This is a genomic window from Massilia varians (genome assembly GCF_027923905.1).
Classification (GTDB): domain Bacteria; phylum Pseudomonadota; class Gammaproteobacteria; order Burkholderiales; family Burkholderiaceae_D; genus Telluria; species Telluria varians_B.
The window spans coordinates 4,484,556-4,540,342 of the sequence record NZ_AP026966.1; the positions used below are offsets into that span (position 1 = coordinate 4,484,556).

55 protein-coding genes (3 of these 55 running past the window's edge) are annotated in these 55,787 nt (G+C 65.1%); 40 read left to right on the forward strand and 15 right to left on the reverse strand.

What is annotated here, in order from left to right; genetic code table 11:
* Window position 1, forward strand: partial view of an ABC transporter ATP-binding protein gene (locus MasN3_RS20225; protein WP_281909684.1) — a 1-nt sliver only. 734 nt of this gene lie to the left of the window's left edge; a 1-nt sliver of its 735-nt coding sequence is all that appears in the window; its start codon lies off the left edge, out of view; its stop codon straddles the left edge of the window (only 1 of its three bases is visible, at window position 1).
* Window positions 1–1,221, forward strand: the 3' portion of a protein-coding gene (locus MasN3_RS20230) for an ABC transporter permease (RefSeq protein WP_281909685.1). Its footprint begins 3 nt before the window's first position; the window shows 1,221 of its 1,224 coding nt (coding positions 4–1,224); its start codon lies beyond the left edge, outside the window; the stop codon is at window positions 1,219–1,221. Before MasN3_RS20225 ends, MasN3_RS20230 begins: the two co-directional genes overlap by 4 nt.
* A 2-nt stretch (window positions 1,222–1,223) precedes the next feature.
* Window positions 1,224–2,039 carry a hypothetical protein gene (locus MasN3_RS20235; RefSeq protein WP_281909686.1) on the forward strand — a complete coding sequence of 272 codons (816 nt, stop codon included), beginning with the start codon at window positions 1,224–1,226 and terminating at the stop codon, window positions 2,037–2,039.
* A 187-nt stretch (window positions 2,040–2,226) separates the two neighbouring features.
* The gene (locus MasN3_RS20240; protein ID WP_281909687.1) at window positions 2,227–3,852 is read left to right on the forward strand and encodes a methyl-accepting chemotaxis protein; all 1,626 of its coding nucleotides are present in this window, start codon (window positions 2,227–2,229) and stop codon (window positions 3,850–3,852) included.
* Window position 3,853: 1 nt separating this feature from the next.
* On the opposite strand, the gene MasN3_RS20245 is transcribed toward MasN3_RS20240, so the two are convergent.
* From MasN3_RS20245 to edd, 3 genes are read right to left on the reverse strand one after another with little or no spacing between them, the layout of a single operon-like run.
* Window positions 3,854–4,366 carry a Rhs element Vgr protein gene (locus MasN3_RS20245; RefSeq protein ID WP_281909689.1) on the reverse strand — a complete coding sequence of 171 codons (513 nt, stop codon included), beginning with the start codon at window positions 4,364–4,366 and terminating at the stop codon, window positions 3,854–3,856.
* Between the two features lie 55 nt (window positions 4,367–4,421).
* Complete coding sequence (eda, locus tag MasN3_RS20250; protein WP_281909690.1) at window positions 4,422–5,045, reverse strand: bifunctional 4-hydroxy-2-oxoglutarate aldolase/2-dehydro-3-deoxy-phosphogluconate aldolase; 624 nt, start codon at window positions 5,043–5,045, stop codon at window positions 4,422–4,424.
* Entirely contained in the window at window positions 5,042–6,961 is a 1,920-nt protein-coding gene (gene edd, locus MasN3_RS20255; RefSeq protein WP_281909692.1) for a phosphogluconate dehydratase, read from the reverse strand. Before edd ends, eda begins: the two co-directional genes overlap by 4 nt.
* Before the next feature lie 326 nt (window positions 6,962–7,287).
* Here edd and pgi point away from each other — a divergent pair, with 326 nt between their 5' ends.
* The 6 genes from pgi (at window position 7,288) to tal (ending at window position 13,990) form a co-directional block, all read left to right on the forward strand.
* The gene (pgi, locus tag MasN3_RS20260; RefSeq protein ID WP_281909693.1) at window positions 7,288–8,931 is read left to right on the forward strand and encodes a glucose-6-phosphate isomerase; all 1,644 of its coding nucleotides are present in this window, start codon (window positions 7,288–7,290) and stop codon (window positions 8,929–8,931) included.
* Between the two features lie 18 nt (window positions 8,932–8,949).
* Window positions 8,950–9,849 carry an SMP-30/gluconolactonase/LRE family protein gene (locus tag MasN3_RS20265; protein WP_281909694.1) on the forward strand — a complete coding sequence of 300 codons (900 nt, stop codon included), beginning with the start codon at window positions 8,950–8,952 and terminating at the stop codon, window positions 9,847–9,849.
* A 266-nt stretch (window positions 9,850–10,115) separates the two neighbouring features.
* Entirely contained in the window at window positions 10,116–11,585 is a 1,470-nt protein-coding gene (zwf, locus tag MasN3_RS20270) for a glucose-6-phosphate dehydrogenase (protein WP_281909695.1), read from the forward strand.
* 11 nt (window positions 11,586–11,596) lie between these two features.
* Window positions 11,597–12,451, forward strand: a complete 855-nt coding sequence (locus tag MasN3_RS20275) for an SIS domain-containing protein (protein ID WP_027864391.1) — start codon at window positions 11,597–11,599, stop codon at window positions 12,449–12,451.
* A gap of 84 nt (window positions 12,452–12,535) precedes the next feature.
* Entirely contained in the window at window positions 12,536–13,036 is a 501-nt protein-coding gene (locus tag MasN3_RS20280) for a GAF domain-containing protein (protein ID WP_281909698.1), read from the forward strand.
* 21 nt (window positions 13,037–13,057) lie between these two features.
* The gene (tal, locus tag MasN3_RS20285) at window positions 13,058–13,990 is read left to right on the forward strand and encodes a transaldolase (protein ID WP_281909700.1); all 933 of its coding nucleotides are present in this window, start codon (window positions 13,058–13,060) and stop codon (window positions 13,988–13,990) included.
* Window positions 13,991–14,096: 106 nt separating this feature from the next.
* Here tal and MasN3_RS20290 read toward each other — a convergent pair whose 3' ends face one another.
* Window positions 14,097–14,732 carry a TetR family transcriptional regulator gene (locus MasN3_RS20290; RefSeq protein ID WP_281909702.1) on the reverse strand — a complete coding sequence of 212 codons (636 nt, stop codon included), beginning with the start codon at window positions 14,730–14,732 and terminating at the stop codon, window positions 14,097–14,099.
* Between the two features lie 135 nt (window positions 14,733–14,867).
* Here MasN3_RS20290 and MasN3_RS20295 point away from each other — a divergent pair, with 135 nt between their 5' ends.
* The 4 genes from MasN3_RS20295 to MasN3_RS20310 all read left to right on the forward strand — a co-directional run bounded on the left by MasN3_RS20295 (window position 14,868) and on the right by MasN3_RS20310 (window position 22,026).
* Window positions 14,868–16,166 (forward strand): efflux RND transporter periplasmic adaptor subunit, encoded by a 1,299-nt coding sequence (locus MasN3_RS20295; RefSeq protein WP_281909705.1) that lies wholly within the window; start codon window positions 14,868–14,870, stop codon window positions 16,164–16,166.
* A gap of 29 nt (window positions 16,167–16,195) precedes the next feature.
* Window positions 16,196–19,357 (forward strand): efflux RND transporter permease subunit, encoded by a 3,162-nt coding sequence (locus MasN3_RS20300; protein ID WP_281909708.1) that lies wholly within the window; start codon window positions 16,196–16,198, stop codon window positions 19,355–19,357.
* Between the two features lie 8 nt (window positions 19,358–19,365).
* Window positions 19,366–20,784 carry an efflux transporter outer membrane subunit gene (locus MasN3_RS20305; protein ID WP_281909710.1) on the forward strand — a complete coding sequence of 473 codons (1,419 nt, stop codon included), beginning with the start codon at window positions 19,366–19,368 and terminating at the stop codon, window positions 20,782–20,784.
* 234 nt (window positions 20,785–21,018) lie between these two features.
* Window positions 21,019–22,026, forward strand: coding sequence for a M28 family peptidase (locus tag MasN3_RS20310; protein WP_281909711.1), 1,008 nt, complete (start codon window positions 21,019–21,021; stop codon window positions 22,024–22,026).
* Window positions 22,027–22,155: 129 nt separating this feature from the next.
* Here the strand turns inward: MasN3_RS20310 and hemW are convergent, their stop codons facing one another.
* The 5 genes from hemW to MasN3_RS20335 form a co-directional block, all read right to left on the reverse strand.
* Window positions 22,156–23,403 carry a radical SAM family heme chaperone HemW gene (hemW, locus tag MasN3_RS20315; RefSeq protein WP_281909712.1) on the reverse strand — a complete coding sequence of 416 codons (1,248 nt, stop codon included), beginning with the start codon at window positions 23,401–23,403 and terminating at the stop codon, window positions 22,156–22,158.
* Entirely contained in the window at window positions 23,400–23,984 is a 585-nt protein-coding gene (gene rdgB / locus MasN3_RS20320; RefSeq protein ID WP_281909714.1) for an RdgB/HAM1 family non-canonical purine NTP pyrophosphatase, read from the reverse strand. The genes hemW and rdgB overlap by 4 nt, the downstream gene beginning before the upstream one ends.
* Window positions 23,985–24,048: 64 nt before the next feature.
* On the reverse strand, window positions 24,049–24,783 hold the full coding sequence (gene rph, locus MasN3_RS20325) for a ribonuclease PH (protein WP_281909715.1): 735 nt from the start codon (window positions 24,781–24,783) through the stop codon (window positions 24,049–24,051).
* Between the two features lie 14 nt (window positions 24,784–24,797).
* Window positions 24,798–25,724, reverse strand: coding sequence for a PP2C family protein-serine/threonine phosphatase (locus MasN3_RS20330; protein ID WP_281909716.1), 927 nt, complete (start codon window positions 25,722–25,724; stop codon window positions 24,798–24,800).
* Window positions 25,725–25,739: 15 nt separating this feature from the next.
* Complete coding sequence (locus MasN3_RS20335; protein WP_281909718.1) at window positions 25,740–26,717, reverse strand: serine/threonine protein kinase; 978 nt, start codon at window positions 26,715–26,717, stop codon at window positions 25,740–25,742.
* Between the two features lie 133 nt (window positions 26,718–26,850).
* On the opposite strand from MasN3_RS20335, the gene MasN3_RS20340 reads away from it, so the two are divergent.
* From MasN3_RS20340 to MasN3_RS20370, 7 genes are all read left to right on the forward strand, one after another.
* Window positions 26,851–27,738 carry a YicC/YloC family endoribonuclease gene (locus MasN3_RS20340; protein ID WP_281909720.1) on the forward strand — a complete coding sequence of 296 codons (888 nt, stop codon included), beginning with the start codon at window positions 26,851–26,853 and terminating at the stop codon, window positions 27,736–27,738.
* A gap of 176 nt (window positions 27,739–27,914) precedes the next feature.
* Complete coding sequence (gmk, locus tag MasN3_RS20345; protein WP_281909722.1) at window positions 27,915–28,562, forward strand: guanylate kinase; 648 nt, start codon at window positions 27,915–27,917, stop codon at window positions 28,560–28,562.
* Between the two features lie 57 nt (window positions 28,563–28,619).
* On the forward strand, window positions 28,620–28,823 hold the full coding sequence (gene rpoZ, locus MasN3_RS20350; protein WP_005665923.1) for a DNA-directed RNA polymerase subunit omega: 204 nt from the start codon (window positions 28,620–28,622) through the stop codon (window positions 28,821–28,823).
* Window positions 28,824–28,900: 77 nt separating this feature from the next.
* On the forward strand, window positions 28,901–31,141 hold the full coding sequence (locus tag MasN3_RS20355) for a RelA/SpoT family protein (RefSeq protein ID WP_281909741.1): 2,241 nt from the start codon (window positions 28,901–28,903) through the stop codon (window positions 31,139–31,141).
* A gap of 155 nt (window positions 31,142–31,296) precedes the next feature.
* A complete protein-coding gene (locus MasN3_RS20360) occupies window positions 31,297–31,797 on the forward strand; it encodes a hypothetical protein (protein ID WP_281909743.1) in 501 nt (166 codons plus the stop codon).
* A gap of 201 nt (window positions 31,798–31,998) precedes the next feature.
* Window positions 31,999–32,436 carry a hypothetical protein gene (locus tag MasN3_RS20365; protein WP_281909745.1) on the forward strand — a complete coding sequence of 146 codons (438 nt, stop codon included), beginning with the start codon at window positions 31,999–32,001 and terminating at the stop codon, window positions 32,434–32,436.
* A gap of 6 nt (window positions 32,437–32,442) precedes the next feature.
* Window positions 32,443–34,230, forward strand: coding sequence for a hybrid sensor histidine kinase/response regulator (locus tag MasN3_RS20370; protein WP_281909747.1), 1,788 nt, complete (start codon window positions 32,443–32,445; stop codon window positions 34,228–34,230).
* A gap of 16 nt (window positions 34,231–34,246) precedes the next feature.
* Here the strand turns inward: MasN3_RS20370 and MasN3_RS20375 are convergent, their stop codons facing one another.
* Entirely contained in the window at window positions 34,247–34,813 is a 567-nt protein-coding gene (locus tag MasN3_RS20375; protein WP_281909749.1) for a hypothetical protein, read from the reverse strand.
* A 455-nt stretch (window positions 34,814–35,268) separates the two neighbouring features.
* Between MasN3_RS20375 and MasN3_RS20380 the strand changes: the two genes are divergently transcribed.
* Complete coding sequence (locus MasN3_RS20380) at window positions 35,269–36,153, forward strand: PilZ domain-containing protein (RefSeq protein WP_281909750.1); 885 nt, start codon at window positions 35,269–35,271, stop codon at window positions 36,151–36,153.
* A gap of 18 nt (window positions 36,154–36,171) precedes the next feature.
* On the opposite strand, the gene MasN3_RS20385 is transcribed toward MasN3_RS20380, so the two are convergent.
* The 3 genes from MasN3_RS20385 to greB form a co-directional block, all read right to left on the reverse strand.
* Complete coding sequence (locus tag MasN3_RS20385; RefSeq protein ID WP_281909753.1) at window positions 36,172–36,633, reverse strand: YciI family protein; 462 nt, start codon at window positions 36,631–36,633, stop codon at window positions 36,172–36,174.
* A gap of 71 nt (window positions 36,634–36,704) precedes the next feature.
* Entirely contained in the window at window positions 36,705–37,301 is a 597-nt protein-coding gene (locus MasN3_RS20390) for a biliverdin-producing heme oxygenase (protein ID WP_281909754.1), read from the reverse strand.
* A gap of 47 nt (window positions 37,302–37,348) precedes the next feature.
* Complete coding sequence (greB, locus tag MasN3_RS20395) at window positions 37,349–37,918, reverse strand: transcription elongation factor GreB (protein WP_281909757.1); 570 nt, start codon at window positions 37,916–37,918, stop codon at window positions 37,349–37,351.
* A gap of 59 nt (window positions 37,919–37,977) precedes the next feature.
* On the opposite strand from greB, the gene MasN3_RS20400 reads away from it, so the two are divergent.
* The 14 genes from MasN3_RS20400 (at window position 37,978) to MasN3_RS20465 (ending at window position 50,611) form a co-directional block, all read left to right on the forward strand.
* Window positions 37,978–38,598 carry a hypothetical protein gene (locus tag MasN3_RS20400; RefSeq protein ID WP_281909760.1) on the forward strand — a complete coding sequence of 207 codons (621 nt, stop codon included), beginning with the start codon at window positions 37,978–37,980 and terminating at the stop codon, window positions 38,596–38,598.
* Window positions 38,595–40,034: a sensor histidine kinase gene (locus tag MasN3_RS20405; protein WP_281909762.1), complete on the forward strand. Its 1,440-nt coding sequence runs from the start codon at window positions 38,595–38,597 to the stop codon at window positions 40,032–40,034. The genes MasN3_RS20400 and MasN3_RS20405 overlap by 4 nt, the downstream gene beginning before the upstream one ends.
* On the forward strand, window positions 40,031–40,678 hold the full coding sequence (locus tag MasN3_RS20410; RefSeq protein WP_281909764.1) for a response regulator: 648 nt from the start codon (window positions 40,031–40,033) through the stop codon (window positions 40,676–40,678). The genes MasN3_RS20405 and MasN3_RS20410 overlap by 4 nt, the downstream gene beginning before the upstream one ends.
* A 201-nt stretch (window positions 40,679–40,879) precedes the next feature.
* Window positions 40,880–42,442, forward strand: coding sequence for a GGDEF domain-containing protein (locus tag MasN3_RS20415; RefSeq protein ID WP_281909766.1), 1,563 nt, complete (start codon window positions 40,880–40,882; stop codon window positions 42,440–42,442).
* Window positions 42,443–42,715: 273 nt separating this feature from the next.
* On the forward strand, window positions 42,716–43,954 hold the full coding sequence (gene fliB / locus MasN3_RS20420; RefSeq protein ID WP_281909768.1) for a flagellin lysine-N-methylase: 1,239 nt from the start codon (window positions 42,716–42,718) through the stop codon (window positions 43,952–43,954).
* Between the two features lie 229 nt (window positions 43,955–44,183).
* On the forward strand, window positions 44,184–45,026 hold the full coding sequence (locus MasN3_RS20425; protein ID WP_281909769.1) for a flagellin N-terminal helical domain-containing protein: 843 nt from the start codon (window positions 44,184–44,186) through the stop codon (window positions 45,024–45,026).
* A gap of 155 nt (window positions 45,027–45,181) precedes the next feature.
* On the forward strand, window positions 45,182–45,478 hold the full coding sequence (locus MasN3_RS20430) for a flagellar protein FlaG (RefSeq protein WP_281909771.1): 297 nt from the start codon (window positions 45,182–45,184) through the stop codon (window positions 45,476–45,478).
* A 63-nt stretch (window positions 45,479–45,541) separates the two neighbouring features.
* Entirely contained in the window at window positions 45,542–46,897 is a 1,356-nt protein-coding gene (gene fliD, locus MasN3_RS20435; RefSeq protein ID WP_281909772.1) for a flagellar filament capping protein FliD, read from the forward strand.
* Between the two features lie 142 nt (window positions 46,898–47,039).
* Window positions 47,040–47,477, forward strand: a complete 438-nt coding sequence (fliS, locus tag MasN3_RS20440) for a flagellar export chaperone FliS (protein WP_281909773.1) — start codon at window positions 47,040–47,042, stop codon at window positions 47,475–47,477.
* Window positions 47,474–47,806, forward strand: a complete 333-nt coding sequence (locus MasN3_RS20445) for a flagellar protein FliT (protein ID WP_281909774.1) — start codon at window positions 47,474–47,476, stop codon at window positions 47,804–47,806. Before fliS ends, MasN3_RS20445 begins: the two co-directional genes overlap by 4 nt.
* 43 nt (window positions 47,807–47,849) lie before the next feature.
* Window positions 47,850–48,650: a flagellar hook-length control protein FliK gene (gene fliK, locus MasN3_RS20450; protein ID WP_281909777.1), complete on the forward strand. Its 801-nt coding sequence runs from the start codon at window positions 47,850–47,852 to the stop codon at window positions 48,648–48,650.
* Window positions 48,643–49,005: an EscU/YscU/HrcU family type III secretion system export apparatus switch protein gene (locus MasN3_RS20455; RefSeq protein ID WP_281909778.1), complete on the forward strand. Its 363-nt coding sequence runs from the start codon at window positions 48,643–48,645 to the stop codon at window positions 49,003–49,005. The genes fliK and MasN3_RS20455 overlap by 8 nt, the downstream gene beginning before the upstream one ends.
* On the forward strand, window positions 49,002–49,763 hold the full coding sequence (locus MasN3_RS20460) for a flagellar brake protein (RefSeq protein ID WP_281909781.1): 762 nt from the start codon (window positions 49,002–49,004) through the stop codon (window positions 49,761–49,763). Before MasN3_RS20455 ends, MasN3_RS20460 begins: the two co-directional genes overlap by 4 nt.
* 98 nt (window positions 49,764–49,861) lie before the next feature.
* Window positions 49,862–50,611: a flagellar brake protein gene (locus MasN3_RS20465; protein ID WP_281909784.1), complete on the forward strand. Its 750-nt coding sequence runs from the start codon at window positions 49,862–49,864 to the stop codon at window positions 50,609–50,611.
* A gap of 11 nt (window positions 50,612–50,622) precedes the next feature.
* Here MasN3_RS20465 and MasN3_RS20470 read toward each other — a convergent pair whose 3' ends face one another.
* The gene (locus MasN3_RS20470; RefSeq protein ID WP_281909786.1) at window positions 50,623–51,252 is read right to left on the reverse strand and encodes a response regulator transcription factor; all 630 of its coding nucleotides are present in this window, start codon (window positions 51,250–51,252) and stop codon (window positions 50,623–50,625) included.
* Between the two features lie 176 nt (window positions 51,253–51,428).
* Between MasN3_RS20470 and MasN3_RS20475 the strand changes: the two genes are divergently transcribed.
* Window positions 51,429–51,890 carry an RrF2 family transcriptional regulator gene (locus MasN3_RS20475; RefSeq protein ID WP_281909788.1) on the forward strand — a complete coding sequence of 154 codons (462 nt, stop codon included), beginning with the start codon at window positions 51,429–51,431 and terminating at the stop codon, window positions 51,888–51,890.
* Window positions 51,891–52,061: 171 nt separating this feature from the next.
* On the opposite strand, the gene fliE is transcribed toward MasN3_RS20475, so the two are convergent.
* Window positions 52,062–52,430, reverse strand: a complete 369-nt coding sequence (fliE, locus tag MasN3_RS20480) for a flagellar hook-basal body complex protein FliE (RefSeq protein ID WP_281909789.1) — start codon at window positions 52,428–52,430, stop codon at window positions 52,062–52,064.
* 175 nt (window positions 52,431–52,605) lie between these two features.
* On the opposite strand from fliE, the gene fliF reads away from it, so the two are divergent.
* The 3 genes in view from fliF to MasN3_RS20495 are tightly spaced (each overlapping or abutting the next) and all read left to right on the forward strand, a layout consistent with a single transcriptional unit that may run on beyond the window.
* Window positions 52,606–54,291, forward strand: a complete 1,686-nt coding sequence (fliF, locus tag MasN3_RS20485) for a flagellar basal-body MS-ring/collar protein FliF (protein WP_281909791.1) — start codon at window positions 52,606–52,608, stop codon at window positions 54,289–54,291.
* Window positions 54,284–55,288 (forward strand): flagellar motor switch protein FliG, encoded by a 1,005-nt coding sequence (fliG, locus tag MasN3_RS20490; protein ID WP_281909792.1) that lies wholly within the window; start codon window positions 54,284–54,286, stop codon window positions 55,286–55,288. The genes fliF and fliG overlap by 8 nt, the downstream gene beginning before the upstream one ends.
* On the forward strand, window positions 55,288–55,787 hold the 5' portion of the coding sequence (locus MasN3_RS20495; protein ID WP_281909794.1) for a flagellar assembly protein FliH. Its footprint extends 202 nt past the window's final position; 500 of the gene's 702 nt are visible here — the first part of the coding sequence; the start codon lies at window positions 55,288–55,290; its stop codon lies beyond the right edge, outside the window. Before fliG ends, MasN3_RS20495 begins: the two co-directional genes overlap by 1 nt.

Sequence of the window (55,787 nt, forward strand, 5' to 3'; positions counted from 1 at the left end):
AACTTCGTCCAGGTACTGATCGAATCCTTCCGCTCGATGGCGGCCAACCGCCTGCGCACCGCCCTGACCATGCTCGGCATCGTGATCGGCATCGCCTCGGTGGTCCTGCTGCTGGCCATCGGCGACAGCATGCAGCGCTTCATCGGCAAGGAGCTGCAGCAGCTGGGCACCAACATGCTGTACGTGTTCCCCGGCGGCGACCGCACCACCGCCCAGCGCGCCCGCGCGGGCGCGGTGCCGTCGCTGTCGCTCCAGGACGCCGCGGCGCTCAACGACCTGCCCAGCCTGACCGGCGCGGCGCCGGCGCTGCAGGGCAGCTTCAAGCTCAGCGCGGGCAACGAAAGCCTGAACAGCCAGGTGCACGGCGTCACCCCGGCGATGTTCAAGATCCGCAACTGGAAGCTCGACCAGGGCAACCTGTTCAGCGAAGCGGACGTGCGCGCATCGAGCCGCATGGTGGTGATCGGCCAGAAGATCGCGGACCAGTTCTTCTACAAGGCCGACCCGCTCGGGCAATACATCCGCATCGAGAACGTCGCCTTCCAGGTGATCGGCGTGCTGGCCGGCGAAGGCAAGCAGATCGACGGCTCGGACATCTCGGAATTCGTGCTGATCCCGATCACCGCGGCCAGCGCCAACCTGATCAAGATGCCTTTCCCGCAGAACGTGCACTACATCGCGGCCCAGGGACGGCCTGACATGTCGCTCAAGGAGGCCGAGGAAGACGTCAAGGAAACCCTGCGCGCGCGCCACCGCATCCGCCTGGACAGCCCGGACGACTTCAAGGTGCAGAACATGGCCTCGTTCGCGGAAACCGCCAACACGATCAGCGCCGGCGTCGCCATGCTGCTCGGCCTGATCGGCGCGATCTCGCTGCTGGTGGGCGGGATCGGCATCATGAACATCATGCTGGTGTCGGTGACCGAGCGCACCCGCGAGATCGGCATCCGCATGGCGATCGGCGCGCGGCCCGGAGCGGTGCTGCTGCAGTTCCTGGCCGAGTCGGTGGTGATCTGCGTGGCCGGCGGCCTGGTGGGCGTGGCGATCGCGGCGGCCGGCGCGGCGGCGATCACCGCGACCGGCAAGTTCGACGTCTACCTGACCTTCCAGGGCGTGCTGGTGGCCTGCGGCTTTGCTACGGCCGTGGGGGTGTTCTTTGGATTCTATCCGGCGCGCCGGGCCTCGCGGCTGTTGCCGGTGGATTGCTTGCGTTACGAGTAAACATGAAGAAGTCGTACGATCCCGCCACGCGGCCTGCTGCGACGCTGGCGGCCTCGATGGTGTTCGCTGCGCTTGCCACCGTCCCGGCCCAGGCCCTTGCCCGCGAGGGCGCTTCGGGCAAGGCCGGGACCGCCGGCCTGCAACTGGACGAACAGGCGCCGGTCCACGTCCACCGCAAGACCAACCGCGGCGACCTGCCCTACAAGCCTTTTTTCCTGATCCAGACCTATCTGCAGTCGCTGCTGCCGCCAGAACCGCGCGTGATCGACCTGCTGGGCCGGGTCGAGTTCGTCGCCAAGAGCGAAGCGGAGAAAGACCTGTTCGCGCCGGATTCCTGGGCGGTCGCCATCGTCGGGGACGATCTCGACCAGGTCGTCCCGGTCCGCCGCGGCGGCTACTTCCTGCTGCCCAAGGTCAAGCTGGGCATGCTGGAGCTGGGCACCATCATGTTCAACACCCAGACCCAGAAAGGGAAGATGAGCGTGGCGTGGAAGGTCCGGGTAGCGCCCGCGCAGACGCTTGCCTATGCCGAGTTCGCGAAAGCGCTCGAGGAAGTCGCCTCGGTCCAGCGCGCCATTCCCACCTACCGCTACGACCTGCGCGAAATTCGGCGCCACGGCCACAATGCCTTGCGGGCCTGCTTCGTGGGCGGCCCGGGGCGCATCGAGGTCGATGGCAGGCCGGCCGCGACGATTCCGGACGGCGCCTGCCAGGTGCTGAAGTACGACGCCGCTGCCGCGTGCGCAGGCAAGGCGCAGATCGCTTTCCTGGGAAAACTCGACATCGTCACGCTCAAGGAAGTGATCAAGGGGGACTAGCCGCCCGGCTTGCCGCCCGCCCTGCCCGCGAAAACTTAGCTCATCGGCAAGTTTTCGTTTCCTCAATGCAACAATGTTCAAGATATTGAAAGCCTGGTGAGCCCACGCCCTCCGTCAACGTTTATTCTTGAAGAAGAGTTCTGGACTACTTATTCTACAAATAAAACGTTTTCTGACCAGGGACATCATGAAAATCAATAATCTCAAGATCGGCATCCGGCTGGGCGGCGCCTTCGCCGCGGTGATCCTCCTCATGACAGTCATGCTCGCCAGCATGCTGTGGCAACTCGAGCGGATCGCCGATGCCAAGGAGGTCATGGCGCAGACCGGACGCAAGACGGCGCTTGCCAAGGACTGGCTCGAAGGGGTGTCTGCCAACAGCGTCCGCTTCGTTGCCAAACTCAGGAGCAACGTGCCGGGCGACGACCAGTATTACGACGAGCGGATCGCGACCGCCCGCGCCAAGGTGGCAAAGGTACAGGAGCAACTGCAGGCCATGGTCGATACGCCGGAGGGCAAGGCCCTGCTGGAGCGGGCGCTCGAGAACGACCGCAGCTGGTATGCCCTGGGCGACGCCGGCTTCGGGCGCAAAGCCGAGCTCGGCAGCGAGCACCCCGAGGTCCAGGCTTTTTTCAAGGACAAGGTCGCCCCCCAGATGTGCGCCTACATCGCCTCGCTGGATGAGATGGTGGCCTACCAGACCGGGCAGTCCGAACAGGCCCAGGCCGACATCGACGCCCTGCAGCTGGCGGGACGCCGTGTGCTGCTCGGCGTCGGCGCCTTCGCGCTGATCAGCGCCGCCGTGTTCGGCTGGCTGCTCACCCGCAGCATCACTCACCCGCTGGCAGGCGCCGTGCGCGTGGCGCGGCGCGTCGCGTCGGGCGACCTGAGCACCGACATCCGGGTCGAATCGCGCGACGAGATCGGCGAGCTGATGGGGGCGCTGCATGCCATGAACGCCAGCCTGCTGAACACCGTGAGCGCGGTACGCGCCGGCACCGAGACCATCGTCAGCGCCTCGCAGGAGATCGCCGCCGGCAACCTCGACTTATCAAGCCGCACCGAGCAGCAGGCCGCGTCGCTCGAGGAAACCACTTCGTCGATGGAAGAGCTGACCAGCACCGTGCGCCTGAACGGCGACAATGCGCAGCAGGCCAACCTGCTGGCCCGGCAGGCGTCCCAGCTGGCCACCCGCGGCGGCGAGGTGGTGGCGCAGGTGGTGGACACCATGGCCTCGATCAGCGCCTCCTCGAAGAAGATCGCCGACATCATCGGCGTCATCGACGGCATCGCCTTCCAGACCAATATCCTGGCGCTGAACGCGGCGGTGGAAGCGGCGCGCGCCGGCGAACAGGGGCGCGGTTTCGCGGTGGTGGCGAGCGAGGTGCGCAACCTGGCGCAGCGCTCAGCAAGCGCGGCCAAGGAAATCCGCCTCCTAATCGCCGATTCGGTGGACAAGGTCGGCGCCGGCGGACGCCTGGTCGACGAGGCCGGCGACACCATGCAGGACATCGTGGAAGGCATCGCGCGCGTGACCGGCATCATGTCGGAAATCGCGGGCGCCAGCGCCGAACAGAAGGTCGGCATCGAGCAGGTCAATGCCGCCATCGTCCAGATGGACGGCGTGACCCAGCAGAACGCCGCGCTGGTCGAGCAAGCCGCGGCGGCGACGGCCTCGATGCAGGAGCAGGCCCTGGCCCTGGCGGAGCTGGTGCGCGTGTTCGACATCGGCGATGGTGCGCAACCGGCTACGGCCGGTGCTGCGCGTGTGCCGGCACGCATGGCCCTGGAATACGACAGGCTTGCTGCCTGAGCTATCTCGCCCGCAGGCTCGCCGGCACCAGCCAGCGGGCCGGCCCGCGGTGCAGGCTGCGCCTGTCGGCGGGATCGGCAAGAAAATCCGCCAGCACCCGCTCGTACAGTGCCAGGCTGACCCGATAGCGCCCCTGGCGCATGGCCCCCGGCTTGCCCAGGAACTTGAGCACGAAGTAGTCGGCCAGCAGGTCGCCCTGGGCTTCCATGTTATAGTCGGCCAGGCTGGCATGCTCGCGCAGCGTGTAGGAATAGGAAAGCCCGATGCGCAGCGCCCCGCGCAACCTCACCGGATACCCCAGCTGGTGCTGCCACACGTGCACCATTTCATGCATGAACCAGTGGATCGCCGTCGGATCCCCACGCGTGTAATCGGGAAGAAAACAGGACCAGTGAAAGTACATGCTGCCGTTCGGCGTCATGCAGCAGTTCTTTGGCTGGAAGGGCATGTAGCGCCGGCCGTGAATACGGACGCGGCTGTAGTCGATGGCGTCGCGGAACAGCAGCGACGCCATCGCGATCTCGCTCCCGGTCAGTGGCCGGGAGCGAGGCCGTTGCTTGACGAGAGGCTCAGCCCGCACGCAGCGCGGAAGCCGCTTTCGCCAGTTCGGTGATCCCGGCCCAGTCGCCGTTGGCGATCAGGTCCTTCGGCGTGAGCCACGAACCACCTACGCAGGCGACGTTCTTACAGGCCAGGAACTTCGGCGCGGTCTCGATCGAGATGCCGCCGGTCGGGCAGAAGGTCACGTCCGGCAGCGGGCCGGCGATCGCGTTCAGCATGCCCACGCCGCCCGCCGGCACCGCCGGGAACAGCTTCAACTGCTTGAAGCCGTGCTCGCGCGCCGCCATCACTTCGGACGGGGTCATCACGCCTGGCAGCAGCGGCAGGCCGCTCTTCTTGGCTGCCTCGATCATGGCCGCGGTCAGGCCCGGCGAGACGCCGAACACCGCGCCCGCGTCGCGCGACGCGGCAAATTCTTCAGGCTGGGTCAGGGTGCCGACGCCGACGATCGCGCCTTCAACGGTGCTCATGTCGCGGATCGCCTGCAGGCCGTGCTCGGTGCGCAGCGTCACCTCCAGCACGCGGATGCCGCCCGCCACCAGGGCCTTGGCCAGCGGGACCGCGTGGCTTGGATCGTCGATGGCGATGACAGGGATCACGCTCGCCGAGCGCATGATGTCAAGTAAGGTCATTTCTGCGTCCTAAAGAGAAAGTCTTCGTCGGAACCGGGCTGGACTTCATCGGTCTGGATGCCGTCGTGCAGCGGCACGGTGGTCTGGATCGGCGATGGCAGCGGGAACGTGGCCGCCCCCTCCTCCGCCGGGCTGGAATGGGAACGGAACATCGCGAACAGTTCGCGGCCCATGCCGATGTGGCTCTTCGACAGGTCGGCGCTGGCCATGCCGCGCGCGGCCCACACGGTGTCGGTCACCAGCGCTTCCAGGGTGCCGGTGGTGGCGTCGACGCGGATGATGTCGCCGTCGCGCACCAGGCCGAGCGGGCCGCCGGCCAGGATCTCGGGCGACACGTGGATCGCCGCCGGCACCTTGCCGGAGGCGCCCGACATGCGGCCGTCGGTCACCATCGCCACCTTGAAGCCGGCATCCTGCAGGTTCGACAGCGCCGGGGTCAGCGCGTGCAGTTCCGGCATGCCGTTGGCGCGCGGGCCCTGGAAGCGGATCACGGCCACGAAGTCGCGATTCAAGAGGCCGTCCTTGTAGCGCTGCATGAAGTCTTCCTGCGAGTCGAAGGTGATGGCCGGGGCTTCCACCAGGTGGTACTCGGGCTTGACCGCCGAGATCTTCATTACCGCGCGGCCCAGGTTGCCCTGCACCAGCACCATGCCGCCGTTGTTGGCGAACGGATTGCTGGCCGGGCGCAGCACCGCTTCGTCGCCGCTCTTTTCGGGCACGTCGCGGAACACGACCTTGCCGTCTTCGCCCAGGAAAGGCTCCTTGCAGTGCGCGCGCAGGCCGCGGCCGAGGATGGTGTTGACGTCTTCGTGGGCCAGGCCGGCATCGAGCAGTTCGCGGATGATGAAGCCGGGGCCGCCGGCGGCCTGGAAGTGGTTCACGTCGGCTTCGCCGTTCGGGTAGATCCGGGTCAGCGAGGGCACCACTTTCGACAGCTCGTCGAAGTCGTTCCAGTCGACCACGATGCCGGCTGCGCGGGCGATGGCGATCAGGTGCAGCGTATGGTTGGTCGAACCGCCGGTCGCGTGCAGCGCGACGATGGCGTTGACGATGCTCTTCTCGTCGACGATGTGCCCGATCGGCATGTACTGGCCGCCCTGCTGGGAGATCGCGACCGCCTGCTGGGCGGCGGCTTTCGTCAGCGCGTCGCGCAGCGGGGTGCCCGGGGTGATGAAGGCGGAGCCCGGCATGTGCAGGCCCATCATCTCCATTAGCATCTGGTTGCTGTTCGCGGTGCCGTAGAAGGTGCAGGTGCCCGCGCCGTGGTAGGACGCGGATTCGTTCTCCAGCAACTCCTCGCGGGTGGCTTCGCCCTTGGCGTAGCGCTGGCGCACGGCCGCCTTTTCCTTGTTCGAGATACCGGTGGTCATCGGGCCGCCCGGCACGAAGATGCCCGGGATGTGGCCGAAGTGCAGCGCGCCGATGAGCAAGCCCGGCACGATCTTGTCGCAGATGCCCAGGTAGAGGGCCGAATCGAACATGTTGTGCGACATCGCCACCGCGGTCGCCATGGCGATGGTGTCGCGCGAGAACAGCGACAGTTCCATGCCCGGCTGGCCCTGGGTCACGCCGTCGCACATGGCCGGCACGCCACCCGCGAACTGAGCCACGGCATCGACTTCGCGCACGGCGTCCTTGATCACTTGCGGGAAGGTTTCGAAGGGCTGGTGCGCCGACAGCATGTCGTTGTAGGAGGAGACGATCGCTACCGACGGCTTCTTGTACTCCTTGAGCTTGAGCTTGTCGTTGGCCGGGAAGGCGGCGAAGCCGTGCGCCAGGTTGGTACACGACAGCGCCCCGCGCTGCACGCCTTGCACGCGGGCGGCTTCCATGTGGGCGAGGTAGGCCGCGCGCGACGGACGGCTTCGCTTGATGATCCGGTTCGTTACCTGTTCGACTACGGGGTGCAGCGCCATGATCGTTCCTTCGTAAATTTAGTACCTGAAATTTTACTACAGATTTGAAAGGGGCGCAGGGATGATGGGGTTACTGATCAAGCCGGCGTGGCCTGCGTCTCTGGCAGGTGCTTTTCGTAGGGTGGACGGCTCTGCCGTCCGCGCGTTCAAATCCCCGACGTATACCAGACGACGTCTCGATATGCTAACGCCAGTTGAACGCGCGGACGGCGAAGCCGTCCACCCTACAGACAAGCCGACAAGATTTTATGTAGTGAATTTACGCACACATCCTGTATTATTCGCTAATCTGCTATTGACAACATTGTGCCATCGATACCTACCCCATGCGCCAGCCAACCTTGACCAGCACCGCCAGCTTCCAGGCCCTCGAGAACCACGCCGCCACGGCAGAAGACTGGGAGATGCGCGAGCTCTTCGCCGCCGATCCAAAGCGCTTCGCGCGCATGTCTTTAGAGGCGGCAGGGCTGTTCCTAGACTATTCAAAAAATCGCCTCGACGGGCGCACGCTTGAACTGCTGGCGGCGCTTGCACGCGAGCGCGGCGTGGAAGCGCGCCGCGACGCCATGTTCGCGGGCGAACGCATCAACAACACCGAGAACCGTGCCGTCCTCCACACTGCCCTGCGCGCGCCGCGCGACAACAAGCTGGTGGTCGACGGCCAGGACGTGAATCTTGAGGTCCACGCGGTGCTCGACCGCGTCAGGAGCTTCACCGATGCCGTGCGCAGCGGCGAATGGCTGGGCCATACCGGCAAGCCGATCACGGACATCGTCAACATCGGCATCGGCGGCTCGGACCTGGGCCCGAAGATGGTCGTGCTGGCCCTGCGCCACTATGCCCACCCGCGTCTGCGCATGCATTTCGTGTCCAACGTGGACGGCCACGACATGGACGCCGCCCTGTCCCAGGTGGATCCGGAAACCACGCTGTTCATCGTCGCCTCGAAGACCTTCACTACCGCCGAGACCATGATGAACGCGCAGACCGCGCGCAGCTGGTTCCTCGGGCATGCGCCGGAAGAAGCCCTGGCCAGGCACTTCGTCGCCGTCTCCACCAACACGGAAGCCATCAAGGCCTTCGGCATCGATCCGGCCAACATGTTCCCGTTCTGGGACTGGGTCGGCGGGCGCTACTCGGTGTGGTCGGCGATCGGCCTGTCGGTCGCGCTGGCGGTCGGCTTCGGCTATTTCTCCGACTTCCTGGCCGGCGCCCACGAGATGGACCAGCACTTCGCCAGCGCCCCGATCGAGCAGAACATGCCGATGATCCTGGCGCTGGTGGGCTTCTGGAACCGCGAGTTCCTCGATGCGCACTCGGTCACGATCGCGCCCTACCACCAGGACCTGAACCGCTTCCCGGCCTACCTGCAGCAGCTCGACATGGAGAGCAACGGCAAGTGCGTCACGCGCGACGGCGACCCGGTGGACACCCCGACCTGCCCGGCGATCTGGGGCGAACCCGGCACCAACGGCCAGCACGCCTACTTCCAGCTGCTGCACCAGGGCACCGACCTGACGCCGATCGACTTCATCGCCGCCCTGCGTCCCGCCCACGAGATGGAACACCACCATACGGCCCTGCTGGCGAACTGCTTCGCCCAGTCGGAAGCCTTCATGAAGGGCAAGACCATCGACGAGGTGCGCGCGGACCTGCAGGCGCAGGGCTTGAGCGCCGAGGAAGTGGAACGCCTGGCGCCGCACAAGACCTTCCCGGGCAACCGCCCCAGCAACACCATCCTGATGGAACGCCTGACGCCAAGCACCCTGGGCGCCCTGATCGCGCTGTATGAACACAAGACTTTCGTGCAGGGCGTGATCTGGAACGTCAACAGTTTCGACCAGTGGGGCGTCGAGCTGGGCAAGGTGCTGGCGAAGAAGATCGAAGCCGAGCTGGCGGGCGAGCCGCAACCGGCGAACCACGACAGCTCCACCAACGGCCTGATCGCCCGCGCCAAGGCCGCTTTCTGAACCTGATCACGACATTACATGGCAAGCGATAAATTTGAAGTGGTGCACGACGCCCCGATGCTGGTGGGCGAAGCCGCAACCTGGCACGAGGTCGAGTCGGCGCTGTACTGGGTAGACATCAACGGCTACACGGTCAACCGCGTGCACCCGGCCAGCGGCAAGTATTCGTACTGGAAGATGGGCTCGGAGCCGTCGGCCCTGGCGGTGGACGGCGACAACAACCTGATCGTCGCCCTGCGCTCCGGCCTGATCTGCCTGAACACGACCAGCGGCAAGGAAACGCCGATCGCCGACGCGCCCTACGATACCGCGATCGTCCGTTTCAACGACGGCCGCGTGGACCCGGCGGGCCGCTTCTGGATCGGCACCATGTACGAGCCGCGCGACAAGCCGGCGGCCGAGATGTACGTGCTCGAGCGCGGCCAACTGCGCCGCGCCTGGGCCGGCGGCATGACCAACTCGAACGGCCTGGCCTGGAGCCTGGACGGGCGCACGATGTTCCATGCCGACACCACCACGCACCGGATCGACTGCTACGACTACGATCCCGCCAGCGGCGTGCACGCCAACCCGCGCACCATCAAGACCTTCTCGCTCGACAAGTCGGCAGCCGACTATGGCGGCCGCCCGGACGGCGCCACGGTCGACAGCGAAGGCGCCTACTGGGTCGCGATGTTCGAAGGCGGACGCGTGCTGCGCATTGCGCCGTCGGGCGAGATCCTGCGCGAGATCACGCTGCCGGTGCGCTGCCCGACCTCGCTGGCCTTCGGCGGACCGGACCTGCGCACGCTCTACATCACCAGCGCCAGCCACGGCCGCTCGGCCGAGGAACTGGCGCGCTATCCGCTCAGCGGCAAGCTGCTGTCGATCCGCGTCGACGTGGCCGGACGCGAAGAGCCGGAATACGTGCACCGCTGATCCCTAGGGTGGGCGGCTCTACCGGGTGGGTAGATGTGCCAATAGCGCTTGCGCCGCCCACGCGGTGATCGTTAGCGGCGCCGCCCCCCCCTACCGGATGATCTTGCTGCTAATAATCACCGCGTGGGCGGCATATGCGGCTCCCCTGCTCACAAACAGCAGTAGAGCCGCCCACCCTACGGGCGTTTCCGTAGTAGATTTTCTTGCTAAGCGAATATTCGTGTAGTAAATTTACACATCGCTGATTACTCCTTCCAGACATTCCCATGGCCCTTTCCAATTTCGACCTCGTTTTCTTTGGCGGCAGCGGCGACCTTGCGATGCGCAAGCTGCTCCCCGCGATGTACGCGCGCGATGTCTGCAACGACCTGCCCGACACGGCCCGCATCATCTGCGTGGGGCGCGACGACTTCTCGCAGGACGACTTCCTGCAGTTCATCGAGAAGAACTCGAAGCCGCACATCAAGGAAACGCCGCAGGACGAGACCTGGGCCCGCTTCCTCAAGCGCATCGTCTACGTGGCGCTGAACGCCACCGACGTGTCCACCTTCGGCCCGCTGGTCGAGGCCCTGCGCAAGGACGAAGCGCTGACCCGCGTCTACTACCTCGCGACGCCGCCGCATTTGTTCGCGACCATCTGCGACAACCTGGCCGCGACGCACCTGGTCTCGCCGAACTCGCGCGTGGTGCTGGAAAAGCCGCTCGGCCGCGACCTGGCTTCGGCCAAGCAGATCAACCTCGACGTCGGCAAGGTGTTCGCCGAGTCGCAGATCTACCGGATCGACCACTACCTGGGCAAGGAGACCGTGCAGAACCTGCTGGCCCTGCGCTTCGGGAACATCCTGTTCGAGCCGCTGTGGCGCCGCGAGTGGATCTCGGACGTGCAGATCACCATCGCCGAGAAGATTGGCGTGGGCAACCGCCTGGGTTACTACGATACCTCGGGCGCCCTGCGCGACATGCTGCAGAACCACCTGCTGCAGCTGCTGTGCATCGTGGCGATGGAGCCGCCCACCTCGATCGCACCGGACGCCGTGCGCGACGCCAAGCTGCAGGTGCTGCGCTCGCTGAAGCGCTTCACCCCGACCACGCTGGCGCAGAACATCGTGCGCGGCCAGTACCGCTCCGGCCACATCGACGGCCAGGCGGTGCCGGGCTACCGCGACGAGCCGGGCGCCCCGAAGCAGTCGAAGACCGAGACTTTTGTCGCCATGAAGGCCGAGATCGACACCTGGCGCTGGGCCGGCGTGCCCTTCTACCTGCGCACCGGCAAGCGCATGGCCGACCGCCTGGCCGAGATCGTGGTGCGCTTCAAGCAGATCCCGCATTCGATCTTCAACCAGCCGACCTCCAGCTTCCAGCCGAACAGCCTGGTGATCCGCCTGCAGCCGGACGAAGGCCTGTCGATGAACCTGATGGCCAAGACCCCGGGCGACTCGATGCGCCTGAAGCAGGCCGAGCTCGAACTCGACTTCCGCGAGCAGTTCACCAGCCCGCGCATGGAAGCCTACGAGCGCCTGCTGGTCGACGTGCTGCGCGGCCAGCTGACCCTGTTCATGCGCGGCGACGAACTGGAAGCCGCCTGGGAATGGGTCGAACCGATCCTGGAACACTGGGAACAGAACGACAGCGCGCCGGTGCCCTACACCTCGGGCACCTGGGGCCCTGCCGCCTCGAGCGCACTGATCGGCCGCGACGGCCTGCAGTGGCGCGAAGAAGTGCTGCCTGAAGACTGACGGCTACCATCATGCTGCTCGACTCCATCCGCACTCAGCTCGACTCGCTCTCGAAATCCGAGCGCAAGGTGGCGCTCGCCGTGCTCGCGGCGCCATCCAACACGGTGAGCCAGAACATCACGGCGCTGGCCAAGAGCGCCCAGGTGTCGGAACCGACCGTGGTGCGCTTCTGCCGCACCCTCGGCTACGACGGCTGGCACGAGTTCAAGCTCAAGCTGGCGCAAGGCCTGGCGCTGGCGCTGCCGGGCGCGAACGAGCAGCCGGCGCCGGACGACCTGGCGGCCGACCTGGTGAACAAGATCTGCAGCCGCTCGATCAATACCCTGCTCGACCTGCGCAACAACCTCAAGCCGGAACTGGTCCAGAAGGCGCTCGACATCCTGTCGCGCGCCAACAAGATCGAGTTCTACGGCCAGGGCTCGTCGGGCTTCGTCGCGGCCGACGCCCAGCACAAGTTCTTCCGCTCGGGCGTGCCCACCGTCGCGTATACCGACCCGGCGATCCACTCGATCGCGGCGGCCCTGCTGCGCGAAGGCGACGCGGTGGTGGCGATTTCGCAGCGTGGCAACAACCCGGCCCTGACCCGCTCGGCCAAGCTGGCGCGCCGCGGCGGCGCCGACGTGATCGTGCTGGCGCCCTCGGGCACGCCGCTGGCGGAGATCGCGACCCTGTTCATCCCGATCGACCTGGTGTTCGCGATCGACCCCTATACGCCGATCTCGGCGCGCCTGGCCTACCTGGTCGTGATCGACGTGCTGGCGGTGGGGCTGGCGCTGCAGCGCGGGCCGGAGTTCCGCAAGAAGATGCAGAATGCGCAGAAGGCCTTGCAGGAGTTCGACATGCAGTTCGACTCCTTTATCGGCTGACGGGTTCGCGCAGCAGCACGCAGCGCGTGCAAGCCATCACAGGTGTAAAATACCCGGTTTCCATAGCATCCCGGGTCTACGCCAATGCACATCAATCCCGAACGCAGCTCCCGTCCCGACTATCCCCTGCTGGAGCGCCAGGTCGAAAGCGTCCTCGAGGGCGAACGCAACCTGATGGCGAACGCCGCGCAGTTTTCCGCCCTCGTCTACGACACCCTGGCCGACCTGAACTGGGCCGGCTTCTATTTCACCGTTCCGGCGCGCAAGGGCGAGGGCAAGGACCTGCTGGTCGGCGCCTTCCAGGGCAAGCCGGCCTGCGCCCGCATTCCCTTCGGCCGCGGCGTCTGCGGCACCGCCGCCGCCGAGCGCAAGACCATCGTCGTGCCCGACGTGCATGCCTTCCCGGGCCACATTGCCTGCGATTCGGCCTCGAACTCGGAGATCGTGATCCCGCTGGTCAAGGACGGCGAGGTGGTCGGCGTGTTCGACATCGACAGCCCGCAGCTCAACCGATTCTCCGACGAAGACCGTGAAGGACTGGAGCGCATGCTCGCCGCCTTCATGGACGGCACCGATTTCTCCTGACTCTTTACTTTGGCTCCCACCATGAACCAACTCGAACAACTCAAGCAGTACACCACCGTCGTCGCCGATACCGGCGATTTCCAGTCGATCAAGGCCTATGCCCCGCAGGACGCGACCACCAACCCGTCGCTGATCCTGAAGGCCGTGCAGAAGCCGGAATACCGTCCGCTGCTGGAAAAAGCCGTCGCCGACGCGAACGGCGCCTCGGTCGACGCCATCGTCGACAGCCTCCTGATCGCCTTCGGCGTCGAGATCCTGAAGTACGTGCCGGGCCGCGTCTCGACCGAGATTGATGCCGCCCTTTCTTTCGATACCGAAGCCACCGTCGCCAAGGGCCGCGAACTGATCGCCCTGTACGAAAAGAACGGCGTGTTGCGCGAGCGCGTCCTGATTAAGATCGCCTCGACCTGGGAGGGCATCCGCGCCGCCGAGATCCTCGAAAAGGAAGGCATCCACTGCAACCTGACCCTGCTGTTCTCGCTGTGCCAGGCCGTTGCCTGCGCCGAAGCCGGCGTCAAGCTGATCTCGCCCTTCGTCGGCCGCATCTACGACTGGTACAAGAAGTCGACCGGCACCGACTATACCGGCGCGGACGATCCCGGCGTGCAGTCGGTCAAGCGCATCTACCAGTACTACCGCAAGTTCGGCTACCAGACCGAGGTGATGGGCGCGAGCTTCCGCAACACCTCGCAGATCCTGGAGCTTAGCGGCTGCGACCTCCTGACCATCTCGCCGGACCTGCTGCAGAAGCTGGCCGACACCGATGCGCCGGTCGAGCGCAAGCTGGTGGCGGACGCCAATGCCGATATCCAGAAGATCGCGGTCGACGAGAAGAGCTTCCGCTTCATGCTGAACGAAGACGCGATGGGAACCGAGAAGCTGGCCGAAGGCATTCGTGCCTTCGTGGCGGATTCGATCAAGCTGAAGAAGATGATCGAAGAAATGATGAAGTAAAAAAAGAAAACCCGCCTCCGGCGGGTTTTTTGTAGGTCAACTCCCGGACGCGTCGTGGCAAGGCATACCGGAGCTGGACGCGCGGTCGGCAGAGCCGACCACCCTACTAGGCCCTCAGGCCCGCCAGGTAGGTATCGATCACCGTCCCACCCAGCTCCCGCAGGTCGAACAGGGTCGGCTCGAAGATCCAGTTGCGGATCAGGCCGTCGACCAGGATCCAGCCGCCCTGGGCGGCCGCCAGCGTCGAGACACCCGGCCGCAGCATGCCCTTCTCCTGCGCCTGTTGCAGCTGACCTTCCATCCGCTCCTGCCACAGCGCGATCGACTCGCGCCGGCGCGCGCGCACCGCGTCCACTTCGTCGATGAATTCCGTCTTCAGCGTGGCGATCTCGAACACGCGGCGCGCCTTCTCGTCCTCGACCACGATGCGCAGCACGGTCATCATGTCGTCGCGCAGGCATTGCAGCGGATCGGTGACGTCACGTCCGTGGTCGAGCTGCTGCAAGGCCTCGTCCATCGGTAGTTTCGCACGATCAAACATGGCGTTGAACAGCGCGGCTTTGTCCAGGAAATGCCAGTAAATAGCACCGCGCGTCACACCCGCAGCGGTCGCAATATGCTGTAAAATCGTTCGTGAGACGCCTTGTTCAGCAAACAATCTTTCAGCAGCATCCAGGATGCTGCCGCGGGTCGCCGCGGCTTCCGCCTTGGTTTTACGTGCCATTTTTTTGTGCCCTTCCATTAGAAGGGGCTCTCCTGCAATAAACATACAGCCGTGATAGTATATAAAACTGTCCGTAAAATCCAGTGACAAATCCTGCGTGATCGAAAGGTGAGCGCCGGATATCGAAACAACAATGAGAAGGAAGCACACGTAATGCGCTCAGACCACTCCTCCCACTCCCTGACCCGCATCGCCGCAGGCACGCTGGTGGCCATCGCCCTGTTGTCCGGCTGCGGCAAGAAAGATGCGCCGGCGGCCGGCGCCCCCGGCGGTGGCATGCCGGCGCCGGAAGTCGGCGTCATCACCACCAAATACGAACCGGTCGCGCTGCTGACCGAACTGCCGGCGCGCGCCGAACCGGTGCGTACCGCCCAGGTCCGGGCACGCGTCGACGGCGTGGTGCTCAAGCGCCTGTTTACCGAAGGCAGCATCGTCAAGCAGGGCCAGTCGCTGTTCCAGATCGATCCGGCGCCCTACCAGGCGCGCCTCGCCGCGGCCCAGGCCGACGTCGGCAGCGCCCAGGCGACCCTGAACCAGGCCACCGCCCAGGCCGAGCGCTACAAGCCGCTGGTGGAAGCCAACGCCATCAGCAAGCAGGAATACACCAATGCCGTGGCCGCCCAGAAACAGGCGGAAGCGGCCCTGGCGGCGGCCCGCGCCCAGGTGCGCATCGCCCAGATCAATACCAGCTACGCCAACGTGTATGCGCCGATTTCGGGCCGCATCGGCCGCGCGCTGGTCACCGAGGGCGCGCTGGTCTCAAGCGCCCAGGCCACCGAACTGGCGCTGATCCAGCAGACCGACACGATGTACCTGAACATCACCCAGTCGGCCAGCGAACTGCAGCGCCTGCGCAAGCAGGCCGGCAACAACGCCAAGGACGCCTCGGTCAGCGTGATCCTCGACGACGGCACCGAACTGGCGAACAAGGGCCGCCTGCAGTTCTCGGACATCACCGTCGACCCGGGCACCGGCCAGGTCACCCTGCGCGCCACCGTGCCCAACCCCGACAACGCCCTACTGCCGGGCCAGTACGTGCGCGTACGCCTGGCCCAGGCCGAAATCCCGAACGGCATCGTGGTGCCGCAGCAGGCCGTCACCCGCGGCGGCCAGCAGGGCGATACCCTGATGGTCGTCGGCGCGGACAACAAGCCGGCCCAGCGCGTCGTCAAGATCAGCTCGCAGCAAGGTTCCAACTGGATCGTCACCGACGGCCTGAAGGAAGGCGAACGCGTGATGGTCGACGGCTTCCAGAAGCTGCAGATGCTGCCGCCGGGCACACCGGTCAAGGCAGTGCCATGGCAGGCCGCCTCCGCGCCGGGCGCAGCGCCGGCGCCGGCCACCGCCAATGCCGGCCAGGCCGCCGCCAACAACGCGCGCCAGATGCCTGCTTCGGCCCCGTCGGGTTCCACCGCCGGCGCCGCGCCGGCAGCCGCCTCGACGCGTAACTGAGCTGCTGCAGGAAAGAACAGGACTAATTCATGGCACGTTTCTTCATTGACCGCCCAATTTTCGCGTGGGTGATCGCGCTGTTCATCATGGTGATCGGCGCGGTCTCGATCACCCAGCTGCCGGTCGCCCAGTATCCGAACGTGGCTCCGCCATCGATCGTGATCAATGCCGCCTATCCGGGCGCTTCGGCACAGACCCTGGAAGACTCGGTCATCTCCGTCATCGAACGCGAGATGAACGGTTCGCCGGGCCTCGTCTACATGGAATCGAGCAGCACCGCCAACGGCAGCGGCTCGATCACCCTGACCTTTGAAACCGGCACCAATCCCGAGCTCGCCCAGGTGGACGTGCAGAACCGCCTGTCGCGCGCGGCCCCGCGCCTGCCGGCGGCGGTGAACCAGCAAGGCGTGCGCGTCGACAAGGTGCGCGCGAACTTCCTGCTGTTTACCATTCTCTCGTCGGACGATCCGAAGTGGGACCCGATCGCGCTGGGCGACTACGCCTCGCGCACGGTGCTGCCTGAAATCCAGCGCATCAAGGGCGTCGGCACCGCGCAGCTGTTCGGTACCGAGCGCGCCATGCGCGTCTGGATCGACCCGGCCAAGCTGGTGGGCTTCCGCCTGAGCCCGGCCGACGTCAACAACGCGATCCGCAGCCAGAACGCCCAGGTGGCCTCGGGCACCATCGGCGAACTGCCGCTGGCCAAGGGCCAGGAAATCACCGCGACCGTGGTCGTCACCGGCCAGCTCTCCACCGTCGAACAGTTCGGCAACATCGTGCTGCGCGCGAATCCGGACGGCTCGACCGTGCGCCTGAAGGACGTGGCCCGCATCGAAATCGGCGCCCAGGCCTATGGCACCTCGGCGCGCCTGAACGGCAAGCCGTCCACCGGCATCGGCGTGCAGCTGGCGCCATCCGGCAACGCGCTGGAAACCGCGCGCCTGGTGAAGCAGCGCATGGCGGAACTGGAGAAATTCTTCCCGCCCGGCGTGAAGGCCACCGTGCCCTTCGACAGCTCGAAGTTCATCGACATCTCGATCGAGCAGGTGCTGCATACCCTGGTCGAAGCGCTGGTGCTGGTGTTCCTGGTGATGTACCTGTTCCTGCAGAACTTCCGCTACACGATCATCCCGACCATCGTGGTGCCGGTCGCCCTGCTCGGTTCGCTGGGCACGCTGCTGGCGCTGGGCTACTCGATCAACGTGCTGACCATGTTCGGCATGGTGCTGGTGATCGGTATCGTGGTCGACGACGCCATCGTGGTGGTCGAGAACGTCGAGCGCATCATGTCCGAGGAAGGCCTGCCGCCGCTCGAAGCGACCCGCAAGGCCATGGGCCAGATCTCCGGCGCCATCATCGGCATGACCGTGGTCCTGATGTCGGTGTTCGTGCCGCTGGCCTTCTTCGGCGGCGCGGTGGGTAACATCTACCGCCAGTTCCCGGTCGTCATGGTGTCCTCGATCGCCTTCTCGGCCTTCCTGGCGCTGTCGCTGACGCCGGCGCTGTGCGCGCACTTCCTGAAACCGGTCCAGGCCGGCCATCACCACGAGAAGCGCGGCTTCTTCGGCTGGTTCAACCGCAAGTTCGGCGCCACCGCCAAGGGCTATGAGGGCTGGGTCGGCAAGCTGATCCGCAACTCCGGCCGCGGGCTGATCGCCTTCGTGCTGGTCTGCGGCCTGGTGACGCTGTTCTTCACCCGCATGCCGAATTCCTTCCTGCCGAACGAAGACCAGGGCTACGTCATCGCCAACATCCAGCTGCCGCCGGGCGCGACGCTGGAGCGCACCAGCGAAGTGATGGCCACCGCCGAAAACTTCATCATGAAGCAGCCGGAAGTGGCCAACATGGTCAGCGTGCTGGGCTTCTCGTTCTCGGGCGCCGGCCAGAACATGGCCCTGGCCTTCATTCCGCTGAAGGACTGGGACGAGCGCAAGGGCGCCGGTTCCGACGCCCAGTCGGTGGCCAACCGCATCATCGGCGGCCTGTCGGGCATCCGCGACGCCTTCATCTTCGCGCTGTCGCCGCCGCCTATTCCCGAACTGGGTCGCGGCACCGGCTTCAGCTTCCGCCTGCAGGACCGCGGCGGCAACGGCCACGAGGCCCTGCTGGCGGCCCGCAACCAGCTGCTCGGCATGGCCGCGCAGAGCCCGATCCTGACCGGCGTGCGCCCGGAAGGCCTGGAAGACGCGCCGCAGGTTCGCCTGGACATCGACCGCGACAAGGCGCAGGCGCTGGGCGTCACCTTCGACGCGATCAACACCGCGATCTCGACCTCGCTGGGCTCAAGCTACGTGAACGACTTCCCGAACGCCGGCCGCCTGCAGCGCGTCGTGGTCCAGGCCGATGCCAAGGACCGCATGCAGCCGGACGACCTGCTGCGCATCAACGCGCTCAACGTCCAGGGCCAGCCGGTGCCGCTGTCCTCGTTCGCCACCACCCGGTGGGTGACCGGTCCGATGCAGACCCTGCGCTACAACGGCTACCCGGCGATGAGCATCTCGGGCGACGCCAAGCCGGGCTACTCGACCGGCGACGCGCTGGCCGAGATGGAGCGCCTGGCGGGCAAGCTGCCGGCCGGCTTCGCGTTCGAATGGACCGGCCAGTCGCGCGAGGAACAGCTCTCCAGCGGCACCATGGGCATCCTGATGGCCTTCTCGCTGCTGGCGATCTTCCTGGCCCTGGCGGCGCTGTATGAAAGCTGGTCGATCCCGGTGTCGGTGCTGCTGGTGGTGCCTTTCGGTATCCTGGGCGCGGTGCTGGCGGCGCTGATGCGCGGCTACCCGAACGACGTGTACTTCAAGATCGGTTTGGTGACCATCGTCGGCCTGGCGGCAAAGAACGCGGTCCTGATCATCGAATTCGCGAAAGACCTGCAGGCGCAGGGCAAGTCGCCGATGGAAGCGGCGATCGAGGCGGCGCACCTGCGCTTCCGCCCGATCATCATGACCTCGCTGGCCTTCATCCTCGGCGTGCTGCCGCTGGTGATCGCGGGCGGCGCCGGCTCGGCATCGCAGCGCGCCATCGGTACCGGCGTGATGGGCGGTATGATGACGGCTTCCACGCTGGGCGTGCTGTTCGTGCCGCTGTTCTTCGTGGTGGTGCGCAAGCTGTTCAAGGGCAGCAAGCGCCAGCAGGACAAGTATGCGCACCATGCTGACGAGGCCGCGGCTGTCGAAGGAAAACAACCATGATCCAAACAATGAAAAAACTGACTCCACTGGCCCTGGCAATGATGCTGGCGGGCTGCATGTCGCTGGCGCCGAAGTACGAGCGGCCGCAGGCGCCGGTGGCCGGTGCCTTCCCCGAATTGGCCAAGCCGGCCAGCGCCCCGGCCGCCCAGGTGGCGAACGAGGCGCCCGCGGCAATCGAATGGCAGCGCTTCTTCCCGGACGCGCGCCTGCGCGGCCTGATCGAGCAGGCGCTGGTAAACAACCGCGACCTGCGCGTCTCGATCGCCAACATCGAGCAGGCCCGGGCGCAGTACCGCATCAGCCGCGCCGACCGCCTGCCGACCGTGGGCCTGGGTGTCAGCGGTCAGCGCCAGAGCACCGGCGAAGACCAGCCGATCAGCAGCCTGTACCAGTCGGGCTTCTCGGTCTCGGCGTTCGAACTCGACCTGTTCGGCCGCGTGCGCAACCTGTCGGAAGCCGCACTGGCGCAGTTCCTGGCGACCGAGGAAGCGCGCAAGTCGGCGCAGATCAGCCTGGTCTCCTCGGTGGCCAACGTCTACCTGCAGCTGCTGGCCGATGAAGAGCTGCTGGGGATCACCCAGCAGACCCTGGGCACGCGCCAGGAATCGCTGCGCCTGACCCAGCTGCGCTTCGACAACGGCGTGGCCTCGCGCTTCGAGCTGCAGCAGGCGCGCTCGCTGGTGGAAACCGCTCTGGCCACGCTCGCGGCGCAGCAGCGCCAGCGCGCCCAAAGCCTGAACCTGCTCACGCTGCTGGTAGGCACGCCGGTGGAGCCGACCGTGGCCGCCGGCGCCACCCTGGCCTCGACCGAGCTGCCCGACCTGCCGGCCGGCCTGCCTTCGGACCTGCTGGCCAGCCGCCCGGACATCCGCGCGGCCGAGCAGCAGCTGATCGCCGCCAACGCCAACATCGGCGCGGCGCGCGCCAACTTCTTCCCGCGCATCACCCTGACGGGCAGCGTGGGCAGCGCCAGCACCGAACTGTCGGGCCTGTTCAAGAGCGGCACCTACGGCTGGAGCTTCGCGCCCCAGGCGATCCTGCCGATCTTCGACTACGGCCGCAACACCGCGGTGCTGGGCAGCGCCCGCGCCGGCCGCGACATCGCGGTGGCGCAGTACGAGCGCTCGATCCAGACCGCATTCCGCGAAGTGGCCGATGCGCTGGCCGGGCAGTCGACCTTCAGCGAACAGCTGCGTGCCCAGCGCGCCGTGGCCGAGGCCGAAGCCGACCGCTTCAACCTGGCCGACCTGCGCTACCGTAACGGCGCGGCCAGCTACCTCGAGCTGCTCGACGCCCAGCGCGCCCTGTTCCAGGCGCAGCAGGCGGCGGTGCAGGCCAACCTGCAGCGCCTGCAGAACCAGGTCACGCTGTACAGCGTGCTCGGCGGCGGCTGGACCGAGCCGGCCACGCCGGTGGCGGCACGCTGAGCGCTCCCTGCGTCGTTCAAGATCGGGCCCTCGCGGCCCGATTTTTTTTATGGGGGTCAGGTCTGACATTTGGACACGAACTCGAGCATTAGCTTGCTGCATTGCTCAGCCCGTGTCCGATTGTCAGACCTGACCCCGGTGGTGTGAATTGAAGCGCGGAATTGAAGCGATGGCGAATTGCGTAAATGGCTACACTGGAGCCATGAACGCTTGGGGGCGCGCCGCCCGACTGCCATGCGCAAACTCGCCCGCTCACACTGGAAAATCCTCATCGCGATCCTGCTGGCGATCGCGCTGGCGACGCTGACCCTGGAAACCGATTCCGCCGCCCCTGCCGCGGACCTGTCCGTCCGCCTGCGCACGCACGTCGGGGCCATCGCCTCGCAGGAACACAACACCGCCACCCCGCGCGCGCTGGAACAGGCCGCGCGCCACATCGAAGCCACGCTGGAAGGCTACGGCTATCGCCTGCGCCGCCAGGACTACGAGGCCGGCGGCCAGAAGGTACGCAACATCGAAGTCTCGGTGTCGAACACCGCACCGGGCGCGAAACCGGAGCGCATCTTCATCGTCGGCGCCCACTACGATTCCGCGCGCGGCGCGTCGGGCGCCAACCGCAGTGGCAACGACGGCGGCAGCGGCACCGCCGCCGTGCTGGAACTGGCGCGCCTGCTCAAGACCATGCAGCCGAGCCGCGGCACCGAAGTGAAATTCGTCTTTTTCGTCAACGAGGAAACGCCCTCGCACTTAGCAAATGCGATGGGCGACGAAGTGGGCAGCATGCAGCATGCCCGTGACCTCAAGAAGAACGGGCACAATGTGGAAGAGGCCTTGATCCTGGAAACGATCGGCTGGTATTCACAGGCGCGGAACAGCCAGAAGCTGCCGCCGGGGCTGGAGCAGCATTACCCGAGCACCGGCAACTTCATCGCCTTCGTCGGCACGCTCGAATCCTCGGCCCTGGTGCGCCAGGCGCTGGCGGCCTTCAAGGCGCAATCGGACCTCCCGACCGAGGGCCTGGCGGCGCCGGCCCACGTGATGGGTGTGACCTTGTCCGACCATTCTTCCTACAACCGGCAGGGCTACCCGGCCCTGATGATCACCGACACGGCCTTCCTGCGCTATCCCTACTACCACACGGCGGAGGACACGCCTGACAAGCTCGATTACGCGAGCATGGCGCGCGTGGTGAAGGGGCTGGCGCGGACCATGGAGTCGCTCGCTGGCGCGGCAACAACCTGAGGTTTTGTAGGGTGGTCGGCTCTGCCGACCGCGCGTTCAACTTACGGACGCGTAGTGGCAGCGCATGCCGAAGCTGAACGCGCGGAGTGATCTGGTCCAGTGGACCAGATCACAAAAAGGCCGTCCACCCTACGAATTTAAGAACATCTCCTGCAGGTCGTTCAGGAAACGCTGGCCGAGCTCGGTCGGCTTGATGAGCTTGTGGTCGCGGTAGAGCAGTCCCTTGCCTTCCGCCTCGTTCAGCGCCTTGCCGATGGCGCTGATGCTCATGCCGGTGCGCTCGGCGAACAGGTTCGGATCGAAGCCGTCGACCAGGCGCAGGGCATTGAGCATGAACTCGAAGCCCATGTCGCCGCGTGCGATCTCGTGCTCTTCCTGCACCGGGTTGCCGCGCCTGGCCGCCTCGATGAAGGAACCCGGCTGCTTGTAGCGGGCCTGGCGCAGCACGCGGTGCGGGAAGGATATCTTCGAGTGGGCCCCGGCGCCGATGCCGAGGTAGTCGCCGAACTGCCAGTAGTTCAGGTTGTGCCTGGCCTGGCGGCCGGCTTGCGCATAGGCCGAGACTTCGTAGTGCCCGTAGCCGGCGGCAGCCGTCGCTTCCAGGATCATGTCCTGCATGTCGGCACTCGTATCGTCGTCCGGCAGGATCGGCGGATACTTTGCGAACACCGTGTTCGGTTCCATCGTCAGGTGGTACATCGACAGGTGCGGCGGAGCGAACGACAAGGCCGTCTCCAGGTCGCGCCGCGCCTCGGCCAGGGTCTGCCCCGGCAGCGCGAACATCAGGTCGAGGTTGAAGTTCTCGAACGTCGAGCGGGCAATCTCCACCGCGCGCAGGGCCTCAAGCTCGTCGTGGATGCGTCCCAGCGCCTTCAGGTGCGCGCCATTGAAGCTCTGGATGCCGATCGACAGCCGGTTGATGCCGCTGTCGCGGTAGGAGGCGAAACGCTCGGCCTCGAAGGTGCCGGGGTTGGCTTCCATCGTGATCTCGGCGTCCAGCGCCAGCGGCAGCAGGGTGCGCACGTCGGACATCAGGCGATCCAGCCCGGCGGCCGACATCAGGCTGGGCGTGCCGCCGCCGATGAAGATGGTGTGGATCTTGCGGCCCCAGATCATGGGCAGCGACTGCTCCAGGTCGAGGCGCACCGCGTCGAGGTAGTCCTTTTCCGGCAGTTCGCCCTTGGCCTCGTGCGAATTGAAGTCGCAATACGGGCACTTGCGCACGCACCATGGAAAGTGGATGTAGAGCGACAGCGGCGGCAAGGCCGTCAGGTTCAATGCCCCCGGTTGCAGGTACTGCAGCGCGGTGGCGGCCGGGGAACGGGGTTCACCCGAGGTCGAGCCGAGACCCGCCCCGGCGACTTTAATCGGGATCATTTCAGCTTTTCTACCAGGGCACGCAGGGCCTGGCCGCGGTGCGAGTGGGCGTTCTTCACGCCTGGTTCGAGTTCGGCGGTGGTCTTGCCGAGCGCGGGAATCAGGAAGTGCGGGTCGTAGCCGAAGCCGTTGGCGCCGCGCGGCGCGTCGATGATCTCGCCATGCCACTGGCCGTCGGCGATGACCGGCTGGGGGTCGTCGGCGTGGCGCACGTAGACCAGCACGCAGTAGTAATAGGCCGACTTGTCGGCGTGCTTGGCGAGGTCGGCGACCAGTTTCTCGTTGTTGCGGGCGTCGGACTTCGGCTCGCCGGCGTAGCGCGCCGAGTAGACGCCCGGCGCGCCGCCGAGCGCGTTGACGCACACGCCCGAGTCGTCGGCCAGGGCCGGCAGGCCGGTCAGGCGCGCCGCGTGCCTGGCCTTGGCCAGCGCGTTTTCCACGAAGGTGCCGAAGGGCTCTTCCGCTTCCGGGACATCGAATTCGCCCTGTGGGTGCAATTCGAAACCGATGGGTGCGAGGATCTGGGCGAATTCCTTCAGTTTGCCGGCGTTGTTGGAGGCGAGGATCAGGCGTTGGGTCATGGCGCTGGGAGGTGGTCTTCGAAGAGGGTGACTATTTTACCGCTTCGGACCACGGCGCGCTTCCCTACGCCGCCAGGCCCAGCGACTGCTTCTGCAGCCTGATCAATTCGCCAATCCCCAGCTGGCCCAGGTCCAGCAGGCGGTTCATGCCCACGCGATCGAAAGCCGCGCCTTCCGCCGTGCCCTGCACCTCGATGAAATGCCCCTGCTCGGTCATCACGATGTTCATGTCGGTGTCGCAGGCCGAATCCTCGACGTAGTCCAGGTCCAGCACCGGCGTTCCCTGGTACACCCCGACCGAGATCGCCGCCACGAAGTGCTTCACCGGCACCGCCGCCAGCACGCCCTGCCCCACCAGCACGCTGAAGGCGTCGTAGGCGGCGACCATCGCGCCGGTGATGGACGCCGTGCGGGTGCCGCCATCGGCCTGGATCACGTCGCAGTCCAGGTGCAGGGTGCGCTCGCCGAAGGCTTCCAGGTCGAAGGCGGCGCGCAGCGAGCGGCCGATCAGGCGCTGGATCTCCTGGGTGCGGCCGGTCTGCTTGCCGCGCGCGGCTTCGCGGTCCATGCGGGTGTGCGTTGAGCGCGGCAGCATGCCGTATTCGGCCGTTAGCCAGCCCTGCCCCTTGCCCTTCAGGAAGCCCGGCACCTTGTCTTCGATGCTGGCGGTGCAGATCACCTTGGTGTCGCCGCACTCGATCAGCACCGATCCCTCGGCGTGCCGGGTGTACTGGCGGGTGATGCGGATGGGGCGCAGCTGGTCGACCGCGCGCCCGCTCGGGCGTTGTGCAAACGTCATGGAAAGCCTTTGTCTTATTTAAGTAGTTGGGAAGATTTCTCGATCGCCTCGCGGATCTCGGCAATCGCTTTTTCGATTTCGTCTTCGTCGAAGGCGTCCGCCCCCGAGGGCAAGGGCTGGCCGGCGGTGATCGTCGAGCTGACCTCGTCCTCCGGCAGCATCTGGGTCGAGATCACGCCGGGCGCCAGGCTGCCCGCGGCGTGCGCGCCCTGCCAGGTGATCGCCAGCGCGGTCGTGTTGTCGGCGCGCGCGCCGCCGATCGCGGCGGCCATCGCCACCATGTCCGGCACCGCCTGCACGATGGTGGAGGTGGACAGCCGGTGCACGATCTCGGTCTCGGGCAGCATGCCCCACAGGCCGTCCGAGCAAAGCAGCAGCGTATCGCCCGGCTCCAGGACGGCCTGGCGCGAGATGGCGATCCTGGGGGCCTGGCCGGCGCCGAGGCAGTTGTACAGCTTGTTGCGGTCCGGATGGGTGTTGCGCTCGGATTCAAGCGCCCTGCCGCGCTCGATCAGATATTCCAGGTGCGAATGGTCGCGCGTGCGCGCCAGCACCTGGTTGCGGCGCACCCAGTACAGGCGCGAGTCGCCGCAGTGCGCCCAGACCGCGCAGTTGTGCTGCACCAGGCAGGCCACCACCGTGGTGCGCGGCGTCTCCGGCAGCTTGTGACGTTCCGCATAGGCCAGGATGTCCCAGTGGGCCTGGTGCAAGGCCTCTTCGAGGAAGCGCTCGGGCTTCTTCACATAGGGCTTGGCCTGCATCCGGAACATCATCGACAGCGTCTGCAGGGCGATGGTGGCGGCGATCTCCCCGTGCATGTGTCCGCCCATGCCGTCGGCCAGCACCAGCAGCAGCGCGTCGCGCGTGAAGCTGTAGCCCATGCGGTCCTGGTTGACCTTGCGCCCGCCGATGTGGCTCTGCTGATAGACGGAAAACTGCATGTGTGCTCCTCGTTCCTAGCTTGCTTTACGGCCGAATCCGAGGCGACCGGCCAATCCGCGCCAGCCGGCCGGCGCTTGCGGGGCGTCGTCCTCGGGCTGCGGCGCCAGCGTCGGCGCCGCCTGCAGCACCTTCTGCATCGCGAATACGCTTTGCGGGCGCTTCAGCGGATCGAGCGCCATGCACGAGCGCACCATCTCGATGAGCTCCGGCGAATAGCCGCCTGCGAGCCTGGCGAACTGCGCCTCGGTCTTGTCCTCGTCCCTGCGCGCGTCGACCGGAGGCGGCATCGAGCGCGTCATGCAAGCATACATGGCTGCGCCGATGCTGTAGATGTCGGTCCAGGGTCCGAGCGAGCCCGCGCGGCTGTACAGCTCGGGCGCCGCGAAGCCCGGGGTGTACATGGGCGCCAGCATGGGCGCGTCGAGGTTGATGGTCTGGCGCGCCGCGCCGAAGTCGAGCAGCAGCGGCGAGCCGTCGAGGCGCAGATAGATGTTGGCCGGTTTCAGGTCGAGGTGCAGCAGCTTGTTGGCGTGGACTTCGCGTACGCCGGCGCACACGCCCTTGAACAGCTGGCGGATCGCTGTCTCGTTCATGCGGCTGCCCCTGGCGTGCAGGCGCGCGATGTGGTCCTGCAGGGTGTGTCCGGATTCGTAGGCCATCACCATGTAGACCGTTTCATGGGCGCGGAAGAAGTTCACCACCCGCACCACGTTCGGATGGACGATGCGGGCCAGCGCCCGCCCCTCTTCGAAGAAGCACTTCAGGCCGATGCGGAACACCGGTAGATTAGGCTTGGAAACGACCGGTATCAGTTCGCCCGCCGCGCGCAAGGCGAGCTGGCTGGGCAGGTATTCCTTGATGGCGACCGCATTGCCCTCGCCGTCATATGCCAGATAAACAATACTGAACCCACCGGACGCAATTTTCTTTACAATGCGATATCCGGCAATTTCCAGGCCATCAGGCAGGGGGGCATTATTCTGTGCGGCCATGAGAGTCCTTGCTTAACAGGGCGATTGTGTGGGATAAATGTTGCCTTTGTAAAGGCCACCTCGATCCGCCTGTGACGGTTCTCGGGGTATCTAAAGAATAAAAAAGACGGGGAAATCTTTGAGCATTTCAAGCATGACAGGTTATGCGGTTGCCACCAGCGAAAGCGCTGCCGGCACCCTCACGATCGAGATCAAGAGCGTCAATTCGCGCTTCCTCGACCTCCAGTTCCGCATCAACGACGAACTGCGCGCGTTGGAACCCGATCTGCGCGCCGCCATCATGGCCGCCATCACGCGCGGCAAGGTCGAGGTGCGCTTGTCCTTCGGCCGCAAGACCGCGGGCGGCTCGCAGGTGCTCAACCAGGAACTGCTGGCCGACCTCGCGCGCCTGCAGGCTGAAATCACCAAACATTTCGCACAGGCGCCGCAGATGACGGTGGCCGAACTGCTGCGCTGGCCCGGCGTGATCGAAGAATCGACGGTGGGCCAGGAGTCGTTGCAGACTGACGTGGCCGCCCTCACCGCCACCACCGTGGCCGCTTTTGTCGACAGCCGCAGGCGCGAAGGCGCGGCTTTGGCGACGATGCTGCTGTCGCGTATCGACGCGATGGAAGCGATCGTCAAGCGCATCACCCCGCTCATCCCGCAGGTCATCAACGGCTTCCAGCAGAAGGCCGTCGAACGCATGCAGGACGCGCTGGGCCTGGCCGGACACGGCAACCCGTCGGTCTTGAGCCGCCAGGAAGTGCTGGAGCGTATTCGCCAGGAAGTGACGCTGTACGGCATCCGCATCGACGTCTCGGAAGAACTGTCGCGCCTGTCGGCGCATCTCAATGAGACGCGACACATCCTCAAGCGGGGCGGCCAGGTCGGCAAGCGCCTCGACTTCATGATGCAGGAACTGAACCGCGAAGCGAACACGCTGGGCGCCAAGGCCTCGGTCAAGGAGCTGGCGGATGCATCGATGGAGCTGAAGCTCCTGATCGAGCAGATGCGCGAGCAGGTGCAGAATTTAGAATAATTTGTTGTCGTTGCGCAACAGCGCATACGATCGTTGAACGCGCGGACGGGGGACCCGTCTACCCTACCAGTGCGATTGTGTAGGGTGGACGGGTTTCCCGTCCGCGCATTCAAACTTATGATGAACACCACGCGGCTTTGGATGCCGTAATGGACAAACGCAACATGGAAAAATCAATGATCACTCCCGCCCTCTCCGGCAGCCTGTTCGTCGTCGCCGCGCCCAGCGGCGCCGGCAAATCGACCCTGGTCAACGCCCTGCTGAAGCTGGAACCGGGCATCAAGCTGTCGATCTCGACCACTACGCGGGCGCCGCGTCCGGGCGAGCAGGACGGCCGCGAATACCACTTCACCACGGCCGAAGACTTCGTCGCGCGCGCCGACCGCGGCGAATTCCTGGAATGGGCGGAAGTGCACGGCAACTACTACGGCACCAGCCGCCTGACCGTGGAACAGGAAATGAAACTGGGCACCGACATCCTGCTGGAGATCGACTGGCAGGGCGCGCGCCAGGTGAAAAAACAGTTCCCCGACGCCGCCGGCATCTTCATCCTGCCGCCGTCGATCGAAGCCCTGGAGGAACGCCTGCACAAGCGCGGCACCGACGAACCCCACATCATCACCCGCCGCCTGCTGGCCGCCGGGGGGGAGATGGCTCACGCTCCGGAGTTCGAATATGCTATCATCAACGAAGAGTTCAACGTCGCCCTCGCAGAACTGCAGGCGATTGTCAAAGCGACACGTTGCCGTTTCGCCCAGCAGGCGGCCCGCAACGCCGACTTGTTTGCCCAGCTGGGAATCCACGCGCAACAACCAAATTTGTGATCTAGCAGCGTGCGGCACCGCAAGGTCGTCGCGCATTGTCCAATTCAGGAGTGACCTATGGCCCGCATTACCATCGAAGATTGCCTCAAGAACGTCCCGAACCGCTTCCAGCTGACCCTGGCCGCGACCTACCGCGCGCGCCAGCTGCTGCAGGGCCACACCCCGAAGGTCGAAGCCAAGGACAAGCCGACCGTCGTCGCGCTGCGTGAAATCGCCGCCGGCAAGGTCGGCCTGGAAATGCTGAAGAAAGTGCCGATGTAAGACCCTCCGGGGAACCTGGATTTCGCTATATCGATATTCTGTTATTCTGTGCCTACACTGGCTGATCGATATTACATATGAGTTTGTCTTCCCCGGATTCGACCCATCCAGGCACCCCTGCCCGCACCAAGCGTCCGGGCAAAGCGCAAGACGCCGAGACCCCGGCGCCCGCCCCGGGCGTCGCCTCGGTCACGCAGCTCATCAACAAGCTGTCCGACTACCTCACCCCCGCCGAGCTGAAAAAGGTCAAGGAAGCCTACCGCTTCTCCGACGAGATGCACCTCGGCCAGGTCCGCAAGTCCGGTGAGCCGTACATTTCCCATCCGATCGCCGTCGCGGAGATCTGCGCCGAGTGGAAGCTCGACGCCCAGGCCATCATGGCCGCGCTGCTGCACGACGTGATCGAAGACCAGGACGTCAAGAAGGACGAACTGATCGAGCGCTTCGGCGCCCAGGTCGCCAACATGGTCGACGGCCTGTCCAAGCTGGAAAAGATCGAGTTCCAGAGCCAGATCGAGGCCCAGGCCGAGAACTTCCGCAAGATGCTGCTGGCCATGGCCTCGGACGTGCGCGTGATCCTGATCAAGCTCGCCGACCGCCTGCACAATATGCGCACCATGGGCGTGATGGTGCCGGCCAAGCGCCGCCGCATCTCGCGCGAGACCATGGAAGTCTACGTGCCGATCGCGCACCGCCTCGGCCTGAACAACATCTACCGCGAGCTGCAGGACCTGTCCTTCGCCCACCTCTACCCGCTGCGCTACTTCACGCTGGCCAAGGCGATCAAGGCGGCGCGCGGCAACCGCCGCGAGGTGGTCAAGAAGATCCTCGAGGCGGTCAAGACCCAGCTGGCCACGGCCGGCATCCAGGCCGAGGTCTACGGCCGCGAGAAGACCCTGTACGGCATCTATAAAAAGATGCGCAACAAGCACCTGTCGTTCTCGCAGGTGCTGGACGTGTATGGCTTCCGCGTGGTGGTCGACACGGTCCCGAACTGCTACGTGGCGCTCGGCACCCTGCACGCCCTGTACAAGCCGATGCCCGGCAAGTTCAAGGACTACATCGCGATCCGCAAGATCAACGGCTACCAGTCGCTGCACACCACCCTGATCGGCCCCTACGGCACCCCGGTCGAATTCCAGATCCGCACCCAGGACATGCACCGCACCGCCGAAAGCGGCGTGGCGGCGCACTGGCTGTACAAGACCGGCGACTCGAACATGTCGGACCTGCAGCAGCGCACCCACGCCTGGCTGCAGTCGCTGCTCGACATCCAGCAGCAGACCGGCGACTCGGCCGAGTTCCTCGAGCACGTCAAGGTCGACCTGTTCCCCGATTCGGTCTACGTGTTCACCCCCAAGTCGAAGATCATCGCCCTGCCGCGCGGCGCCACGGCGCTCGACTTCGCCTACTCGATCCACACCGGCATCGGCGACCACACGGTGGCGGTCAAGATCAACAACGAGACCCAGCCGCTGCGCACCGAACTGCACAACGGCGACATCGTCGAGATCGTCACCGATCCGGATTCGCGTCCGAGCCCGACCTGGCTGTCGCTGGTCCGCACCGGCAAGGCGCGCTCGGCGATCCGCCATTACCTGCGCACCGTGAACGTCAACGAGTCGGTCGAACTGGGCCAGGAGCTGCTGGCCGGGGCGCTGGCGGCCCGCAACATCGGCCCCGAGCTGCCCGCGGCGACCATCGAAAAGCTGCTGGCGGAATCCTCGGCCAAGTCGATGGAAGAGCTGTACGCCGACATCGGCATCGGCAAGCGCATGCCGCAGCTGGTGGCGCGCCACATCTTCGGCCTGATGGACGCCGACCCCGAGCACAAGCCTTCCAGCCTGCCGCTGCCGGCAAGCGACATCGACCCGGTCACGATCTACGGCAGCGAAGGCGTATCGGTGCAGCTGGCGCCCTGCTGCCTGCCGATCCCGGGCGACCAGATCACCGGCCAGCTGCGCCGCGACCAGGGCCTGGTGGTGCATACCAAGGACTGCCTGCCGGCGGCGCGGGTCCGCTCCAAGGAGCCGGACCGCTGGATCGCCGTGCAGTGGGGCGAGGAACTGAACCGCCGCTTCGACTGCCGCATCCGCCTGCTCATCAACAACGAGAAGGGCATCCTGGCGCGCGTGGCGGCGGAGATCGGCGAATCCGACGCCAACATCACCTATGTCGGCATGGACGAGGACGACGAACATCTGATGACGCAGCTGCGCTTCACCATCCAGGTAAAGGACCGCGTGCACCTGGCGCAGCTGATCCGCAATCTGCGCAGGGTGGCGGGGGTCAATCGGGTCGAGCGCGAGCGGTCCTGATACCGTCAACGGCAGCCGCGGCCGGACGCCCGACCGGGCCGGCCCGGCCGTCCGCATGCAAGCCCCATACCCCACGCACAGCTCATCCATTCGTGCGCTCATTGGCAGCTTGTCCATATTACTATTTGGACAATTCCCACCACGAGAGCGCTTGCATGAATAAAACTTCCTTCCGTTTTGCTGTCGCGTCCCTGCTGCTGGGCGCAAGCTTCGCCGCGCCGACCGCCTCGGCCGCTTCGCTGGTCACCAAGCCGCTGGTCATTTCCGGGGTCATCCATGAGGTGCTCGGTCCGTCGCTGCGCTGCACCTCGAAGCTCGGCGGAACGCTCGTCGGGCACGGCAACGATCCGGCCCTCGGCCCGGTTGCCTTCATGGGCAAGGACTGTGTTACGCCCAACGGCCCGCTGCTCACCTTCAGCGACGGCCGCATCACCCTGCTCACCAAGAGCGGCGAGGTGATCTACGCCAACTACAGCGGCCAGGCGGTGCCGACCGGCGACGGCAAGGTTGCCTTCAGCAATGCCACCTTCCAGATCACCGGCGGCACTGGACGCTACCACCGGGCTTCCGGCGGCGGCGACTTCACCGGCAGCCAGGAACTGTTGACCGGCGCCGGCACCATCAAACTGAGCGGGAAAATCACCTACCGCGAGTAAGCGCCTTCACTGCAGTCCGCCGGGATGTGCGCCGTGGCGCCGCGCCCGCGCACCGACGGCGGGCGCCGCCTTGGTGCCTGCCGGAACGCATCGACGCCCCTTCAATAGCTTGCAAGCTCAATAGCGCCACGAACCGACGCGCCACAAAGCCGCGTCCTGCACTTGCCTGTTAGAATCTCCAGGTTAAACCTAGAGAACAGCATGAAGACGCGTACTTACCTTGCCGCGATCGTCCTGACCGTCCTTGTACCGCTGCTGGCACTGTCCGCCTGGGGCCTGTTTCTCCTGCTGGAGGAAGAAAAGGAGGCGCGGCTGCTGACGGTCGAGGTGCGCGCGCGCTCGATCGCATTGTCCATCGACAAGGAACTGGTCCGCGCCGAGGGCGCCTTGCGCGTGATCGGCCGCACCGACCTGATGGCCAGGGAAGACTTTTCGTCCCTGTACGAACTGATGCGCAGCACGATTACCTCGCCGGATTCCTGGGCTGTCCTGTACGGCGCCGATGGAAGCATGCTGATGCACACGCACCATCCCTACGGCACCCGTTTCGACGAAGGACCGAACACCTGGGTTGCGCAGGCGATCGCGCTGGGCAAGCCGAGCGTGTCGAACCTGCGTGAGGGGCGCGCCGGCAAGTGAAAGGTCGTGTCGGTCAACCTGCCCGTGAAAAGCGCCAGCGGGCGCCAGTTCCTGCTCTCGCATACTTTCCACGTCAGCCATATCACCGCCCTGCTGCACCGTTCCGAATTGCCGCCGACCTGGGTCGTGGGGGTGTTCGGCGAAGACGGCATCTCGATCGCCCGCAATCTGCGCGAACAGGACTTCGTCGGCAAGCCGGTCAAGCGGGAACTGTTCGAAGCCTCGCGCAAGCGCGCCAGCGGCAGGCTGAACAATGTGACGCGCGAAGGCATCCAGGCCTACAACACCTTCACGCACACGACGCGCGCGAACTGGACCGTCGCCATCGCCGCCCCGGAAGAAGAAATCAACCGGCAGGCGCGCACCGCCACCCTGATCGCCGCGTGCGTCCTGCTGTTCACCCTCGGCAGCGCCGTGGTCGGCATCGTCCTGTTCGCGCGGCGCCTGACCGCGTCCTTCGACCTGGCCCTGGATGCGGCCAAGTCGCTCGAACTGGGCAAGATGCCGGTGGTCCAGCCCTCGGGGGTGGTCGAAGCCGACGTGCTGCAGCGCGCCCTGCACGACGCCGGCGTCAAGCTCGAAGCGGAGAACGAGGCTCGCCAGCGGCTCGAGCGGGAACGCGAGCAGCTGCTGCGCAGCGAACGGGAAGCGCGGCGCGCGGCGGAGAACCAGAACAGCGCCAAGGACGAATTCCTGGCCATGCTGGCCCACGAACTGCGCAACCCGCTCGCGCCCATCGTCGCGGCCGCGCACTTGCTCAAGCTGCCGGGACGGGACGACGCGAGCGTGCAGCGCACCGGCGACATCATCATCCGCCAGGCCGACCACCTCAAGTCCCTGATCCACGACTTGCTGGACGTCTCGCGCGTGACCCGCGGACTGGTGTCGATCGACCGCCAACCGGTCGAGATCGACGCGGTCGTCAGGAGCGCCATCGAACAGGCGCAGCCCCTGATCGATGCGCGCAAACATACGCTGGCGCTGGAACTGCGCGCGCCGGGGGCGATCGTCCTGGGCGACAAGAAGCGCCTGGTCCAGGTGATCGCCAACCTGTTGACCAATGCCGCCAAATACACCCCGCCGGGCGGCAGGATCGCCTTGTCCGTCGAGACGCACGGCGAGCGGCTCGCCATTGCCGTCTCCGACAACGGCATCGGCATCGATCCGGACCTGCTGCCCCACGTGTTCGACCTGTTCAGGCAGGCGGAGCGTTCTGCCGACCGCTCCCAGGGCGGCCTGGGACTGGGGCTGGCACTGGTGCGCAGCATCATGACCATGCACGATGGGCAGGCCGGCGCGCACAGCGACGGCATCGGCAAGGGCGCCTGCTTCACCCTCACCCTGCCCCTGCATGCCGAACCCGCGGCGCAGGGGGGCGCGCCGCACGAGACCGTGCGGGGAGGCGCGGCGCCGGTGCGCCTGATGATCGTCGACGACAACGTCGATGCGGCGCGCGCGCTTGCCCACCTGCTGGAGGCCAAGGGACACCATGTCACGGTCATGGAGAACGCCCACAGCGCCCTCGAAGAAAGCCTGCGCCGGCCGCTGCCGCTCTACATCCTGGACATCGGCCTGCCGGATATCGACGGCTATGAACTGGCGCGCCGCCTGCGCGCCGCTCCCGGCAGCGCCGGCGCGGTGCTGGTCGCCCTCACCGGCTACGGCCAGATGCACGACCAGGACAAGGCCTTCGCGGCCGGCTTCGACCACCACTTCGTCAAGCCGATCGACATCGCGGCGCTCGACCGCATCCTGGCCGACGCCGCGCAGGCGGGACAGGCCGTCTGCGGCTGAGACGCGCCCGCGGCCCTCAGTGCCGGCGGCCCACGCCCGGCGCGGCCGGAACGAGTTCGGTGAAGGCCAGCGTTTCCCCGGACAGCAGCGCCGCCTCGTCGTGGCGGTAGCCGCACAGCGCGGTGGCCAGCATGAGCGGCACTTCGAACAGGCAGTCGACGTCGGCATCGGCGCCGCCCTGTTCGTCCTGGGTCGCTTTCATTTCGGCGTGGATGGTGTCGAGCAGCGCGGGAGGCGCGCCGTCCACCGCAAGGTGGTACAGCCCTTGTTCAGACAGGTGGACCACGTCCCACAACTTGGCCCCATCCTTGTACTGGAAGGCGGCGCTGGCCATGACGTGTTCCTCGACCTGGCAGCCGAGCGCCTCGCAGCCGGCCGACAGCCGGGCCATGCTCCCGGCCTGGGTAGCCGGGTGCGCCATGTCCTTGAAGACCACCAGGTAGCCGCCCCCCGGCAGCGCCGCGCCGGATACCGGGCTCTCGTTCGCCTCATCGGGTTCGCCGCTGTCGGCCAGCGACAACTGGGCGAGGATGTCGTCTTTTGATTTGCCGCGTATCGCGATCCAGGCAAGGGAAAATCCCATGGGCTGCGTCCTTTCGAATAGCTGTGTCCTTGGGCGCCAAGTGTGGGGCAATCCACTTCGCGTGGCAACTCGATCGGGCTCTCATGCCGGCGTTCCGCTCTTTGCTGGGTTGGCGATCCCGTCCATGGGCATGCCGTGGAGCTGGCTCAAAGCGCGGCTTTGCCTGCCTGGCGGCCATCGTCGACCGGGCAGGACGCACTGACCAGGCCAGGGAAAACGGCGAAACCGGGCAGCTGCTGGAGTAAAAACTTGGAACGAACACAGCTTGCATTAGCAGATTCAGCGTTGTAAATGATGGGCCACTTTACGCTGCGTCTGCCTGGCTGTTTCATTTTAGTGACAAGACATGCATATGCGCGATGTCCTCCTCAGGACCCTTGCATTGAACATTGCTGCTTTTATTAATCCATGTCAACATTGACAATGCAAAGCTAATAGTCAGTAATTGAGAAAACATGGAAAAGCAGAAGTTCGTATATGTTTCGGAAAGCGATATACGCGTCGGGGCAGCATTACCATGGGCACTCTATCTACGCTCAGGCGAGTTGCTGGCCCCAGCCGGTTATGTGATCGCAGACCAGACTGCACGCGACCGCATTCTGCTGGCCAAGCCAATGCGGGCGTCACGGGCTGGCGACAAGCCAGGCGACCTGGTTTCGGCGATCGAAGAACTGGACATGCCAGGGCCGACGAGCGACCCCTTGCAGTCGCTGAAGCACAACGCGGAAAGTATGATTATCACTTTCCAGTTCCCGGGGGATTACGACCCGCGCTCGGTCCATGTCGAATTTTATGGGCGCGTACCTTTACAATCGATCATTGTCTCCGCGCCGGCAGTGCGTGCCGCCAATGGACAGAGCTGGCAGCATTTTGAAGGACTTCCAATGACGGCCCAGGTCATTTTCGGGCGGACTGTCTGCGCATTCAAGACTTCACTCATGCGTTTTGCAAGCCTGCCAAGCGGGCATTTGTTTCTGCGCTATCCAACCGAAGCGGTCAGTAAGCCCTTCCGGCAAGCCCTGCGGGTAGAAGTGAAACTGCCGACGTCGATCACCCTGGCGGACGGTACGGTACCCGGCATCATCACCAACCTGTCGAGCGGCGGTTGCGCAATCTCCACAGGGTTTATCCTGGGCGATGTGGGGACGCTGATCAAACTTGCGTTTCGATTCAAAATCGCAGGCAAGCCGCACCTGGTCCAAGTGAGTGGCACCGTTCGCAGCATCAAGGGCAAACTGTCTCAACAAATGCAATACGGCATTGCGTTCGACTCAGGGATCGAGGAATCTGCTGAATTAGCACTCAAATCCTTCGTGTACGAACACCTCGCCGAGCAATAAACGAAGCAAGCGCATTGGCTATTCGATCGACTTCGCCGGCGTCATGCCTGGCTCGGCGCCGGCCAGCGCCGCGCGCTGGCGTTCCTCCTGTTCGCGTAGTTCCGGGGTCATGGCCTCGCCGAAGTCTTCCATGTCGAAGATCTGGCGGATCTCGATTTCGGCTTCGCCGCCCGCCATCGGCATCGGCACCCGCTTGACCCAGGCGATCGCCTCTTCCTTCGACGCCACCTTCCAGATCCAGAAGCCGGCCAACAATTGCTTGGTTTCGGCAAAAGGGCCATCGACCACGCGAACATTTCCACTTTTATCGAAATAAACCCGTGCGCCGCGCGAGGACGGGTGCAGTCCCTCGCCCGACAGCATCACGCCGGCCTTGATCAGCTCGTCGTTGAAGTTGCCCATGTCCGTTAGCAGTTTCTCGTCAGGCATTTCGCCTGCTTCGCTGTGCTTGTCCGCCTTCAGCAAGATCATGAATCGCATCGCATCCTCCGTCTGGTTGTTGACGCCACGACGATCGGGAAGGCGGGGAATCGACATCGTCCCCGAGTTTTTTACATCTTCTCCAGCTGCGCAAGTTCGAGGATCGCATCGAAGGCCGCACAGGCCCCGGCGCAGGCCTCGGCAACTTCCGCCGGAGCGCTGACCTGCGCGCGCAGCGCCGCCATGAAGGCGCGCCAGCGCGGGCCGGGGCCGCGCTCGTCGCCGCGCAGGTAGCGCAGCGGATGCGGGGCCAGCGGCCCGGCCAGCTTGCCGTACAGGACGGCGCCGCCCAGCTGCGAGCCTTCGATCACGTAGGCCACGCCCCAGCGCCAGGCGGCGCTGGCGTCCTCCGGCCAGGCGGGGGCGGGACGCAGCGGCGGGACCTCGGGCATGCGCGGCTCGGCCAGGTCGGCCTGGATCAGGGCCAGGCGTTCGACGGGCGGCAGCGTGGGCTCGGCCTGCGGACCGTCGGCAAAGCCCGCCAGCCAGCGCTCGAGCGGCGCCAGCCAGTCGCGCAGCATGACCAGGTGCGCGGCGTAATGGTCGAGGGAAGGAAGGGGTGCGGACAGCGGCAAGCCGCTGTCGAGCCGCTCGTGCCGCGAGGCAGTCGCAGTCCGCAGCGCGGCCAGTACGTCGGTGTCGCGCGCGGAATCGTTGGAACGGTTCATGGTGCTCGGTAAGCGGCGAATCGTCCATCTTACCAGCCCCATGGGCTTCAGTCTGTAACGGGTTCGGGATATTCCACTGAAAGAATCTCCAGCTCGTCGGTACCGAGCGGCGTCTGCAGCGTGATGAGATCGCCTTCGCGCGCCTTGGTCAGCGCGCGCGCCACCGGCGAGACCCAGCTGATCTTGCCGCGCAGCGGGTCGAGCTCGTCGACCCCGACGATGGTCACGGTATGCTCCTCGCCCGCCTTGTTGAGGTAGGTGACGGTGGCGCCGAAGAAGACCTGGTCGTTGCCATGATGCACGCTCGGGTCGACCACGAAGGCCGAATCCATGCGCTTGGTGAGGAAGCGGATGCGGCGGTCGATCTCGCGCAGGCGGCGCTTGCCGTAGATGTAGTCGCCGTTCTCGGAACGGTCGCCGTTCGAGGCGGCCCAGTGCACCACCTTCACCACCTCGGGCCGGTCGACGTCGATCAGCTGCAGCAGCTCGTCCTTGATGGCCTTGTAGCCGGCCGGGGTGATGTAGTTCTTGGCCCCGGCGGGAATCGCCTGGGCCAGCGCCAACGCCTCGGCGTCGTCGTCGTCGTTGTCGGTCTCTTTTACGAATGCCTTATTCATCATCTTATTGTAACGGCAAGCAGCGCCCGCCGGCTCACGCTTCCCGTATCATGTGCTGCATGAAACGCGCACACGCACGATCCCGGCTGCTCGCGCCCCTGGTCCAGCTGGCGGCGCTGGTGCTGCTCGCCGAGGCCTGGACCTGGGACCTCGGCAGCCGCGCCGCCGCGCGCATGGCGGCCTGGCCGCCGCTGCGCTGGCTCGAGGCACGGGTCCGGGCCCTGCCGGCCTGGGCCGCCCTGTGCGCCTTCGTGCTGCCCGGACTGCTGCTGCTGCCCGTCAAGCTGCTGGCCCTGCTCGCCATCGCCCACGGCCACGCGCTGGCCGGCCTGGCCGGCTTCGTAGCGGCCAAGCTGGGCGGCGCCGTGGTGGTGGCGCGCATCTACGTGCTGACCCTGCCCACCCTGCTCACCCTGGCCTGGTTCGCGCGCTGGCACGGCGGCTTCCTGCGGCTGAAAGGGCGCCTGCTGGCGGCCCTGCGCGCCAGCGGCTTCTGGCGCCGGGTGCGCGCGGCCATGGCCGATGGGCGGCGCCGCCTGCGCCGGCTGCTGCGCCGCGCCGGGCGCCAGCCGAGCCACCTGGCGCGCGTGCTGCGCCGCCCCAAGACCCGCGTCAGGTCACGATTCGCAGCGCGCGGGCAGGCGCGCCATCAAGACAAGACAGAAACCGAGCTTCCATGAGTCCCATCCTTGCCCTGGCCGCCGAAATGCAGGCGGCCGCTTCCGAAATCTTCCTGCTCGACGCGACGACCCTGCGGGTGATCGACACCAACCAGGCCGCGCGCCTGCATCTCGGCATGGAGGCGGCCGCGCTGGAGGCGATGGACGCCTACGCCCTCGCGCCCGGCCTCGACCGCGCTACACTGGACGAGCTGCTGGCCGGGCTGGGCGAGGAAGTCGGCGCCCAGGTCAGCCTGCGCACCCGCTTGCGGCGCGTCGACGGCAGCAGCTATCCGGTCCGGCTGTGTTTCCTGCGCATCGTGCGCGATGGCCGCTCGCTGCTGCTGGCGATCGCCGACGACCTCAGTCTCGAGCAGGCCTCCGCGCAGGCGCTGGCCGAGTCGCAGGCGCGTTTCGACGCCATCGTGCGCCATACCCCGGGACTGGTGTTCCAGTTCGTGCTGTACCCGGACGGGCGCCAGGATTTCCCCTGGCTGAGCGAGGGCTGCTCGGCCCTGCTCGGCCTGTCCGTGTTGGAACTGCAGCGCGCCGCGGGACTGTTCGAGCAACTGATCCTGCCGGAAGACCGCAAGGGCTGGCAGGAATCGATGGCGGCCTCCAGCGCCGCCATGAGCGCCTGGAACTGGGAAGGCCGGATCTGGATCGACGCCTGGAAGGACGTCAAGTGGATCAACCTGCGCGCCACCCCGCATCCGATCGACGGCGGCGCGGTGCAGTGGGACGGCATCATGACCAACATCAGCGCCAGCAAGGAGGAACAGGAAGCCAGCATGCGCTCGCGCGCCCGGCTGGCCGAACTCACCGAGCACATCGAGCAAGGCAAGGAACAGGAGCGGGCCCGCATCGCGCGCGAGATCCACGACGACCTCGGCGGCAACCTTACCGCCATCAAGATGGCGCTGGCCATGCTGAGCGCGCGCCTGCCCGACGACCAGCCGGCCCTGCTGGAAAAGGCCAACTACCTCGACGACCTGGTCGACCGCACCATCGAGGCGGTGCACCGCATCTCGCTCGACCTGCGCCCCACCATGCTCGACCTCGGGATCGTGGCCGCGCTGGAGTGGCAGGCGCGCGAATTCGAGAAGCAGATGGGCATCGCCTGCATCTTCCGCTGCCAGGAGAAGGAAATCGTCCTCGACGACGACCATGCCACCGCCCTGTTCCGTATCTTCCAGGAAGCGCTGACCAATATCGCCAAGCACGCCCACGCGACCCGGGTGACGGTGCAGCTCCGGCCCCAGCGCGCCCACCTGACCCTGACGATCTGCGACAACGGCCGCGGCATCAAGGCCAGCGACCGCTTCAAGCCGCAATCCTTCGGCCTGCACAGCATGAGCGAGCGCGCCAAGGCCTTCGGGGGGACGCTGGCCTTGTCGTCCGCGCCCGGAGGTGGCACGATGCTGACTATCAAGACCAGGCTGGCAACAGAACAATGAGTGACAAGGCAACAATCCGGGTATTCATCGCCGACGACCATGCGATCGTGCGCGAGGGCCTGAAGCAGATCCTGGCCGAGCAGCGCGACGTCATCGTCGCCGGCGAAGCCGAAACCGGGCTCGATGCCGTCAAGCTGGTCGGCAAGGCGCGGCCGCACGTGATGCTGCTCGACATCTCCCTGCCCGACCGCAACGGCATCGAGGTGCTCAAGCAGATCAAGAAGGACAGGCCCGAGCTGGCGGTGCTGATGCTGTCGATGCACCGCGAAGACCAGTATGCGATCCGTTCGCTGAAAGCGGGCGCGGCCGGCTACATGACCAAGCAGAGCGCCCCGCGCGAGCTGGTGACGGCGATCCGCCAAGTGGCCGCCGGCCAGAAGTACGTCAGCGCGGCGCTGGCGCAGACCCTGGCGGCCCAGGTCGGCGAAGACCACGAGGCGCCGCCGCACGACGCCTTGTCCGACCGCGAGTACCAGACCCTGACCATGATCGCCTCCGGAATGACGGTCAGCGACATCGCGCGCGAACTGTCGCTGTCGGTGAAGACGGTGAGCGAATACCGGGCCCGGCTGCTGGCCAAGATGAAGCTCAAGAACAGTGCGGAGCTGACCCATTACGCGATTCGCAACCAACTAGTAGGCTAATTTTGTAGGGTGGGCGGGTCTCCCGCCCACGCGTTCAACTCCCGCGAGCACTGTGTGAACGCGTGGGCAAGGAACTTGCCCACCCTACAAAACCGTAAGTTGCAACATGTGCAGATTGAATATCTGTTGCAAAAATTTAATTGATGGTTGACAAAGAAGCTGGCTTATCATTACGCCGAACAGCATTCCGCCATTATCTCCATGTCCATCTCGTCCCCGCCTGCCGCCACCGGCCAGAATCCTGTCGATATCGCCCGCGAAGCCTTCCGCCGCCTCGCGACGCGCCGCATCGCGCCGACGCCGGATGCTTATAAAGCCATCTACGACGAGATCGCCGGCGTCCCGCCCGCCCCGCCCGCGCAGCCGGCGAATCCCGCCGCCGAGGTGCTGGAAAGCTTCGCGCGCCGACTGAGCGAGACACCGGGTGAAGTCTCGGAACCCGGCCGCCGCATGCTGCGCGCCGCCCGCACCGCCGACTGGAGCGGCTACGCCCAGGCGCTGGGCCAGGTGGCCGACCGCCACCTGCGCCGCAACACGCCGCTCATGGCGCTGGGCGACGAGGATCCGGACGCGCGCCAGTTGCGCGAGATGCTGGGCCGCTCGCTGGCCTATGCGCTGGCCAGCCTGCTGGCCGGCAGCCCGCCGCTGGTGCAAGAGGCGGAAGCGCTGGGCGCCGCGGCCAAGCACGCGCGCGGCGAGGAGCTGGGCGAACTGGCGGGACGCCTGAAGCAATTGTGCTACCAGATCGAGCTGCGCAGCGGCGACAGTGCGGAACAGCAGGAACTGCTGCTGCGCCTGTTCCACCTGCTGCTCGACAACGTCAACGAACTGCTCGACGACGACAGCTGGATGCGCGGCCAGATCGCCGCCGTGCAGGACCTGATCGCCGGCCCGCTCGACGTGCGCTCGCTGGAAGACGCGACCCGCAGCCTGAAGGACGTCATCCTCAAGCAGGGCCAGCTGCGCCACAGCATCTCGGACGTGCGCGCGACGGTGAAGAACATGATGATGAGCTTCATCGACCGCCTCGGCTCAGTAGCGGCCTCGACGGGCGACCACCACGCCAGGCTGGCCGGCTATTCCGACCGGATCGGGCGCGCCGCCAACATCGACGAGCTGGGCGAGGTGATGGAAGAAGTGCTGCGCGAGATGCGCGCCGCCCAGGACGAGGCGCTGGCCTCGCGCGACCGCATGGTGGCTGTGCACCGCGAGGTGCAGGAAGCCGAGGAGCGCATCCGCATGCTGGAAGCGGAACTGCAGCACATGAGCGAACTGGTGCGCGAAGACGGGCTGACGGGCAGCCTGAACCGCCGCGGCCTGGACGACGTGTTCGAGCGCGAGAGCGCGCGCGCCGACCGCCGCAACACGCCGCTGTGCGTGGCCATCCTCGACCTCGACAATTTCAAGAAACTGAACGACACCTACGGCCACCTGGCCGGCGATGGCGCCCTGAAGCACCTGGTGAAGGTGGTGCGCGACACCCTGCGCTCGATGGACGTGATCGCCCGCTTCGGCGGCGAGGAATTCGTGATCCTGATGCCGGAAACCCCGGTGGAAGCCGCGGCGGCGGCAATGGTGCGGGTGCAGCGCGAGCTCACCCGCCACTTCTTCATGCACGAGAACGAGAAGATGCTGATCACGTTTTCCTGCGGCGTGGCCCTGCGCATCCCGAACGAGGACCAGGCCAGCCTGGTGGCGCGGGCCGACCGCGCCATGTACCAGGCCAAGCAGAGCGGCAAGAACCGGGTGGTGGTGGCGGACTGAACTTTCTGGCATCAAGGCGAGTCAAGCGGCTCAGTTGGTATCCTCCCGCATCTGATGAAGGCCGTGCGCGGCAACCCTGCCTTCGGTTGGCGTGATCGCGCGTTGGCGGTGTTGCCTCTATTTGTCGCTGCCCCACCACTCAAGAGACATGCTGCTGGCTTGATCGGGCGATTAAGCTTGAGTTGGATATTTCCCTCAGGTACGATCGACCCAATTTTCCGTTCTCTATCTAAAGAACGGATGCGATCACCTTGACCATTTGACAGCAGAGCCATGACCGTTCTCCACTTTACCCGTACCATGCCGGCCCTGATCCCCCGTTACGTCAGCCGCTTCAGCTGCATCGGGCCGGCCTGTGAAGACAATTGCTGTACGGGCTGGAGGGTCACGATCGACAAGAAAACCTTCAACTCTTACCGCCAGTCCCAGCATCCGCAACTGCGCCAGGGCTTTGGCCAGCACCTCGCGCGCTTGCGTAGCCAGGAGAGCCAGTCCGCCTATGGCCGGATCAACATGCAGGCTGAAACGGGCGAATGTCCCTTCATGGAAGAGCGCCTGTGTTCGGTGCAGAAACACCTCAACGAAAGCCATCTGTCCAATACCTGCTTTTCTTATCCGCGCGTCTCGCGTTCCCTGGGTAACAGTCATGAACAGGCGTTACAACTGTCTTGCCCTGAAGCGGCACGCCAGGCATTGCTGGCCCCCGATGCATTTGAATTCATAGAGGGCAGCATTACCGTGCGCGCCGATACGGTCAGCGCGACCAAGGCCCGGAGCGGCCTGTCCCTGGACATGATCAATGACATCCGTATTTTTTGCCTGAACCTGGTCCGGGTCCAGCAAATGCCCCTATGGCAGAGGCTTGCCATACTGGGCATGTTCTGCAAGAGCCTTTCGGACGCCTTGCGCGACTACCAGCAATCGACGGTGCCTTCCTTGCTGGACAGTTATGCCACAATGGTGGAACAAAACCTTGCGCGAGAATCCCTGGAGCAGCTCTTGCCCAACCATGCTGCCCAGGCCCGTGTTTTTTCCTGCCTGTGGTCGGGCAAGAGTCCTTCACTGCACTCAGCGGCCCAGAAAGCGGTGCATGACGCGGTCACACGGGGGCTTGGGGCAGATCCGGAAACAGGCGTGGTCAAGACCGATGAGATGATTGCGCACTATACCCGCGGCATCGAGCGCTTGCCCGAGGCACTGAGCGCAGCTCCTCTGTTGCTCGAGCATTACGTGCTAAACGAAATGTTCTTGCACTTGTTCCCGTTCGAGGGCAAGGACCCGTTCGAGAACTATGTACTGTTGATCTCCCGTTTCGGCGTCCTGCGCCTCATGCTGGCTGCCCAGTGCAACACCGAAGGGGAATTGCCGAACACAGAGCAGCTGGTGCAAACGGTCCATGTGTTCTGCCGCCGCTTCCAGCACGATGCCGTTTTTGCCAAGCAAACCAACGAGTCGCTCAGGGCGACAGGATTGAACAGCCTGGCAAGCCTGTACGCTTTTCTTCGCAGCTAATTAAGTGGCACTCCACCCTCAAGTTTCAGCGGATCTTGCCGACTAAGCGACCTGCGCCGGAAAAGCCTGAGCAAAAAAATTTCTAAAAAATCTTAATTCTTGCTATCAACTTTTTAAAGAAAGCACCGTTACCTGATTCAACTGCGGTGTGATTGCTTTGAAACATAGAGGCACACCAAAGACAACAGGGTAGGTTGCCCGACACGAAAAATTTGCTTGGAGAATTACCATGTCCGTTATCAATACTAACCTCGCTTCCCTGAACGCACAGCGCAACCTGTCGACCTCTTCGGCCAGCCTGAACACCTCGATCCAGCGCCTGTCCTCGGGCCTGCGGGTGAATAGTGCAAAGGACGACGCGGCCGGCCTGTCGATCGCGACCAAGATGGATTCGCAGATCCGCGGCATGAACCAGGCGATTCGCAATGCGAATGATGGCATTTCGATGGCGCAAACCGCTGACGGCGGGTTGGCCACGGCAATCGATGCACTGCAGCGTATGCGTGAACTGGCCGTACAAGGTGCGAACCAGACGATGAAGGACGGTGGCACGGAGGCAGACCGTAAAAACCTTTCCAAGGAATTCGAGCAGCTCCAGGCAGAATTGGGTCGTATCGCCTCGGACACCAAGTTCAATGGAAGAGCGATTCTTGGCGGGGATAAAGATACTTTCGACATCCAAGTAGGAGCTGATTCGGGCTCGGCTGTAATCCAAATTCCTGAGACTGACTTGGCTGGTGCGGTGGCAGGAGACGTGGATGCGGCAACGATCAAGGTGGATACGAGCGCCAATTCGCTTCTCGCCGTGGCCGCAATCGACACTGCATTGGACGCGATCAATACTATGCGCGCTGACTTGGGTGCGGCACAAAACCGTCTCGGCTTCGCCGTCAGCAACCTGCAAAGCGCTTCGGAAAACCAGTCCGCTGCGAAGAGCCGCATCATGGACACTGACTTCGCGGCCGAAACCGCCAAACTGACCCGTGGCCAGATCCTGCAGCAGGCCGGTACCGCCATGCTGGCGCAGGCCAACTCGGCACCGAACGGCGTGATGGCCCTGCTGCGCGGCTAAGCGATTCCCGCCTCGTGAAGTGATGTACACTGTGGCGCGCGAGCTTGCTCGCGCGCACAGTTTATTGCGAAAGAGGTCATTGAATGTCGCTCCCTCCCCTTCCTCGTACCTCTGCGGATACTCCCCCGGCGGTTCGCCCCTCCCAGGCCGATGCTGTGGCATCCCCGCACCAGCAGCGCGCCGCCGCATCCGTGCCCGACTCCGCGGCAGCCACCGAAGCGCCTCCCTCGGACAGCAAGGTCAAGGATGCGGTCTCGACGCTGAACGATTTCACCGCATTGATGGCCCAAGACCTGCGCTTCAGCGTCGACGAAGAAAGCGGCAAGACCGTGGTCAAGCTCATCGACAGCAGCACCCAGGAAGTATTGCGCCAGTTCCCCAGCGAGGAAGCCTTGTCGATCGCCCGCTCGATCGACAAAATGCAGGGACTGCTGATTCGCGACCAGGCATAATGGCAGCTAGGCCGGCATCGCCGGCTTCCCTCCTGTTCCTCTCCTGATAAAGAACCCATAGCCATGGCAATCTCCTCATCCGGTATCGGTTCCGGCCTCGACGTCAACCTGATCGTCAGTCAACTGATGAGTGCGGAGCGCGCGCCCATTGCCACGCTCAAGGCCCGGCAAAGCACCTATAACGCCAAGCTGTCGGCCTATGGCACCCTGAAGAGCACGCTCGACAGCCTGAAGACCACGCTCAAGGGTCTCGATGGCCAGGGCATGGCCGCGCGCAGCGTCACCAGCAGCAACGATAAAGTGCTGGGCGCGAGCGTGGGCAGCGGCGCCGTTCCCGGCACTTACGCGATCGAGGTCAGCAACCTGGCGCAGCAACACAAGCTGATGTCGCCTGGTTTTGCCGATGCGAAGGCTGCGCTCGGTAACGGCAGCCTTACGCTGCAGGTCGGCGGCGCCGAGCCGGTCACTCTGCCGGCTGCGGACTATACGCTGCAAGGACTGAGCAATGCGATCAATGCGGCCAAGGCCGGCGTCAGCGCCACCATCATCAACGATGGCACTGAAAGCCGCCTGGTCCTTACGGCCAATCAGTCCGGCAAGGACAACACCGTCAAGATCACCGCTGCAGGCGACTTGTCCGCCTTCGAATACGATCCGCTGGCGCCGCCCGCTGCCGGTACCGGCATGGAGCAAAAGCAGGCCGCCCTGGATGCGCAGTTCACCATCGACGGCATTCCCGTGACGAGCGCTTCCAACAAGGCGGCCGACGCTATCCAGGGCGTCACGGTGAATTTGTCCAAGACCAATGTCGGCGAAGCAGTGACGCTAACCGTGGAGAATGACAAGACGGCCGTCAAGGCCGCGATCAAGACCTTCGTCGAGGCGTACAACAAGCTCAACACCACGGTCAGGTCGATGACTGCCTATAACGCCACTGCGCAAAGCGGCGCCGTGCTGAATGGCGACACGGGGGCCTCCTCGATCATCACCAGCTTGCGCAAGGAGCTGACTGCCAGCGTCTCGGGGGCGGGCGGCTTGAACAGCCTGTCTAATATTGGCATCGCCTTCCAGCGCGACGGCAGCCTGGCAATCGACGACGCCAAGCTGCAAAAAGCCATGGACGGCAGCTTCGACGATGTGGCAGCCCTGTTCTCGGGCACCGATGGCTACACGGCCCGCCTGACGGCGGCCACGACCAGCATGCTCGGCACCGGCGGCGTCATCGCGAGCCGCACCGAAGGCCTGAACTCGAGCATCCGCAGCCTGACCGAGCGCCAGGCCGACATGGAAGTGCTGCTGGCGCAGACGGAAAAACGCTACCGTGCGCAATTTACGGCACTGGATAGCATGATGAACAGCATGCAGAGCACCAGCAATTTCCTGGCTCAGCAACTGGCGTCGCTGTCGAACAACAGCTGAGTGCGGTGGTCGCCGGGCTGCCGCAAGCGGCCGCGTCGCGTGAACAGGCAGGGAAAGCGCCTTCTGACTTGCCGATTGGGGCCGCAATGGCCACGGTATATTCTCTACCTGTGTACAAGCGGATGTTATTGAAAGGAATTCCATGTTCGGTTCGTCTTCGGGCGGAGCCCGCGCCTATGCCAAAGTCGGTCTCGAGACTGGCGTAGCGGCGGCCAATCCCCACCAATTGATCATCATGCTGTTCGACGGCGCCATCGTTGCGGTCAAGGCTGCGCTCGTTCACATGGATGCGCGCGATACCGAGAAAAAGGGCATTGCCATTTCCAAGGCGATCACGATCATCAACGAGGGCATGCGAGCCAGCCTCGACAAGAAAGCAGGCGGGGCCATCGCGGAAAACCTCGACGCGCTCTATCACTACATGGTCAGCCGCCTGCTGCAGGCAAACCTGAACAACGATCCTGCCCTGCTCAACGAAGTACTGGCCCTGCTCGCCGAGCTCAGGGACGCATGGGACGCGATCGGCGGCACCCGGCCAGGTAGCGGCGCTCAATTGCATTCCGTGACCGCACAGCCATGATGAACGCCGATGAAGTCCTCGCCGTGTACGAACGCGTTTCGGCGTTGAACGAGCAGATGCTGGCTGCGGCGCAGCGTAGCGACTGGGACAATTTGCTCATGCTCGAAGCGGATTGTCACGACCAGGTAGAAGTGCTGAAAAAAAATGCCCCTATCCAGGGCCTGAGCGGCGAAGTGCGCGCGCGCAAGATCGAACTCATCCAGCGCATCCTTGCATGCGACCGTGAAATCCGCTCGATCACCGAAACGTGGACCAAGCAGCTCGCCGCCTTGCTTGGCAATACCAGCTCACAGCGCAAGCTCAATGCCGCGTATGGCATGTCGCGGTGATGTCTGCCGCGTCATCGGTACCCGTTCCGGCAGCACCTGAACCATGCGTGGCGTTGACCAGCTAAGTGTCCTGCCACTGGCTGCCACGCAGCCGGTGGCGGCTGCCACGCATGAACGCACTGCAGCGGCCGCCACGCTACTGCGCGGTGCCTCGCTGCCGCTTCCCTCCGGCGCCGATGCCGCCCCCGTTTCACTGAGCGCGGCGGCGCGCCTGCTCGCCGGCGTACTGGGCGCGGCGCAGGCAGCCCCCTCTGCCGCTGCGGCAAGCCGCGCTGCACCATTGCTGCCGGCGGCGAGCGGCGACGCCATCGTCCTGGCAGCGGCATTGCGGCATGCAGTCGACAGCAGCGGTTTGTTTTATGAATCACACGTGGTTGAGTGGGCCCAGGGCCAACGTACCCTAGCCGAGCTCGGCGCCGAGCCGCAACAGCAGGCCGCTGCCGAAGGCACGCGCCAGTCGCCGACCGATCCTGCTACCGCTCAGTTCATCAACATGCAGTTGGCCGTGCAGGAGCAGGCCCAGTTCTGCTGGCAAGGCAAGCTCTGGCCGGGCCAAGCCCTGGAACTGGGGGTACGGCGTGAAACACGCGAAGGCAGTGAAGAACAAGCTGGTGCGGGCGAAGATGTGGCCTGGCACGGCCGCCTGCGCCTGCGCTTTCCCCATCTGGGCGAACTCGACGTCCGCCTGAGCCTGACCCGCAACGGCTTGCAGATGCAGCTCGCCACCGGCGACGCGGCCTCTGCCGAAGTGCTGCGCCAGCATACGTCCCGGCTCTCACTTTCCCTGGAAGCGGCCGGCGTGCCGCTGTCCGGCCTGGATATTCGTGGCGCCGTCGGTGAGTAAGCATAGCGGCAACGAACGCCAGCATGCGGTCGCCCTTGCTTATGGCGCCGATGACACGGCCCCCAAAGTGGTGGCCAAGGGCAGCGGCATGGTCGCCGAGCAGATCATGCGCCGCGCCCAGGAAGCAGGCGTATTCGTCCACGAATCGAAGGAACTGGTCGGGCTCCTGATGGGCGTGGATCTCGACCGCGAGATCCCGCCCGCCCTGTACCGCGCAATTGCGGAACTGTTAGCATGGCTATATCATATCGAGTCGGCTCAGCTGCAAGGAGACCCGCTGCCGCCCGCGCCTGATCCGACGCCTCACCTCAACCCGGAACAGCCGGCGCAAGCCGGAACGAAGAAGTCATCATGAATGATCAGGACCTGGATAACTGGCGCGACTACGAGGTGGGGTCGCGCAGTGAAGTCGTGGCATTGCTGCGCCAGATCGGCGAGAAGCGCCAGCTGGTGCGCATGCTGGTCAGGGGCGAGGCCGATGTCTGCGTGACCACTGTCCTCGCCGTCGATCCGGCCACGAATACCATGGTGCTCGACCGCTCGATCGAGCGCCTGCAGAACGAGCGCATCCTCGCAGCCGGCAAAGTGCGCTGCGAAACCTCGCTCGACAAGATCCGCATCCTGTTCACCGCCGGGAACCTGCGCCCCACCCTGTTCGAAGGCAAGGCCGCCCTATGCGCCGATATCCCCACGAGCCTGGTTCGCCTGCAGCGCCGCCAGTTTTACCGGATGGAGACACCGGTGTCGAATCCGGTGCGTGCAATCCTGCCGCTGCCGCTCGAGCTCGCTGCCGAGACCGGCGCTGCTTCCGCCGCATTTCCGCTGCACGACATCAGCTGCGGTGGCATCGCCATCTTCGACAGCAAGTTTCAACTCGACAACACCGTCGGTGTCCGGTTTCCCGACTGCCTTATCGAACTGCCCGAGATCGATCCGGTCACGGTGGTGCTGGAAGTACGCTACTCGCATGACCTGACCCTGCTGAACAACAAGAGCAACCGCCGCATCGGCCTGCAGTTCGCCGACATCTCGCGCAACGGCGCCGCCAGCGTGCAGCGTTACATCATCAGGCTCGAACGCGAGCGTAACGCGCGCCTGGCCGGCCTGACGTGAGCATGTATACATAGTATTTTCTATCACCGGAACCACATGGCTGCACCTGGCGTCAGCGCACGCGAACAGCCGGCACAAGCTGGAACGAAGAAGTCATCATGAATTATCAGGAACTGGAAAACTGGCACGACTACGAGGTGTCGTCGCGCCGTGAAATCGTGGCGCTGCTGCGTCGTAGCGGCGAAAAGCACCAACTGGTGCGCATGCTGGTCAAGGGCGAAGCCGACGTCTGCATCACTGCCGTCCTCGACGTCGACCCCGACACCAACAGCATCGTGCTCGACCGTTCTGTCGAGCGCCTGCAGAACGAGCGCATCCTCGAAGCCGGTACGGTGCATTGCGAAACCTCGCTCGACAAGATCCGCATCCTGTTCAGCGTCGAGAACCTGCGCTATACCCTGCACCAGGGCAAAGACGCGTTGCGCGCCGATCTCCCATCGAGCCTGATTCGCCTGCAGCGCCGTGAGTACTACCGGATGGAGACGCCGGTATCGAATCCGGTACGCGCGGTCATTCCTCTGCCGCCCGCGCTCGGCACCGGCAGCGGCGTGTTTCCGCTGCACGATATCAGCTGCGGCGGCGTTGCCATCCTCGACAACAAGCTCCAGCTTGGCGCGGCGATCGGCACGACCATTCGCGACTGCCGGATCGAGTTGCCCGAGACCGGCCCGGTCATCGTTTCGCTTCAGGTGCGCAATGTCCTCGACTTCACTTTGCTGAACAACAAAACCAACCGCCGTTTCGGCATGCAGTTCGTCGACCTGTCGCGCGGCGGCATGGCAGGGGTACAGCGCTTCATTACCAAGCTCGAACGCGAGCGCAATGCTCGCCTGGCAGGCCTCGCCTGAGCCGCCCGGCCTCAGACCTGCAGGCCGGTCGCAGAGCCGGCCCCGCCAGGGCGGATCAGGCCGCGCTGGGCCGCGACCACCACCGCATGGGTGCGCGCGGTGGCGTCCAGCTTGCTCATCACCCCCTTCACATGGGTCTTCACGGTGCCCACCCCGATGCCGAGCTGGCGCGCGATCGACTTGTTGCAGCAGCCCTGCGCCAGCAACTGCAGCACGTCGGTCTCGCGTCCGGTGAGCGACTCGCGGGTGAGGCTGTCGGCGACGCTGCGCGTCATCGACTCGCTCAGGTAGCGCTGGCCGCGCGCCAGCTGCGTGACCGCGTGCGCCAGTTCGTCGGTGCCGCAGGACTGCAACAGGTAGCCGGCCACGCCGGCATCCATCGCCAGGCGCACTTCCCATTCCTTGTCGAACTGGGTCACGACCAGCACGACGGGAGCCAGGTTGCCGGCGGACGGCTTGCGCGCCAGCTTGATGCCGGTGTCGTAATCGGTCACCAGCACGCGCGCGACGCGCTGCGCCTCGGGCTGGCCCAGGTGCGTGGTGACGCGCAGGCCGGGCTGGTGGGCCAGGACGGCATGCAGCCCGACGGTCATGATCGGGTCGGCGTGCATGATATGGACGGCGGAAGAAATCGCTTGCATTGCATACTCCGGCAGAAGGCGGCGGACGACGGCGGCCTCGGACGGCCGACAGCGACATATTGAAACGACAAGAACGGCAAATCAAGTAATGGTTTGTAATCGCTGGTCAATATGCATACCATCTGCATAGTCACCTGATGCACGCCGGGAGGATGCATGGGATATACTTCCCGGATATGCGCCTGACTTCCTTTACCGACTACACCTTGCGGACCCTGCTCCACCTCGGCAGCAATCCGGGGCGACTCGTCACGATCCAGGAAATCGCGGACCTGCACAGCATCTCGAAGAACCACCTGATGAAGGTGGTGCACGAGCTGGGCCGCAATGGCGTCATCGAGACCGTCCGCGGCCGCAACGGCGGCTTCCGCCTGGCGCACAAGCCGGAAGACATCAACATCGGCGCGGTGGTGCGCCAGAGCGAGAGCGATTTCTACATGGCCGAGTGCTTCGACCCGGGCGGCAATCCGTGCGGGCTGGTCAAGGCCTGCGCGCTCAAGGGCGTGCTCACCAACGCCACCTCGGCCTATCTCGCCGAACTGGATCGCCACACCCTGGCCTCGCTGCTGCCGGAACCGGCCCCGCGCGACGGCGCCATTCCCGTCACCTTCCATCGCAAGGAATCGCAGGCGGCCTGAGCCTCTTTCCTCCAACGGGGGTCAGGTCTGACATTTAGACACGGCCTCAGCAATACACCTCGGTGGACGCCCGAGCTCGTGTCCGAATGTCAGACCTGACCCCGGTCCGCAGTAAATCCGCTCGGCAATAAAAACCGGCCATGCGGCCGACTTCTCTTGGGATGGTTGGGCTTACACTTGCATATTCATGATGTCGTGATAGGCCGACACCAGTTTGTTGCGCACTTGCACCGTCCCCTGGAAAGCGATGCTGGATTTCTGCATCGCGATCATCGTATCGGACAGGCTCACGGTATCATCCCCCATCGCAAAGCGCTTGCCGAGCTCTTCCGCATTCTTCTGGGTATTGCTGACCTGCTGGAGCGAGGTCTTCAGTGCATCGGCGAAGTCGAGCTTGGCAACGCCGCCCTGGGGCGTCACATTGCCCAGGCCGGCTGGCGCAACCGGGCCGGCCGCCGGCTTGGTCGCCGCGGCCTTCAGCTGTTCCATCATCGCCTGGATGCGGCTGCTGTCGATGCCGCCGATTCCGCCAATACTCATCGTTCGCTCCTGCTTGCGGGGAATTCAATTTATTCAGGCTGCCAGATTACCAGCGCCCGGGCAAATCCCTCGCGTGAAGAAGCATGGATTTCCATCCCTATTTCAGGGTTTGAATGTTGCCCTGTGGCTTCATAATTTCGGTTAATCTCCTATTCCCCCCACCACCTTACCGACCATGGCAGCAGTTGCTGATGAACTGACCGACACCCCGGCGCCCGAACGAGAGGCGAGACAGGGCTTTTTGCAGACCACCATGGGCAAGCGCGTCGCCATCGGCGGCGGGATCGCGCTGGTCAGCGCCATCATGATCGCGCTGTGGATGTGGAGCCAGGCGCCGGACTACCGCGTGCTGTTCTCGAACTACAGCGACCGTGACGGCGGCGCCATCACCGCCTCGCTCGACCAGATGGGGGTCAAGTACAAGTTCTCGGAAGGCGGCAGCGCGATCCTGGTGCCCGCCGAGCAGATCCACGACCTGCGCCTGAAGCTGGCCGCGCAAGGCCTGCCCAAGGGCGGCAACGTCGGCTTCGAACTGATGGAGAACCAGAAACTGGGCGTATCGCAGTTCCTGGAACAGGTGAACTACCAGCGCTCGCTGGAGGGCGAACTGGCGCGCTCGATCCAGTCGCTCGGCCCGGTCAGCGGCGCGCGCGTGCACCTGGCCATGCCCAAGCCCTCGGTCTTCGTGCGCGACCAGCAAAAGCCCACCGCTTCAGTGGTATTGACCTTGCAGGCGGGCCGCGCGCTCGACCCGGGCCAGGTCAGCGCCATCGTCCACCTGGTCGCCTCGAGCGTGCCGGAACTCACGATCGGCAACGTCACCGTGGTCGACCAGAACGGCAACCTGCTGTCCGACACCAGCAACAAGGGTCCCGGCAACAAGGGCCTGGACGCCACCCAGCTCAAGTACGTCGAGCAGGTCCAGCAGAACATCATCAAGCAGGTCGAGTCGATCATCGCCCCGCTGGTCGGCAAGGAAAACGTGCGCGCCGAAGCGACCGCCGAGATCGACTTCGCCCAGGTCGACACCGCCGCCGAGATGTACAAGCCGAATTCGCCGCCGGAACCGCAGGCGATCCGCAGCCAGCAGACGTCGGAGTCGACCCAGCCGGGCCCAGGCGCCTCGGGCATCCCGGGCGCGCTGTCGAACCAGCCGCCGGGCGTGGCCACCGCGCCGATCGACGGCCAGGCGCCGAACGCGGGCGCGGGTGCGGCCGCCGGCCCCACCCGCAAGGACGCGACCACCAACTACGAAGTCGACAAGACCATCCGCTACGAGCAGCGCCCGATGGGCGGCATCAAGCGCCTGACGGTGGGCGTGGTGGTGAACTACCGCCGCTCGATCGACCCGAAGACCGGCAAGATCACGGTGCGGCCGCTGGCGGCCGCCGAAGTCGCCCAGATCAACGAACTGGTCAAGCAGGCGATGGGCTACTCGCCAAATCGCGGCGACACCCTGAACGTGACCAACGCCCCGTTCGACGGCGTCGACCGCCCGGACGATGCTCCCCCGGCGGTCGACTGGTGGCGCGACCCGGCCAACCTGCCGCTGGCCAAGGAGATCGGCAAGTACCTGCTGCTGTTCGCGGTACTGGCCTTCCTCTACTACCGGATCCTGCTGCCGCTGATGCGCCCGGCGATCAAGAAGTTCGACGAAGTCACCGCGCTGCCGCCGGAACCGGAAGAGAAAACAATACCCGGAGATAAACGCGGGGACGATCCGGAGGTGCTCGAGGAACAGGAGGTCGAACGCCGCGCCCAGGGCTACCGGGCGAACCTGCAGATGGCGCAGGATCTGGCCCGCGAGGACCCACGCATCGTTGCAAACGTAATCAAGGCATGGTTGGGAACAAATGAGTGACAAGGACAAGGAAGGCGTGCAACAGGCGGCGATCCTGATGCTGGCGCTGGGCGAAGCGGAAGCGGCTGAAGTGATGAAGTTCCTGGGACCCCGCGAAGTGCTGAAACTTGGCGCCGCGATGGCCCAGATGAAATCGGTGCAACACAACGACGTGGTCAAGGTGCTGGAAAACTTCGTCGAAGAGACCAACCTGCATTCGAACGTCGGCCTCGATTCGGACGAGTACATCCGCCAGGTACTGACCAAGGCGCTGGGCGACGACAAGGCCACTGTGCTGCTCAACCGCATCCTGGGAGGCAAGGACGCTTCGGGCATCGAAAGCCTGAAGTGGATGGACGCCCCCTCGGTGGCGGAGCTGATTCGCAACGAGCATCCGCAGATCGTCGCGACCATCCTGGTGCATCTCGAGCGCGACCAGGCTTGTGAGATTCTCGGACATTTTACCGATCGGCTGCGCAACGACGTGGTGCTGCGCATCGCCACGCTGGACGGGGTGCAGCCGGCCGCCCTGCGCGAGCTGAACGACGTATTGACCAAGCTACTGTCGGGTAACGAGAATATCAAGAAATCGTCGCTGGGCGGCGTCCGCACCGCAGCCGAGATCCTGAACTTCATGAGCGGCGACCAGGAAGCATCAGTCATGGACAACATCAAGAATTACGACAACGACATGGCGCAGAAAATCATGGACGAGATGTTCGTGTTCGATAACATCATCGACATCGACGATCGCGGCATCCAGCTGCTGCTGCGCGAAGTGCAGTCCGAGATGCTGATCATCGCGCTGAAGGGTGCGTCGCAGGACCTGCGCGAAAAGATCTTCAAGAACATGTCGCAGCGTGCCGGCGAGATGATGCGCGAAGATCTGGAATCGAAAGGTCCGGTGCGTCTGTCGGAAGTGGAATCCCAGCAGAAACAGATCCTGCAGATCGTGCGCCGCCTGGCGGACGAAGGCCAGATCGTGCTGGGCGGTAAAGGCGAGGACTCGTTCGTCTGATGATTCCGAAGGAACAGCAAAGCGCCTATCAGCGCTGGGAAATGACCTCGTTCGGCGACGAGCGCCCAGGCACTCAGGCGCGCCGCGCCGCCATGGCCCCGCCATCGCCGACGACACGGCAAGCCGTGGAGACGGCGCCCCATATCGCGCTGCCGACCGCCGAGGAACTGGAAGCGCTCCGCGAGCAGGCGCGCGCCGAGGGCCATGCCGAGGGCCTGATCGAGGGCCGCGCCGCCGGCTATGCCGACGGCGCCCGTGCCGGCCAGCTCGAAGCCGAAAGCGAGCTGGAACACCTGCGCACGATCGCCGCGACCTTCAGCGAGGCCGTGATGCAGGCCGACGAGACCATCGCCCACGACGTGCTGGAACTGGCCCTGCGCCTGGCGCGCGGCATGGTGCGCACGGCCTTCGAGGTGCGTCCGGAACTGATCCTGCCGGTGGTGCAGGAAGCGATCGGCTACCTGCCGGTGCTGGCCCAGCCGGCCACCTTGAGCCTGCA

Bases quoted from the DNA above. Each gene is read 5' to 3' on its own strand.
- MasN3_RS20235 (WP_281909686.1), top strand. From the start codon at position 1,224: ATGAAGAAGTCGTACGATCCCGCCACGCGGCCTGCTGCGACGCTGGCG.
- MasN3_RS20240 (WP_281909687.1), top strand. From the start codon at position 2,227: ATGAAAATCAATAATCTCAAGATCGGCATCCGGCTGGGCGGCGCCTTC.
- MasN3_RS20245 (WP_281909689.1), bottom strand. From the start codon at position 4,366: ATGGCGTCGCTGCTGTTCCGCGACGCCATCGACTACAGCCGCGTCCGT.
- eda (WP_281909690.1), bottom strand. From the start codon at position 5,045: ATGACCTTACTTGACATCATGCGCTCGGCGAGCGTGATCCCTGTCATC.
- edd (WP_281909692.1), bottom strand. From the start codon at position 6,961: ATGGCGCTGCACCCCGTAGTCGAACAGGTAACGAACCGGATCATCAAG.
- pgi (WP_281909693.1), top strand. From the start codon at position 7,288: ATGCGCCAGCCAACCTTGACCAGCACCGCCAGCTTCCAGGCCCTCGAG.
- MasN3_RS20265 (WP_281909694.1), top strand. From the start codon at position 8,950: ATGGCAAGCGATAAATTTGAAGTGGTGCACGACGCCCCGATGCTGGTG.
- zwf (WP_281909695.1), top strand. From the start codon at position 10,116: ATGGCCCTTTCCAATTTCGACCTCGTTTTCTTTGGCGGCAGCGGCGAC.
- MasN3_RS20275 (WP_027864391.1), top strand. From the start codon at position 11,597: ATGCTGCTCGACTCCATCCGCACTCAGCTCGACTCGCTCTCGAAATCC.
- MasN3_RS20280 (WP_281909698.1), top strand. From the start codon at position 12,536: ATGCACATCAATCCCGAACGCAGCTCCCGTCCCGACTATCCCCTGCTG.
- tal (WP_281909700.1), top strand. From the start codon at position 13,058: ATGAACCAACTCGAACAACTCAAGCAGTACACCACCGTCGTCGCCGAT.
- MasN3_RS20290 (WP_281909702.1), bottom strand. From the start codon at position 14,732: ATGGAAGGGCACAAAAAAATGGCACGTAAAACCAAGGCGGAAGCCGCG.
- MasN3_RS20295 (WP_281909705.1), top strand. From the start codon at position 14,868: ATGCGCTCAGACCACTCCTCCCACTCCCTGACCCGCATCGCCGCAGGC.
- MasN3_RS20300 (WP_281909708.1), top strand. From the start codon at position 16,196: ATGGCACGTTTCTTCATTGACCGCCCAATTTTCGCGTGGGTGATCGCG.
- MasN3_RS20305 (WP_281909710.1), top strand. From the start codon at position 19,366: ATGAAAAAACTGACTCCACTGGCCCTGGCAATGATGCTGGCGGGCTGC.
- MasN3_RS20310 (WP_281909711.1), top strand. From the start codon at position 21,019: ATGCGCAAACTCGCCCGCTCACACTGGAAAATCCTCATCGCGATCCTG.
- hemW (WP_281909712.1), bottom strand. From the start codon at position 23,403: ATGATCCCGATTAAAGTCGCCGGGGCGGGTCTCGGCTCGACCTCGGGT.
- rdgB (WP_281909714.1), bottom strand. From the start codon at position 23,984: ATGACCCAACGCCTGATCCTCGCCTCCAACAACGCCGGCAAACTGAAG.
- rph (WP_281909715.1), bottom strand. From the start codon at position 24,783: ATGACGTTTGCACAACGCCCGAGCGGGCGCGCGGTCGACCAGCTGCGC.
- MasN3_RS20330 (WP_281909716.1), bottom strand. From the start codon at position 25,724: ATGCAGTTTTCCGTCTATCAGCAGAGCCACATCGGCGGGCGCAAGGTC.
- MasN3_RS20335 (WP_281909718.1), bottom strand. From the start codon at position 26,717: ATGGCCGCACAGAATAATGCCCCCCTGCCTGATGGCCTGGAAATTGCC.
- MasN3_RS20340 (WP_281909720.1), top strand. From the start codon at position 26,851: ATGACAGGTTATGCGGTTGCCACCAGCGAAAGCGCTGCCGGCACCCTC.
- gmk (WP_281909722.1), top strand. From the start codon at position 27,915: ATGATCACTCCCGCCCTCTCCGGCAGCCTGTTCGTCGTCGCCGCGCCC.
- rpoZ (WP_005665923.1), top strand. From the start codon at position 28,620: ATGGCCCGCATTACCATCGAAGATTGCCTCAAGAACGTCCCGAACCGC.
- MasN3_RS20355 (WP_281909741.1), top strand. From the start codon at position 28,901: ATGAGTTTGTCTTCCCCGGATTCGACCCATCCAGGCACCCCTGCCCGC.
- MasN3_RS20360 (WP_281909743.1), top strand. From the start codon at position 31,297: ATGAATAAAACTTCCTTCCGTTTTGCTGTCGCGTCCCTGCTGCTGGGC.
- MasN3_RS20365 (WP_281909745.1), top strand. From the start codon at position 31,999: ATGAAGACGCGTACTTACCTTGCCGCGATCGTCCTGACCGTCCTTGTA.
- MasN3_RS20375 (WP_281909749.1), bottom strand. From the start codon at position 34,813: ATGGGATTTTCCCTTGCCTGGATCGCGATACGCGGCAAATCAAAAGAC.
- MasN3_RS20380 (WP_281909750.1), top strand. From the start codon at position 35,269: ATGGAAAAGCAGAAGTTCGTATATGTTTCGGAAAGCGATATACGCGTC.
- MasN3_RS20385 (WP_281909753.1), bottom strand. From the start codon at position 36,633: ATGCGATTCATGATCTTGCTGAAGGCGGACAAGCACAGCGAAGCAGGC.
- MasN3_RS20390 (WP_281909754.1), bottom strand. From the start codon at position 37,301: ATGAACCGTTCCAACGATTCCGCGCGCGACACCGACGTACTGGCCGCG.
- greB (WP_281909757.1), bottom strand. From the start codon at position 37,918: ATGAATAAGGCATTCGTAAAAGAGACCGACAACGACGACGACGACGCC.
- MasN3_RS20400 (WP_281909760.1), top strand. From the start codon at position 37,978: ATGAAACGCGCACACGCACGATCCCGGCTGCTCGCGCCCCTGGTCCAG.
- MasN3_RS20405 (WP_281909762.1), top strand. From the start codon at position 38,595: ATGAGTCCCATCCTTGCCCTGGCCGCCGAAATGCAGGCGGCCGCTTCC.
- MasN3_RS20410 (WP_281909764.1), top strand. From the start codon at position 40,031: ATGAGTGACAAGGCAACAATCCGGGTATTCATCGCCGACGACCATGCG.
- MasN3_RS20415 (WP_281909766.1), top strand. From the start codon at position 40,880: ATGTCCATCTCGTCCCCGCCTGCCGCCACCGGCCAGAATCCTGTCGAT.
- fliB (WP_281909768.1), top strand. From the start codon at position 42,716: ATGACCGTTCTCCACTTTACCCGTACCATGCCGGCCCTGATCCCCCGT.
- MasN3_RS20425 (WP_281909769.1), top strand. From the start codon at position 44,184: ATGTCCGTTATCAATACTAACCTCGCTTCCCTGAACGCACAGCGCAAC.
- fliD (WP_281909772.1), top strand. From the start codon at position 45,542: ATGGCAATCTCCTCATCCGGTATCGGTTCCGGCCTCGACGTCAACCTG.
- fliS (WP_281909773.1), top strand. From the start codon at position 47,040: ATGTTCGGTTCGTCTTCGGGCGGAGCCCGCGCCTATGCCAAAGTCGGT.
- MasN3_RS20445 (WP_281909774.1), top strand. From the start codon at position 47,474: ATGATGAACGCCGATGAAGTCCTCGCCGTGTACGAACGCGTTTCGGCG.
- fliK (WP_281909777.1), top strand. From the start codon at position 47,850: ATGCGTGGCGTTGACCAGCTAAGTGTCCTGCCACTGGCTGCCACGCAG.
- MasN3_RS20460 (WP_281909781.1), top strand. From the start codon at position 49,002: ATGAATGATCAGGACCTGGATAACTGGCGCGACTACGAGGTGGGGTCG.
- MasN3_RS20465 (WP_281909784.1), top strand. From the start codon at position 49,862: ATGAATTATCAGGAACTGGAAAACTGGCACGACTACGAGGTGTCGTCG.
- MasN3_RS20470 (WP_281909786.1), bottom strand. From the start codon at position 51,252: ATGCAAGCGATTTCTTCCGCCGTCCATATCATGCACGCCGACCCGATC.
- MasN3_RS20475 (WP_281909788.1), top strand. From the start codon at position 51,429: ATGCGCCTGACTTCCTTTACCGACTACACCTTGCGGACCCTGCTCCAC.
- fliE (WP_281909789.1), bottom strand. From the start codon at position 52,430: ATGAGTATTGGCGGAATCGGCGGCATCGACAGCAGCCGCATCCAGGCG.
- fliF (WP_281909791.1), top strand. From the start codon at position 52,606: ATGGCAGCAGTTGCTGATGAACTGACCGACACCCCGGCGCCCGAACGA.
- fliG (WP_281909792.1), top strand. From the start codon at position 54,284: ATGAGTGACAAGGACAAGGAAGGCGTGCAACAGGCGGCGATCCTGATG.